49 protein-coding genes and 2 tRNA genes (2 of these 51 only partly in view) are annotated in these 57671 nt (G+C 57.0%); 20 read left to right on the plus strand and 31 right to left on the minus strand.

All coding sequences use genetic code 11. The annotated features are described in order from the left end of the window. Together mef(En2) and INF32_RS07200 are read right to left on the minus strand one after the other, a co-directional pair. On the minus strand, positions 1-1066 hold the 5' portion of the coding sequence (mef(En2), locus tag INF32_RS07195; protein ID WP_005786079.1) for a macrolide efflux MFS transporter Mef(En2). It extends 140 nt beyond the left edge of the window; 1066 of the gene's 1206 nt are visible here — the first part of the coding sequence; its start codon is at positions 1064-1066; the stop codon falls past the left edge of the window. A gap of 326 nt (positions 1067-1392) precedes the next feature. Beyond that, positions 1393-1479 (minus strand) — tRNA-Ser (locus INF32_RS07200). Positions 1480-1759: 280 nt separating this feature from the next. Here INF32_RS07200 and aspT point away from each other — a divergent pair. Then, positions 1760-3463, plus strand: a complete 1704-nt coding sequence (gene aspT / locus INF32_RS07205; protein WP_226387670.1) for an aspartate-alanine antiporter — start codon at positions 1760-1762, stop codon at positions 3461-3463. 64 nt (positions 3464-3527) lie between these two features. Here the strand turns inward: aspT and INF32_RS07210 are convergent, their stop codons facing one another. The 8 genes from INF32_RS07210 to rpe all read right to left on the minus strand — a co-directional run bounded on the left by INF32_RS07210 (position 3528) and on the right by rpe (position 11374). After that, a complete protein-coding gene (locus INF32_RS07210) occupies positions 3528-4196 on the minus strand; it encodes a DUF421 domain-containing protein (RefSeq protein WP_226387671.1) in 669 nt (222 codons plus the stop codon). Positions 4197-4260: 64 nt separating this feature from the next. After that, entirely contained in the window at positions 4261-4968 is a 708-nt protein-coding gene (locus INF32_RS07215) for a M48 family metallopeptidase (protein WP_226387672.1), read from the minus strand. A 31-nt stretch (positions 4969-4999) separates the two neighbouring features. Beyond that, positions 5000-6334 (minus strand): argininosuccinate lyase, encoded by a 1335-nt coding sequence (argH, locus tag INF32_RS07220; RefSeq protein ID WP_226387673.1) that lies wholly within the window; start codon positions 6332-6334, stop codon positions 5000-5002. 24 nt (positions 6335-6358) lie between these two features. Further along, complete coding sequence (locus INF32_RS07225; protein ID WP_226387674.1) at positions 6359-7420, minus strand: M20 family metallo-hydrolase; 1062 nt, start codon at positions 7418-7420, stop codon at positions 6359-6361. Positions 7421-7448: 28 nt separating this feature from the next. Beyond that, a complete protein-coding gene (gene rlmB, locus INF32_RS07230) occupies positions 7449-8183 on the minus strand; it encodes a 23S rRNA (guanosine(2251)-2'-O)-methyltransferase RlmB (RefSeq protein WP_226387675.1) in 735 nt (244 codons plus the stop codon). A 5-nt stretch (positions 8184-8188) separates the two neighbouring features. Beyond that, complete coding sequence (locus INF32_RS07235; protein WP_226387676.1) at positions 8189-8764, minus strand: flavodoxin family protein; 576 nt, start codon at positions 8762-8764, stop codon at positions 8189-8191. 1 nt (position 8765) lies between these two features. After that, positions 8766-10715 carry a ribosomal protection-like ABC-F family protein gene (abc-f, locus tag INF32_RS07240; RefSeq protein WP_226387677.1) on the minus strand — a complete coding sequence of 650 codons (1950 nt, stop codon included), beginning with the start codon at positions 10713-10715 and terminating at the stop codon, positions 8766-8768. A gap of 5 nt (positions 10716-10720) precedes the next feature. After that, a complete protein-coding gene (gene rpe / locus INF32_RS07245) occupies positions 10721-11374 on the minus strand; it encodes a ribulose-phosphate 3-epimerase (protein ID WP_226387678.1) in 654 nt (217 codons plus the stop codon). Positions 11375-11463: 89 nt separating this feature from the next. On the opposite strand from rpe, the gene rmuC reads away from it, so the two are divergent. Further along, positions 11464-12798: a DNA recombination protein RmuC gene (gene rmuC, locus INF32_RS07250; protein WP_226387679.1), complete on the plus strand. Its 1335-nt coding sequence runs from the start codon at positions 11464-11466 to the stop codon at positions 12796-12798. Positions 12799-12935: 137 nt separating this feature from the next. On the opposite strand, the gene cdaA is transcribed toward rmuC, so the two are convergent. The 4 genes from cdaA to dnaK form a co-directional block, all read right to left on the minus strand. Continuing rightward, positions 12936-13709 carry a diadenylate cyclase CdaA gene (cdaA, locus tag INF32_RS07255; protein ID WP_226387680.1) on the minus strand — a complete coding sequence of 258 codons (774 nt, stop codon included), beginning with the start codon at positions 13707-13709 and terminating at the stop codon, positions 12936-12938. Between the two features lie 110 nt (positions 13710-13819). Further along, positions 13820-16846 (minus strand): protein translocase subunit SecDF, encoded by a 3027-nt coding sequence (secDF, locus tag INF32_RS07260; RefSeq protein WP_226387681.1) that lies wholly within the window; start codon positions 16844-16846, stop codon positions 13820-13822. A 226-nt stretch (positions 16847-17072) separates the two neighbouring features. Beyond that, complete coding sequence (locus INF32_RS07265) at positions 17073-18038, minus strand: alpha/beta hydrolase (RefSeq protein ID WP_226387682.1); 966 nt, start codon at positions 18036-18038, stop codon at positions 17073-17075. A 140-nt stretch (positions 18039-18178) separates the two neighbouring features. After that, positions 18179-20101: a molecular chaperone DnaK gene (gene dnaK / locus INF32_RS07270; protein ID WP_226387683.1), complete on the minus strand. Its 1923-nt coding sequence runs from the start codon at positions 20099-20101 to the stop codon at positions 18179-18181. Between the two features lie 361 nt (positions 20102-20462). Between dnaK and INF32_RS07275 the strand changes: the two genes are divergently transcribed. Next, on the plus strand, positions 20463-20711 hold the full coding sequence (locus tag INF32_RS07275) for a DNA-binding protein (RefSeq protein WP_226387684.1): 249 nt from the start codon (positions 20463-20465) through the stop codon (positions 20709-20711). 100 nt (positions 20712-20811) lie between these two features. Here INF32_RS07275 and INF32_RS07280 read toward each other — a convergent pair whose 3' ends face one another. The 3 genes from INF32_RS07280 to INF32_RS07290 all read right to left on the minus strand — a co-directional run bounded on the left by INF32_RS07280 (position 20812) and on the right by INF32_RS07290 (position 23383). Next, positions 20812-21402: a sugar phosphate isomerase/epimerase family protein gene (locus INF32_RS07280; protein ID WP_226387685.1), complete on the minus strand. Its 591-nt coding sequence runs from the start codon at positions 21400-21402 to the stop codon at positions 20812-20814. A 280-nt stretch (positions 21403-21682) separates the two neighbouring features. Further along, on the minus strand, positions 21683-22372 hold the full coding sequence (locus INF32_RS07285; protein WP_226387686.1) for a hypothetical protein: 690 nt from the start codon (positions 22370-22372) through the stop codon (positions 21683-21685). Positions 22373-22405: 33 nt separating this feature from the next. Then, positions 22406-23383 carry a glucosaminidase domain-containing protein gene (locus INF32_RS07290; protein WP_226387687.1) on the minus strand — a complete coding sequence of 326 codons (978 nt, stop codon included), beginning with the start codon at positions 23381-23383 and terminating at the stop codon, positions 22406-22408. Between the two features lie 99 nt (positions 23384-23482). Here INF32_RS07290 and INF32_RS07295 point away from each other — a divergent pair, with 99 nt between their 5' ends. The 5 genes from INF32_RS07295 (at position 23483) to INF32_RS07315 (ending at position 27434) form a co-directional block, all read left to right on the plus strand. Next, positions 23483-24085: a DUF4254 domain-containing protein gene (locus tag INF32_RS07295; protein ID WP_226387688.1), complete on the plus strand. Its 603-nt coding sequence runs from the start codon at positions 23483-23485 to the stop codon at positions 24083-24085. 16 nt (positions 24086-24101) lie between these two features. Further along, positions 24102-25166 carry a glycosyltransferase family 9 protein gene (locus INF32_RS07300; RefSeq protein WP_226387689.1) on the plus strand — a complete coding sequence of 355 codons (1065 nt, stop codon included), beginning with the start codon at positions 24102-24104 and terminating at the stop codon, positions 25164-25166. 118 nt (positions 25167-25284) lie between these two features. Continuing rightward, on the plus strand, positions 25285-25662 hold the full coding sequence (gene gcvH / locus INF32_RS07305; protein ID WP_226387690.1) for a glycine cleavage system protein GcvH: 378 nt from the start codon (positions 25285-25287) through the stop codon (positions 25660-25662). Between the two features lie 34 nt (positions 25663-25696). Beyond that, a complete protein-coding gene (mdh, locus tag INF32_RS07310) occupies positions 25697-26638 on the plus strand; it encodes a malate dehydrogenase (protein ID WP_226387691.1) in 942 nt (313 codons plus the stop codon). A 139-nt stretch (positions 26639-26777) separates the two neighbouring features. Continuing rightward, complete coding sequence (locus INF32_RS07315; RefSeq protein WP_226387692.1) at positions 26778-27434, plus strand: hypothetical protein; 657 nt, start codon at positions 26778-26780, stop codon at positions 27432-27434. 86 nt (positions 27435-27520) lie between these two features. On the opposite strand, the gene INF32_RS07320 is transcribed toward INF32_RS07315, so the two are convergent. Together INF32_RS07320 and cls are read right to left on the minus strand one after the other, a co-directional pair. After that, on the minus strand, positions 27521-28135 hold the full coding sequence (locus INF32_RS07320) for a porin family protein (RefSeq protein WP_226387693.1): 615 nt from the start codon (positions 28133-28135) through the stop codon (positions 27521-27523). A 152-nt stretch (positions 28136-28287) separates the two neighbouring features. Next, complete coding sequence (cls, locus tag INF32_RS07325; RefSeq protein ID WP_226387694.1) at positions 28288-29760, minus strand: cardiolipin synthase; 1473 nt, start codon at positions 29758-29760, stop codon at positions 28288-28290. 192 nt (positions 29761-29952) lie between these two features. Here cls and greA point away from each other — a divergent pair, with 192 nt between their 5' ends. Beyond that, positions 29953-30429, plus strand: coding sequence for a transcription elongation factor GreA (greA, locus tag INF32_RS07330; protein WP_226387695.1), 477 nt, complete (start codon positions 29953-29955; stop codon positions 30427-30429). Positions 30430-30542: 113 nt separating this feature from the next. Here the strand turns inward: greA and INF32_RS07335 are convergent, their stop codons facing one another. Further along, positions 30543-33209, minus strand: coding sequence for an AsmA family protein (locus INF32_RS07335; protein ID WP_226387696.1), 2667 nt, complete (start codon positions 33207-33209; stop codon positions 30543-30545). A 105-nt stretch (positions 33210-33314) separates the two neighbouring features. Beyond that, the gene (locus INF32_RS07340; RefSeq protein ID WP_226387697.1) at positions 33315-33551 is read right to left on the minus strand and encodes a hypothetical protein; all 237 of its coding nucleotides are present in this window, start codon (positions 33549-33551) and stop codon (positions 33315-33317) included. Between INF32_RS07340 and INF32_RS07345 the strand changes: the two genes are divergently transcribed. From INF32_RS07345 to INF32_RS07365, 5 genes are all read left to right on the plus strand, one after another. Then, on the plus strand, positions 33550-33963 hold the full coding sequence (locus INF32_RS07345) for a hypothetical protein (RefSeq protein WP_226387698.1): 414 nt from the start codon (positions 33550-33552) through the stop codon (positions 33961-33963). The genes INF32_RS07340 and INF32_RS07345 overlap by 2 nt on opposite strands. Next, positions 33941-35227, plus strand: a complete 1287-nt coding sequence (locus INF32_RS07350; protein WP_226387699.1) for a DUF3440 domain-containing protein — start codon at positions 33941-33943, stop codon at positions 35225-35227. The genes INF32_RS07345 and INF32_RS07350 overlap by 23 nt, the downstream gene beginning before the upstream one ends. Then, complete coding sequence (locus INF32_RS07355) at positions 35224-35736, plus strand: IbrB-like domain-containing protein (protein WP_226387700.1); 513 nt, start codon at positions 35224-35226, stop codon at positions 35734-35736. Before INF32_RS07350 ends, INF32_RS07355 begins: the two co-directional genes overlap by 4 nt. A 640-nt stretch (positions 35737-36376) precedes the next feature. After that, positions 36377-38263 carry a DUF2752 domain-containing protein gene (locus INF32_RS07360; RefSeq protein ID WP_226387701.1) on the plus strand — a complete coding sequence of 629 codons (1887 nt, stop codon included), beginning with the start codon at positions 36377-36379 and terminating at the stop codon, positions 38261-38263. Between the two features lie 21 nt (positions 38264-38284). Continuing rightward, on the plus strand, positions 38285-39631 hold the full coding sequence (locus INF32_RS07365) for a glycoside hydrolase family 28 protein (protein WP_226387702.1): 1347 nt from the start codon (positions 38285-38287) through the stop codon (positions 39629-39631). Positions 39632-40069: 438 nt separating this feature from the next. On the opposite strand, the gene INF32_RS07370 is transcribed toward INF32_RS07365, so the two are convergent. The 3 genes from INF32_RS07370 to INF32_RS07380 form a co-directional block, all read right to left on the minus strand. Next, positions 40070-41515, minus strand: coding sequence for a Gfo/Idh/MocA family oxidoreductase (locus INF32_RS07370; RefSeq protein WP_226387703.1), 1446 nt, complete (start codon positions 41513-41515; stop codon positions 40070-40072). Between the two features lie 766 nt (positions 41516-42281). Then, entirely contained in the window at positions 42282-42626 is a 345-nt protein-coding gene (locus INF32_RS07375; protein WP_226387704.1) for an Arm DNA-binding domain-containing protein, read from the minus strand. A gap of 102 nt (positions 42627-42728) precedes the next feature. After that, positions 42729-42803: transfer RNA gene (locus tag INF32_RS07380), tRNA-Val, on the minus strand. Positions 42804-43027: 224 nt separating this feature from the next. On the opposite strand from INF32_RS07380, the gene INF32_RS07385 reads away from it, so the two are divergent. Further along, positions 43028-43816: a 4Fe-4S binding protein gene (locus INF32_RS07385; RefSeq protein WP_226387705.1), complete on the plus strand. Its 789-nt coding sequence runs from the start codon at positions 43028-43030 to the stop codon at positions 43814-43816. Positions 43817-43881: 65 nt separating this feature from the next. Here the strand turns inward: INF32_RS07385 and aspS are convergent, their stop codons facing one another. After that, positions 43882-45642: an aspartate--tRNA ligase gene (aspS, locus tag INF32_RS07390; RefSeq protein ID WP_226387706.1), complete on the minus strand. Its 1761-nt coding sequence runs from the start codon at positions 45640-45642 to the stop codon at positions 43882-43884. Positions 45643-45698: 56 nt separating this feature from the next. On the opposite strand from aspS, the gene INF32_RS07395 reads away from it, so the two are divergent. The 4 genes from INF32_RS07395 to INF32_RS07410 all read left to right on the plus strand — a co-directional run bounded on the left by INF32_RS07395 (position 45699) and on the right by INF32_RS07410 (position 50138). Further along, positions 45699-46148, plus strand: a complete 450-nt coding sequence (locus INF32_RS07395; protein ID WP_226387707.1) for a nucleoside deaminase — start codon at positions 45699-45701, stop codon at positions 46146-46148. A 94-nt stretch (positions 46149-46242) separates the two neighbouring features. Then, positions 46243-47223, plus strand: coding sequence for a tetratricopeptide repeat protein (locus tag INF32_RS07400; protein ID WP_226387708.1), 981 nt, complete (start codon positions 46243-46245; stop codon positions 47221-47223). Between the two features lie 129 nt (positions 47224-47352). Then, positions 47353-49212, plus strand: coding sequence for a peptidase U32 family protein (locus INF32_RS07405; RefSeq protein ID WP_226387709.1), 1860 nt, complete (start codon positions 47353-47355; stop codon positions 49210-49212). Between the two features lie 11 nt (positions 49213-49223). After that, complete coding sequence (locus tag INF32_RS07410) at positions 49224-50138, plus strand: class I SAM-dependent methyltransferase (protein ID WP_226387710.1); 915 nt, start codon at positions 49224-49226, stop codon at positions 50136-50138. A gap of 30 nt (positions 50139-50168) precedes the next feature. Here INF32_RS07410 and INF32_RS07415 read toward each other — a convergent pair whose 3' ends face one another. The 3 genes from INF32_RS07415 to INF32_RS07425 are packed head-to-tail and all read right to left on the minus strand — an operon-like array spanning position 50169 to position 51968. Further along, positions 50169-50693 carry a chromate transporter gene (locus tag INF32_RS07415; protein ID WP_226387711.1) on the minus strand — a complete coding sequence of 175 codons (525 nt, stop codon included), beginning with the start codon at positions 50691-50693 and terminating at the stop codon, positions 50169-50171. Then, the gene (locus tag INF32_RS07420) at positions 50690-51259 is read right to left on the minus strand and encodes a chromate transporter (RefSeq protein ID WP_226387712.1); all 570 of its coding nucleotides are present in this window, start codon (positions 51257-51259) and stop codon (positions 50690-50692) included. The genes INF32_RS07415 and INF32_RS07420 overlap by 4 nt, the downstream gene beginning before the upstream one ends. Position 51260: 1 nt before the next feature. Beyond that, entirely contained in the window at positions 51261-51968 is a 708-nt protein-coding gene (locus INF32_RS07425) for a 16S rRNA (uracil(1498)-N(3))-methyltransferase (RefSeq protein WP_226387713.1), read from the minus strand. 55 nt (positions 51969-52023) lie between these two features. Here INF32_RS07425 and INF32_RS07430 point away from each other — a divergent pair, with 55 nt between their 5' ends. Beyond that, positions 52024-54180: a M3 family metallopeptidase gene (locus INF32_RS07430; RefSeq protein ID WP_226387714.1), complete on the plus strand. Its 2157-nt coding sequence runs from the start codon at positions 52024-52026 to the stop codon at positions 54178-54180. 173 nt (positions 54181-54353) lie between these two features. On the opposite strand, the gene INF32_RS07435 is transcribed toward INF32_RS07430, so the two are convergent. The 3 genes in view from INF32_RS07435 to INF32_RS07445 are tightly spaced (at most 54 nt apart) and all read right to left on the minus strand, a layout consistent with a single transcriptional unit that may run on beyond the window. Further along, complete coding sequence (locus tag INF32_RS07435; RefSeq protein WP_226387715.1) at positions 54354-55070, minus strand: SAM-dependent methyltransferase; 717 nt, start codon at positions 55068-55070, stop codon at positions 54354-54356. Positions 55071-55074: 4 nt separating this feature from the next. Continuing rightward, positions 55075-57486, minus strand: coding sequence for a bifunctional UDP-N-acetylmuramoyl-tripeptide:D-alanyl-D-alanine ligase/alanine racemase (locus INF32_RS07440; RefSeq protein ID WP_226387716.1), 2412 nt, complete (start codon positions 57484-57486; stop codon positions 55075-55077). Between the two features lie 54 nt (positions 57487-57540). Continuing rightward, positions 57541-57671 carry the 3' end of an endonuclease MutS2 gene (locus INF32_RS07445; protein ID WP_226387717.1) on the minus strand. It continues 2365 nt past the right edge of the window, so 131 of the gene's 2496 nt are visible here — the last part of the coding sequence; its start codon lies off the right edge, out of view; it ends in the stop codon at positions 57541-57543.

A 57671-nucleotide genomic window follows, 5' to 3' on the forward strand; every position in this document is an offset into this window, starting at 1 on the left:
GCATTGATGGAAAGGTACTCAAACTAAAGATGAGAGAAAAAGTCCGTCCAAGCATGTCCGAAGCCAAGTTCTGCTGAATAATAGCGATGAAAAGCGCATGGTAAATGGAATAGGCTATGCCTCCTGTAAATGTTAGGCAAACAAAACCTATAAATGCGCTTGATGGTAAATAACTGGCGCTAATCAGATACAATCCCAATATCACATAAGCCGTATGCATCACTAATGTTTGCTTGCTTTTCAAAGCCTTACAGGCAAGTACTAAACCGCCCAACAATGCCCCTGAGCCCCAACCCATTTCCACAACTCCCATTTGCAAAATGTTTCCGTTGAAATGCAGAAGCGTCATAAAAGGAAATAACGTAAAAACAGGCATAAGGACAAAAGTCACCAGCGTAAAGCATACGAATAAAGGCAAAATGCCCATTGTACGCCGCAAGGTATGCCAACATTCCGTCAGTTCTTTTTTGAAATCTGGAAGAACTTTCGTTTTTTGAAGAGAAGGAATCTGGACACAAAGTAAGGTCAGACAAGCAGCAACAGCTCCGATCACATCTATGAGCAGAATATACTGTATGGGAAGCCAAACAACGAGGCTTGCCCCTACAACGGGAGCTATCACCTCACTGAAGGATTGAATGGAATGGTACAAACCTGATACCCTGACAAGATGGTGCTTGGGAACCAGTAGAGGGATGCTTGCCTGTAAAGCAGGTGCATGAAACGTACTGCCTATTGAACGACAAGCAGTCAATAGATAAAAAAAAGAAAGGTCTTTATAACCCTTGGTTATCACAATAAAAAGACATAGGGTACAGAACGCGATGAACAAGTCCGAATAAAACATCGTTTTCTTTCGATTCCATCTGTCAACATAGACCCCGGCAAACAAGCCTAATACAAATTGTGGTAAAAATCCAGCTAAAATAGCCAGAGATAAAGCTGTCGGGGATTTAAATTCGTTGCTAATCCAAAAAATAATGGAGAAGCCAACAATCGTACTTGTTAAAATAGATATGAGTTGGCCTATTCCTATCACGGCCAAAGTTGATTTCCAATGATTCATTGTGCTAATATTTCATGCGTTTATAGATAAGTACTTTCGTACATTAAGCAAAACGAAATTCTATCCACACAAAAAACTTGTATTATAATCCACTCCTGACGTTGGAATACAATAACAAATACTTTCAGGACGATGTAAAGTCCTGAAAAATCAAACTGAATGGATAGATAAATATTAGTCTTTTCTCATCGGATTCTTTTAATATCGCTACTCTTTTATTATGTAGTGGTTGTATTATCTTAAATAAAACAAAAACACCGACTTTACATTCTTGGGTGTAAAACTGGGTGTTTGTTTTGCAATCTGCTGATTTTCAGCGTTTGTTGCGGAGAGACAGGGATTCGAACCCTAGGTACAGTTGCCCGTACACCGCATTTCGAGTGCGGCCCGATCGACCACTCCGGCATCTCTCCAGACTTGGAACGGGGGAATATCCCCGATTTTGCGGGTACAAATATAGGGATATATTTCCGAATTTTCCTAATCTGTGCCGAATATTCTTCTCTTTTTTCCTTTTTCGGAGACGGTTTTGCACTCTTTACGTCCGAAACGATAACGGAATCCGTACGAAGTATCCGGCAAAACCGCCCCTCGGCCCTTCCCGGCACGCCGTTTGCCCCGTAAACGTCCGCAGGGTCCGGAACCTTCTTCGCTGCCCGGGCTGAACCAACCGAATCAAAACGCACGCATGATATGTTCACAGGTACCGACATCATCCATTTTCTGCAGGAAAACCCGGCGCTTCCCGTATTTCTGACGGTGGCGATCGGATTCTGGATCGGCAAATTCCGTTACAAAAGCTTTTCGCTCGGCACAGTCACCAGCGTCCTGCTGGTGGGCGTCGTAGTGGGACAGATGAAAATCGACATTCCGGAACCGGCCAAGACCCTCTTTTTCATGCTTTTTCTCTTTGCGGTAGGGTATGCCGTAGGCCCCCAGTTTTTCCGGGGGCTGAAAAAGGACGGACTGCCCCAGGTCGGATTCGCCGTCGTAGTCTGCCTGCTCTGCCTTTTTTCAGTCTGGCTCAGCGCGAAAATCATGGGATATAATGCGGCGCAGGCAGCCGGACTGCTGGCCGGATCGCAGACCATGTCGGCTGCCATCGGGGCAGCGACCGACACGATCGGGGAACTTCAGGGAGGCGACCGCATCGACCTGAGCACCATGCCCGTCTGCTATGCGGTCACTTATATATTCGGCACGGCCGGGTCGGCCTGGATTCTCAGTTCGATCGGTCCGAAACTGCTGGGCGGAGTAGCCAAAGTCAAGGAAGCGGCACGCGAACTCGAGGCCAAGATGGGACAGGACCTGAGTATCACCCCCGGATTCGACCCGGCCGCCCGGGCGGTGGTCTTCCGGGCCTTCAGCGCCGACAATCCGTGGTTCGAAGGAGGGAAAACCGTCAAGGAGTTCGAAACCTACGTGGCTGCACAGGGGAAACGGCTCTTCGTGGAGAGGGTCCGCCAGCGGGGAACGATCCGGGAAGTCTCTCCGCGCCTGAGAATCTATCCGAAAGACGAGATCGTCGTCAGCGGACGCCGCCAGTATGTGATCGAGGAGGAGACCTGGATCGGACATGAAGTCGAAGACGCCGATCTGGTCAACTTCGCCGTGGAAAACCTGCCCGTAGTGGTCAACCGCAAGGGCGCGGCGGGACAGACCGTCCGTTCCGTCCTGGGCAAACGGTACATGCACGGAGTGAGTATCCGCAGCATCCGCCGGGCCGGAGTCAAGATACCCGTATTGGGAGAAAACAAACTGGATACGGGTGACCGGGTGACGCTCGTCGGATTGAAACAGGACGTAGACCGGGCAGCGGAAAATCTCGGATTCGCCGATCCGGTGTCCGAAAAGACAGGCATGACACTGCTCGGGCTGGCCATATTTCTGGGCGGTCTCATATTCGGCTGGCTGCTGGTGACACGTATCGGTTCCGTCCCGCTCAGCCTCACCGTGAGCGGCGGCGTACTGATCGCGGGACTGGTCTGCGGCTGGCTCCGTTCGAAGCGGCCTACGCTGGGCGGCATTCCCGATTCGGCCGTATGGCTGCTCAACAATGCCGGACTGAACGTCTTCATCGCCATCGTAGGTATCAGCACGGGCCCCAGTTTCGTAAAAGGTTTCCAGGAAGTAGGCTGGAGCCTGTTTCTCGTAGGAGCTTTCGCCACTTCGCTGCCCTTGATCGGCGGTATTCTGATCGGACGGTATCTGTTCCGCTTCAATCCGGCCCTCACACTGGGCTGCGTGGCGGGATCGCGGACCACGACGGCCGCATTGGGTGCCGTGGAAGAGACCATCGAAAGCGACGTTCCGGCCATGGGATATACCATCACCTACGCCATCGGCAACACACTGCTGATCATCTGGGGTGTCGTGATCGTCCTGCTGATCGCATAGACGAAGCACCGGACGGAGAAGCCGCGGTCCGGAAACCGCATACACCTCTTCCGAAAAAAGCGGTTCAGTTCGACACGTCCGTCTCTCCGCCGTCGCGCGCCATACCCTCTTTCGGCGCGACGTAAAATCCTTTGCCGGGCGTCCACTCCACACAGAAAAGATCGTCCGGCCCTCCGTATCCCAACTTCTTCAGGCTCTTTTCGAGCCACGCCCGATCCTTCCCTGCGTTTTCGAGCGAACTTTCCAGTACGGACCCGTTGTTGACCAACAGGAAGGATTCCGAAATGTTGTGTTTCACCGACACGGTCAGCTTACCGTTCGTTTCGAAACGGACATCCTCCACATCGAACATCGAAAATATCCCGTTCTCCCGGAGAAGCGTGCGGAACTGCTCCATCTCCAACCCGTTGCGTTTGAACTCCTTCAGGTTCAGCTGTCCGCGCCGGACGATCAGCACGGTGTCTCCCTTGACCAGCCGCCGCCACACCCTGAAACGCAGCAGATAACGGATCAGCATATTGACCACCGTCCAGACGGCGAGAGCGAACACCATGTACCAGACCGACAGGTCGGGATTGTAAACGACTCCGCCCACCAACGCCCCCAACACGAAAGCGTTCACCGAGTCGAGCGGCGTGAGCTGGGCCATCTGCGTCTTGCCGGAGATACGCAGGAAAAAGAGCACGCCCATCATGCCCACGATAATTTTAACGGCAATGCCGAGAACCATCATACGCGATACGGATATATTCCCGTCGCATGTACAGAAAGAATCGTGCCGCAACCGTACACGGGAACTACCAGCGCGTCTGCTGCCGGCGCATCTCCCTGCGCAGTTCGGCATGTCGCCCCCCGGTGAGCCTGTCCAGCAGGGCATGGAAGCGGGGCCCGTGGTTATGATGCACGGTGTGGCAGAGTTCGTGGGTGATGATGTAATCGACCAGGTAGTCCGGAAGCCTCATCAGATGGATACTGAGTGAAAGATCGTTCCGGGAAGAGCAGCTGCCCCATTTGCTGACAGTGTTGCGCACCGACACGCTCCGGTACTTCAAACCGTACCGCTCGGCCAGCTGGCGGGTCCGCTCGGGCAGGATCGCCTTCGCCTCGGCCCGCCACGCCTCCTCGATCCCGGTTCGGACAGCCTTCTGTACCGGGTCGGACTCCCAACGCAGATCGGCCGGATAAGCCACGCACACACGATCGGCCGTCACCCGCACGGTGATCTTCTCCGCCTCTCCCGGAAACAGCGACAATTCGTGCCATCTCGTCCGGAAAGGCATGCCCACGGGATCGGCCGGATACTTTTCGGCCAGCCGCATCCGGGTACGCTCCACCCACTCGGCCCGTTCATCCAGAAAACGAATCGCCTCTGCCAGCGGCACGCTGCAGGGCAGCGACAAACGCACCGCTCCCGGAGGGCGCACGCTGATCGAAATACGCGTGGCCCGCCGTGTCTGCGACACGGTCACTTCTCCGAGCCGGGGATGTGCGATCACCGATTTCATACGAACCGCCGCCGAACCCTTTTCCGATCCACTACTCCCGGGTCAGTTCCCGCTCGGCCTCTTCCACCCGTTCGAACCCGAACTGCCCGAGCAGATTATCCATCAGAGCGGCGATACGGTCGTTGCACAGATTGCCGATACTTCCCTCGTGCGTATGGTGCACCTGTTTCGAGGGCGAGAATTCGCCTTTTTCGATCGAAAGTCCCACCTGGCGGTAAGCCTCCCGGAACGGCACACCGCTCAGAGCCAGATTGTTGACCGTTTCCACACTGAAAAGGTAGTCGTATTTCGGATCGTCCAGAATATGTTCCTTCACGGAAACGTGTTCCAACATGTAGCGGGCCATGTGCAGCATGTCGTGCATCTGGTCGAGCGCAGGGAAGAGCACCTCCTTGAGCAACTGGAGGTCCCGGTTGTACCCCAGCGGCAGATTGGCCGTCAGCAGGGCGATCTGGCCGGGAAGCGACTGGATCAGATTGGCCCGGCCGCGCATGATCTCCCACACGTCGGGATTCTTCTTGTGAGGCATGATGCTCGATCCGGTGGTCAGTTCGGGCGGATAGGAGATGAACCCGAAGTTCTGGTTCAGGAACATCGTGTTGTCCATCGCCAGCCGCCCCAGGGTAGCGGCCACCGAGGAGAGGGCCTGCGCCACGATCCGCTCCGTCTTCCCCCGCCCCATCTGGGCATACACCACATTATAGTCGAGCGAATCGAACCCGAGCAGACGGGTGGTCATCGTCCGGTCGAGGGGAAACGAAGAGCCGTAACCGGCCGCCGAGCCCAGCGGATTGCGGTTGCACACCCTCCATGCCGCCAGCAGCAGCTGCACATCGTCCACCAGGCTCTCGGCATAGGCCCCGAACCAAAGCCCGAACGACGAGGGCATCGCAATCTGAAGATGGGTGTAACCCGGCATCAGCACGTCCTTGTGTTTTTCGGAGAGCCCCTGCAAGGTGTCGAACAGTGCACGGATCTCCCCGGCGAGGGTGATGATCTCCCGCCGCAGGAAGATACGCAGATCGACCAGCACCTGATCGTTACGCGAACGCCCGCTGTGAATCTTCTTTCCGGCCTCGCCCAGGCGCCGGGTCAGCAGAAACTCCACCTGCGAATGTACGTCCTCCACGCCCTCTTCGATCGTAAAGTTCCCGGCCCCGATCTCCCGGTAGATCTCCTTCAGTCCGCGCTGCACGTCCTCCAGTTCCGCGGGCGTAAGCAACCCGATCTTTTCCAGCATGCGGGTATGGGCCAGCGAACCGAGCACGTCGGCACCGGCCAGTTTGATATCCATTTCGCGGTCGAGCCCCACGGTGAAGCGATCCACCTCCGCGCTCGCATCCGTATTCTTCTGCCAAAGTTTCATCTTTCGTTCGGTTTTTCGTTCCGGTTATACTATGCGTTCCAATATTCCGATATAAAGTCCGATCCCCTCCCTGATTTCGGACAGGTGCACATACTCGTCCGCACTGTGCGAACGGGCGCTGTCGCCGACACCCAGCTTCAGGGAAGGTACGTCCAGCAGCGCCTGGTCCGACGTGGTGGGCGAACCGTAAGTGGTCCGTCCGAGCGCCAGTCCGGCCTGCACCACGGGATGCGACGGGTCGATCGACGAGGGCTTGAGCCGAGTGGAACGGGGAATCACGTCGCAGGAGACATGCCTGCGTATCTCGTCGATCACCTCCTCGTTCGTGTAACGGTCGGTCACCCGGATATCCACCGTAAAGCGACATTCGGCAGGCACCACATTGTGCTGCGACCCGGCATTGATAATGGTCACGGTCATCTTCACCGCCCCGAACAGATCGCTCTCCTTCGGAAAACGGAACGTACGGAACCACTCGATGTCCGGCAAAGCGTGGTAAATGGCATTGTCGCCCTCCTCCCGGGCGGCATGTCCCGCCCGGCCGCGGGCCACGCAGTCGATCACCACCAGCCCCCGTTCAGCGATGGCCAGCTGCATCTGCGTCGGTTCGCCCACGATGGCGAAGTCGATCGGCCCCAAATGGGGGATCACCGCCTCCAGACCGTTGCTTCCGCTGTTCTCCTCCTCGGCCGTAATCGCCACGACCAGGTTGTATTTCAAATCCTTCCGGTCATAGAAATGGCGGAATGCAGCCAGCAGGGACACCCCGCTCGCCCCGGCATCGTTGCTGCCCAGTCCGTACAGACGGTCGCCCTCCACCCCGGGGATGAACGGGTCGCGCGTATAGGCGGGATTGGGTTTCACCGTATCATGATGCGAATTGAGCAGAATGGTCGGTTTCGCCGGATCGTACCAGCGGTTACGGGCCCACACGTTATTGTGCAGACGCTCTACGGGAATTCCCCGCGAGGAGAGAAACCCCGCAATCAGTTCGGCCGTTCCGGCCTCCTCGCGGCTGACCGAGGGGATAGCGATCATCCCTTTGAGCAGTTCCACCGCCTCTGTGTACAACATCTCCTGTTCCATATCTCCCGTTTTTGTCGCCGTCTTCCGGCTATTTGTCCTGTATCCGCTGCCGAACCGTCTCGAACAGCATCACCGCGGCGGCGGCAGACACGTTCAGCGATTCGATCGTTCCCGCGACGGGAATGGCCAGCCGCATGTCGCACAATTTGAGCACCTCTTTCGAAATGCCCGTATCTTCGCTGCCCATCACGATCGCCACGGGTCCCGTCAGGTCGGCCCCGAACAGAAGCGTATCGCTCTTTTCGGTGGCGGCCACGATTTTCAATCCCCCGTTTCTGAGCGCCATCAGCGTATTGCGGATACTGCCCACCCGGCACACGGGAATCCGGCTGAGCGCCCCGGCCGAACTTTTCACCGCCTCGGCGTTCACGGGCGCCATATTCTTCACCGGCACCACCAGTGCGTGGGCCCCGGCACACTCGGCACTGCGGGCGATCGCCCCGAAATTGCGTACGTCCGTCACCCCGTCGAAAACCACGACCAGCGGAACCCCGTCTGCCGGAACCGCAGCCAGCACCTCGTTCAGGTCAGCATACTCGACAGCCGCGATACGGGCCACCACTCCCTGGTGATTGCCCCGTGTCAGGCGATTCAGTTTCTCCACGGGCACCTCCTGCATGACGAGGCGCCGGCTTCGGCATATCTCGCGCAACTCTCCGAGCAACTGTCCCTCCGCCCCCTTTCTGAAATAGATCTTCTCGATCGCACGGCCCGCCTCGATCGCTTCGAGTACCGGACGAATGCCGAAAACAATATCTTCCATAGCGATTATTTAATCATGTGTCGTATCGTTCGTTCCGCCCGGAGAGCACAGCGCTCCGGCAGGGAGGAGATCCGTTTCGTCCCTCCGATCTGAAGCGTACGTATCCTGTAACCTGCCGTACCGAGCACTTCTCGTACGGCTCCTACGGCCCCGCGGCTCTGACGCATCAGCCGGTTGAAGGGCCACGGCGTCGTACAGGCGGCCACGATCAACGCCCTCTTTCCCCGTTGACGCCCCTGCGGAATACCCCGGGAGCTTTCGCCCATGAAGACCGGCACCGTACGGTCGAACAGGAGTTTGAGCTGGCCGCTCATGTTGCCCCAATAAGTAGGGGTACCGACCACCAGCAGATCGGCTTCCGCAATCTTTTCGGCTGCTTCGTGGGCATCGTCACGGCTCAGGCGGCACACGCCGTCCGTCCGGCAGGCCATGCAACCCGTACAGGGTCGGAACTTCAGGTCGCAGACATTCAGTTTCTCTCCCGTACACCCTTTCTTCCCGGCCGCCTCCAGCACCCGTTCCAGTATCGTATCGACCACACCGCCCCGCCGGGGCGAGCCGTTCAGCACCAATATTTTCATCTCAGACCTGTTCCGTCAGCAAATCGAGTTCGTAATTGAGTTTCTCCCAATCGTGCATCCGTGCGGCCAGAGTCTGTTTCAGACCGTTGTAGGTTTCGAACACGGAAGGATCACCGAGGTCGATGCCGTTGGCGGCCGGATCGGCCATCCTGCGGTCCCATTCTGCGATCTCCGCCTCCAGTTCCGAAATGCGGGCCTCCACCCGGTCGATTTCGTTCTTCGTCTTGCGCACGGCCCGTTCGGCCTCCTTCCTTTGCTGATAATCCTGTTTGCTCTGGACCTTTTTCCGGGGCACCTCGGCCGGAGCCTCCGCCTTTTTGATCTCCACGTCGCGGAGCGACTCCAGTTTGCGCTTCTCCAGAAAATAGTAGATTCCGCCCAGATACTCCTTCACGGCGCCGTCGCGGAATTCGTAGACCTTGTTCACCAGCCCGTCGAGAAATTCACGGTCGTGGGAGACCACGATCACCGTGCCGTCGTATTTCATCAGCGCATTCTTCAGAATATCCTTCGAACGCATGTCCATGTGGTTGGTCGGCTCGTCGAGGATCAGCAGGTTATAGGGTTCCAGCATGAGCCGCGCCATGGCCAGCCGCGAACGCTCGCCGCCGGAGAGCACCTTCACCTTCTTGTCGATCTCCTCGCCCCGGAAAAGGAAAGCGCCCAGAATATCGCGCAGACGGGTCCGGATATCGCCGACGGCCACCCGATCGAGCGTGTCGAACACCGTGAATTCGCCCTCCATCAGATCGTCCTGATTCTGGGCAAAATAGCCTATATTGACATTGTAACCTACACGGACCATACCCTCGGTGGGTTCCAGCTCCCCGGTCAGCATCCGCACGAACGTGGTCTTTCCTTCGCCGTTACGGCCTACCAGCGCCACCTTCTCTCCGCGCTCGATATGGAAATTGGCTCCGCTGAAGACCCGTTTCGGGCCGAAACTCTTGCCCGCATCCTTCACCTCGGCCACCACCTGTCCCGAACGGGGAGCGGGCGGGAACTTGATGTTGAGCGTCGCCACATCCTCCTCGTCGATCTCGATCCGCTCGATCTTTTCCAACTGCTTGATACGCGACTGCACCTGGTTCGACTTGGTCGGCTTGTAGCGGAAACGTTCGATGAAGTTCTCCGTGTCCTCGATCATCTTCTGCTGGTTGTTGTAGGCAGCGATCTGCTGCTCGCGCCGTTCGCGCCTCAACTCCACGAATTTGCTGTACGGCACCTTATAGTCGTACACCTTGCCCAGCGAAAGTTCGATCGTGCGGGTGGTCACATTGTCGAGAAAGGCCCGGTCGTGCGAAATGAGCAGGACGGCACCGTTGTACTCCTTCAGGTAACTCTCCAGCCACTGGATACTTTCGATGTCGAGGTGGTTGGTCGGCTCGTCGAGCAGGAAGACCGAAGGTCTCCGCAACAGGAGTTTCGCCAGCTCGATCCGCATCCGCCAGCCGCCGCTGAACTCCCGCGTGGGACGACCGAAATCCTCCCGCCGGAAACCGAGCCCCAGCAGCGTCTTTTCGATCTCAGCCTCGCGGTTGTCGCCCCCGAGAATGTGGTAACGGTCGGTCGCATCGTTGAGACGGTGCAACAGGCGGGCATACTCCTCGCTCTCGTAATCGGTACGTACCGTGATCTCCTCCGTGATACGGGCGATCTCGGCTTCCAGGTCGTTTACCTCCCGGAAAGCGGAAGCGGTCTCCTCCGCCAGTGTCGTGGTGTCGAACACCTTCATCTGCTGGGGCAGATAGCCCAGCGTGCAGTCCCCGTTCCGGGTGACCGCTCCCGACGTGGCCGGCTGCTCGCCGATGAGCACCTTGAGCAGGGTGGATTTCCCCGCCCCGTTCTTTCCCACCAGACCGATCCGGTCCTTGGGGTTTATCAGAAAGGATATGTCGTTGAATAGGTTCTGACCGCCGAAACTCACGGTCAGGTTTTCCACTGAAATCATACGTTTTACTTCGCTTCCAACATGTTTACGATCGTCGCCTCCGGATCGGGCGAACGGAAAATGGCGCTTCCGGCCACCAGTACGTCGCATCCCGCAGCAAAGAGCATCCCGGCATTGTCGGGTCCCACCCCTCCGTCGATCTCGATCAGGGTGGAAAATCCGCCCCCGTCGATCATGCTTCTCAGCCTCTTCACCTTCTCCACGCTGCCCCCGATGAAACTCTGGCCGCCGAACCCCGGCTCCACGCTCATCACCAGCACCAGGTCGAGCATCGGCAGCCACTGTTCGACCGTCTCCACCGGCGTGGCGGGTTTGATCGAAATACCGGCCTTGACCCCGGCCTGCCGGATCATCTCGATACACGCCTGCGGATCGGAGGTCGCCTCCGCATGGAAGGTGATCAGATCGGCCCCGGCTTCCGCGAACCGTTTCACGTAACGTTCCGGCTCGACGATCATCAGATGCACGTCCATGAACTTGTCGGAGGCGGCGTCGATCGCCTTGAGGACCGGGAAACCGAACGAGATGTTGGGCACGAAGACGCCGTCCATCACGTCGATGTGAATCCATTCGGCCCGGCTGCGGTCGATCATCCGCGTATCGCGGTCCAGATGGCCGAAATCGGCGGAGAGCATCGAGGGGGATATGATTCTGTTCATAAAAATCCGGTTTAGACAGATTACAGACAAAGGTACGCGATTTTTCTCGAAATTTATGCCTAATTTTGTTCGGATAACCTATTTTAACCATGACCATCGCACTCACCGTGTTCTGCACGGCATTTTTCATCGCCTGCATCGCCCTGTCGGCCGCTCTCGTCTCCCTTCGCAGGAAGAACGCGGGCCTCGCCGTCTCCCGCGACGAAGCATCCGCCCGGGCCCTTTCGCTCGAAAGCCAGCTGAACGAAACCCGCAGCAGGGCCGAATCGCTCGCCGCATCGGAGACCCGGTTGCAGGAACAGGTCCGGACGCTGATCGCCCGCCACACCGAGGCTCAGGTGCGGCTGGACACCCTACGGGCCAAAGCCGAAAGCGACCGGGAGGAGCTGGAAAAATTGCAGGCCTCGTTCCGGGCGGAATTCCGTAACCTGGCCAACGACATTCTGGAGGAGAAGAGCAGACAGTTCAAACAGACGAGCCGCGAGTCGATGGAGGCCCTGCTCAAGCCGTTCGGCGATTCGATCACCGAGTTCAAGAGCCGGGTGGAAGCCATCTACTCCGACGAGAACCAACAGCGGGGCGCCCTCAAAAACGAAATCCGCAACCTGCTCGACCTCAACCGCCGCATTACCGAAGAGACGACCAACCTGACCAACGCCCTGAAAGGAAACAGCAAAGTGCAGGGAGACTGGGGTGAGATGATTCTCGAAACCATTCTGGAGAGTTCGAACCTCGTGAACGGCATCCACTACACCACCCAGCAGAACTTCAAGGACGAAGAGGGAAACAATCTGCGCCCGGACGTCGTGCTGAATCTGCCCGACAGCAAGCAAATCGTGATCGACTCGAAAGTTTCACTCACGGCCTTCGTGAATTACGTCCATGCGGACGATGCCTCCGAACGGGACAAGGCGATGAAGGAGCACCTGCGTTCGGTGCGCGCCCACGTGGACGAGTTGGGATGCAAAAGCTACCAGTCGCTGGTCAATTCGCCCGATTTCGTCATCATGTTCATCCCCAACGAACCGGCCTTTCTGGCCGCTCTCCAAGGCGACCCGTCAATCTGGGGCGACGCCTATCGCCGGAAGGTCATCATCAGCAGCCCGACCAATCTGTTCGCCCTGCTCAAAATTGTGGACGACCTCTGGAAACGCGACAACCAGAGCAAAAACGCACTGGCCATCGCCCGCGAGGGAGCCAATCTGTACGACAAATTCGTAGGCTTCGCAGAGACCCTGCTCGACATCGGAAAGAACCTCGACACCGCTTCCCGCAACTACGAGAAGGCGATGGGGCAACTCAAAACCGGCAAGGGCAATCTGATCGCCCGCAGCGAAAAACTGCGGGAAATGGGGGTAAAAGCAACGAAAAGCCTCCCCTCCGCACTGAACGATTACGAAGAGGACTCGCTGAAGATAGAGTGACCGACTTTCCCTGAACGCACCGGTCGCAACGATTCCATTTCCGGAGCAGCGTCGTTTTCAACCATACCGATTGATACAATCTCTCACTCCCCACAGGAAAAAGAAGCGGTGTCCCAACCGGCCAAGTCCTCCGGAAACTATGCGGCGCTTTTCAGCAACTCCGCCTGCAACTGGGCCGTGGAGAGGTTCGAATGCATTTCGCCGTTCCGGGCGACCGAGATATGCCCCGTCTCTTCGGAGACCACCACCACCAGTGCATCGCACACTTCGCTCACACCCAGCGCAGCCCGATGGCGCATCCCGTAAGAGACGGGAACCTCCTGTTGGGTGGAGGGAAGAACACACTTGGCCGCGACGATCCGGCCGTCGTTGATGATGACGGCCCCGTCATGGAGCGGCGAATTTTTGAAGAAGATGTTTTTCAGCAGGGACGAGGAGATTCTCGCGTCGATGGAGATACCCGTCTCCGCAATGACCGACAGGTCGCTCTTCTGCTGGATAACGATCAGGGCCCCGGTTTTCGTATCTGACATGTCGCCACACGCCTTAACGATGGGGCTCACGTATTCCAGATGGTCGTTGTGATACTCGTGCATGTCGAACAGCCGTCCCAGAAACGAATCCCTGTGCTGGTTGCTGCGCGTACCGATCAGGTGGAGGAACCGCCGTATCTCGGGCTGGAACACCACGATCAGGGCGATGACGCCCACCCCGATGATATGCCCCAGAATAGCGGATAACAGCTCCATATTGAGCGCCTTGACCACCACCCAAAGCAGGTAGATCAACAGGATTCCCGTAAGAATACTCGGCGTGTGCGTGCCTTTGGTTACCTTGTAAAGGTAATACATGATCGTCGCCACCACCACGATGTCGATGACGTCGATCACTGTTATCTGGATAAAGTCCATATGAATTTCGGTAAGCGTTGGGCAAATATACGAATTAATCTCGATAACCGGGCAAAAAAACGGGGACACTCCTCTTATGGAATGTCCCCGTATTCGGCATTCGGAAAGACTTACGCCTTGACGGCTTTCGCCTCTTTGCGGCGGATCATATCGTAGGCTATCGGCGTTGCGATGAAGACCGAGGAATAAGTACCCACGATCACACCGAACATCAGCGCGAAGACGAACCCGCGGATCACCTCACCTCCGAAGAGGAAGATGGCCAGCAACACGACGATGGTCGTACCCGACGTATTCATCGTACGGGCCAGCGTGGTGTTGATCGCCGCGTTGATATTGTTCTTTATATTCATTTTCGGATAGAGCGTCTGGTACTCGCGGATACGGTCGAAGATCACCACCTTGTCGTTGATCGAATAACCGATGATGGTCAAGATCGCGGCAATGAACGACTGGTCCACCTCCAGGTTGAACGGCATGAATCCATGCAGCAGAGAGAAGATACCGATCGTCAGGAATGCATCGTGCCCCAGCGAGATCACGCTACCCATACCCCACTGCCAGCGCTTGAAACGGAACACGATATAGAGCCCGATGGCCAGCAGAGAGAAAATCACGGCGATGATGGCGTTGACCTTGATGTCGTGCGCAACGCTCGGTCCCACCTTGTCGGCCGAGATGATACCGTAAGGATTGGTGGCCGTGGTGGCGAACTCCTCGAACGTAACGGGCGTAACGAACAGGGAACCCAGCGACTTGTAGAGCAGACCCTCTACCTTGGCGGTAGCGTCCTGGCTCTGATCGTCGAACATGTACTGCGTCACGATACGCATCTGGTTCTCGGGACCGAACTGTTTCACCTCGAAACTCTTGGTCGCATCGTCGCCCTCTTCCTGTGCGAAGCCTTCCTCCAGAGCCGAACGCACCTGATTGGCCGTCACGTTCTGGTCGAAACGCACGACGAAAGCACGGCCTCCGGAGAAGTCCACGCCGTAATTCAGTCCGCGCGTAAAGAGCGATACCAGCGAAACCAGCACCAGCGCACCCGAAATGATGTAGGAGAACTTTCGCTTGTCGATGAAGTTGATATGCGTATTGGCGAGGAAATTCACCGTCAGTTTGTTCGAGAAACGGATGTTCACACCCTTTTCCAGCATGGCCACGAAGATCAGACGGGTGATGAAGATCGCCGTAAAGAGCGAGGTGATGATACCGATGATCAGCGTCGTGGCGAAGCCCTGTACGGGACCCGTTCCGAAGATGAAGAGCACGATACCCGTCAGCAGCGTAGTGACGTTACCGTCGATAATGGCCGAATAGGCGTTCTTGAATCCGTCGGCGATCGAAAGGCTCAGCCCCTTGCCGGCCTTGATCTCCTCCTTGACGCGTTCGTAGATAATCACGTTCGCATCCACGGCCATACCCATGGTCAGCACGATACCGGCCAGACCGGGCAGGGTCAGCACGGCCCCGAACGAGGTGAGCACGCCGAACAGGAAGAAGAGGTTGGTCACCAGTGCGATATTGGCCACCAGACCCGCCGTGTTATAGAAGAAGAGCATGTAGAGCAACACCAGAACGAAAGCGATCACGAAGGACATCATACCCGCATTGATCGACTCCCGACCCAGCGAAGGACCTACCACCGTATCCTGGATGATACGTGCGGGAGCAGGCAGTTTGCCCGACCGCAGCACATTGGCGAGGTCCTTCGCCTCCTGGATGGTGAAATTGCCCGTGATCGACGAACGACCGCCGGCGATGGCTCCGTTCACACGCGGAGCGGAATAGACATAACCGTCCAGCACGATGGCGATGCAACTTCCCACGTTATCGGCGGTCAGACGCTCCCAGATACGGGCTCCGGTACCGTTCATCACCATCGACACCTCGGCCGTGGCAGCCTGCTGCTGATAGTCCTCCTTAGCCTCGACGACGACGCCACCGTCCAGCGGAGCCTTTCCGTCGCGCGTGTTAGCCTTGATCGCATAGAGTTCGAAAATATTGCCGGCGGCATCCACCGGTTTCACGCCCCACAGCAACTTGATGTCGCGCGGAAGGATGGCTCGCACGGCCGGCAGGCCCAGATATGCGTTCACGGCAGCCGTATCCGCAGCCAGCGCATGGCCGATCACCGGACCCTGTCCGATCTGTCCGCTCTGCGGATCGGCGATCGGGCTCATCTTGGCATACAGGGGATACATCGCGGCGATATCCTCCTGCCCTTTCAGCGAATCGGATGCGCCCTGGTCCATCTGGGCCAGCAGCTCCACACTCTCGGTGGTGTCGCCGGACTGCACCGTCTCGGTCTCCTCCACCGTCACCTCTTCCGCCCGGGCGGGGGCCACAGCCTTCTGGGCCTCCCGGTATTCACGGATGATCTGGTTGGCCTGATTCAGCAGGGGATAGATCTCCGTATTGTCGTACGTGGCCCAGAACTCCAGCGAGGCGGTTCCCTGCAACAGTTTGCGCACGCGCTCGGGCTCCTTGATACCGGGAAGCTCGACCAGAATACGGCCCGAATTCTCCAGACGCTGGATATTGGGCTGCGTCACACCGAAACGGTCGATACGGTTGCGCAGCACATTGAACGAGTTCTCGATGGCACCCTCGGTCTGTTCGCGGAGTACCCTCACCACTTCGGCATTGGTGCTGTTGGCCGTGATCACCTCCCGCAACTCGGGCGTATTGAAGATATACGCCAGACGGCCGCCGCCGGAAAGCTGCTCGTAGGCACGGGCGAAAAGGGTGATATAATCGTCGGTACTGTTCTTCTGATCCTCGCGGGCCTGGGCGAGCGCCTGGTTGAAGATCGGGTCCTTGCTGTCGTTGGACAGGGCACGGACCACATCTTCCACGGCGATCTCCAGCATGACGTTCATACCGCCCCGAAGGTCGAGTCCCAGGTTAATCTCCTTCTCCTTACACTCCTTGTAGTTGAATTTGATAAAACCCAGATTGTAAACCGTCTGCGACTTCACGGAGTCCAGATAGGCCTGTTCCCTGGCCGCATCGCCTCCGGCGTAGGCAGCCGCTTTACGTTCGACCCGCTGGGTCACGAACGTGAAGGAGAGCTGGTAAGCGCAGGCGATGGCCAGTACGATTGCCAACAGTTTAAGTGCACCTTTGTTCTGCATGTCGAAATGTTTATTTTGAAATTATTTAAGTTTAGCAGTCCGTTAGAGCGCAAAAGTATATATTTTTTTGCGAAATACAATATAAATGCGACAGAAATAAGAGCGGCCCCAGCATAAATTCAACGGCACGGAAACGCACCGGGAGCCCCCGTACGCCCGGCTTCCGTACGGCGTACGGCAAAGAAAAGCCGGCCCCGAAAGGGCCGGCAGGAAACCCGTCCTTCCGTCAGGGCATATACCGGTTCACGAAATCCCCGACCCGCCGCCCGTACTCTGCCGGATCGTTCCAATAGGCCCGGGCATGGACCACTCCGGGCACGATCCACAACTCCTTGTCTCCGGGTTTGGCGTCGTAAAGCGGATAGACCATGCGGGTGGGAACGAACGTATCGCGGTCGCCGTGGATGAACAGCATGGGGCGTTCGCACCGGGCCACCTGCCGCAGGGTGGAGGCCTCACGGAACCCCCACCCCTCCCGCAGCCGGCAGTACAGATCGGCCGTATAGAGCAGGGGAAAGGCGGGCAGATGAAAACGACCTTTCAGTTCGCTCCCGAATTCGTCCCACACGGAGGTATAGCCGCAGTCTTCCACGAAACAGCGGACATTCCCGGGCAGTTCCTCCCCCGAGGTCATCATCGTCGTGGCGGCCCCCATAGAAATGCCGTGCATCACAATCCGGCTGTCGCGGCCGAAACGGGAGAGGATCACCCCGATCCAACGCTTCATGTCCTCCCGGTCTTTCCAGCCCATGCAGACATACTTTCCCTCACTCGTCCCGTGGGCCCGCAAATCCGGAAGCAGAACGTTGCATCCCAGTCCCTTGTTGTACATATACCCGAGCATCAGCATGCTCATGGCATTGTCCTGATAGCCGTGCACGAGCAGGGCCGCGCGGTCGGTCGGCCGGGGTGCGGCGATGTAGAAGGCATGCAGCCGGAGCCCGTCGGCCGACGTGATAAAGGTATCCCGCAGACCGTCGCAACGATTCAGACTGTCGGCCCAGACCCGAATATCCGCATGGCGCATCATCCGGTCGTAAACCCGCCGGTGATCGCGGGCCTCGGGCTGGCTCAATAAAGCGTAATTGAACAGATAGACGCTACCGCTCACGACAGCCAGCACCACTACGGCTCCCGCTACGGCAAGCACCGTCCGCCACACTTTTTTTCTCTGGTTCCGTGCTCGTTTCATGTTTCCGGATTTCGGGGCACCGTCCACAGGCGCCGCCGGATTCGATCCTGCAAAATAAATACAAAAATCGGGACGGACAAGAAAAAAAGGAGACGGTTCTGGGAAACCGTCTCCTTTTTCGCGTCAATCAATTCCGCCAATTATTTGACTTCCTCAAACTCCACGTCGGTCACGTTGTCGCTGTCGGTCTTGCCGGCATTGCCGGAAGCCCCCTGAGTGCCCGCACCGGCCTGCGCACCGGCCTCCTGTGCGCCGGGCTGAGCCTGCTGTGCGGAGTAAATATCCTGCGACGCAGCCTGCCATGCGTTGTTGAGCTCGGTCGTGGCGCTGTCGATTTCACCGACATTGCCGGACTTGTGCGCATCCTTCAGCTTGGCCAGAGCGCCTTCGATCGCGGATTTCTTGTCAGCGGGAATCTTGTCACCGTACTCCTTGAACTGCTTCTCGGTGGAGAAGATCATACTGTCGGCGGCATTGATCTTGTCGATCCGCTCGCGCTCCTCCTTATCCTTGGCCTCGTTGGCCTTGGCCTCGTCGCGCATCCGCTGAATCTCCTGTTCGGTCAAACCCGAAGAAGCCTCGATCCGGATTTTCTGCTCCTTGCCCGTTCCCTTATCCTTGGCCGAAACATTCAGGATACCGTTGGCGTCGATATCGAACGTCACCTCGATCTGCGGCACACCCCGCGGTGCGGCCGGAATTCCGTCGAGGTGGAACCGTCCGATGGTCTTGTTGTCGCGGGCCATGGGACGCTCGCCCTGGAGCACATGGATCTCCACCGAAGGCTGGTTGTCGGCGGCCGTTGAGAAAGTTTCGCTCTTGCGGGTCGGGATGGTCGTATTGGCGTCGATCAGCCGCGTGAACACACCGCCCAGCGTCTCGATACCCAGCGACAGGGGGGTAACATCCAGCAGCAGCACGTCCTTCACCTCGCCGGTCAGCACACCGCCCTGAATGGCTGCGCCGATAGCGACCACCTCGTCGGGATTGACACCCTTGGAAGGCGTGCGGCCGAAGAACTCCTCGACCACCTTCTGAATGGCCGGGATACGGGTCGAACCGCCCACGAGAATCACCTCTCCGATCTGGTCCTTCGTATATCCGGCATCTTTCAGAGCCTGCTCGCAGGGTTTGATCGTGGCACGGATCAGATGGTCAGCCAACTGCTCGAACTTGGCCCGGGTCAGCGTCATCACCAGATGTTGCGGAATACCGTCCACCGGCATGATATAAGGCAGGTTGATCTCCGTAGAGGTCGAACTCGACAACTCAATCTTGGCTTTCTCGGCAGCCTCCTTCAGACGCTGCATGGCCATCGGGTCCTTACGCAGATCGACGTTATGCTTGCTTTTGAACTCCTCGGCCATCCAGTCGATAATCACATGGTCGAAGTCGTCGCCGCCCAGATGGGTGTCGCCGTTGGTCGACTTCACCTCGAACACGCCGTCGCCCAACTCCAGAATGGAGATATCGAACGTACCGCCGCCGAGGTCGTACACGGCGATCTTCATATCCTGGCTTTTCTTGTCCAGACCGTAAGCGAGCGCTGCGGCCGTAGGCTCGTTGATGATCCGGCGTACGTTCAGGCCCGCGATCTGACCGGCCTCCTTGGTAGCCTGGCGCTGCGAATCGGAGAAGTAGGCGGGCACCGTGATGACGGCTTCCGAAACTTCCTGTCCCAGATAGTCCTCGGCCGTCTTTTTCATCTTCTGGAGAATGATGGCCGAAATCTCCTGAGGCGTGTACTGACGTCCGTCCACGTCCACCTTCGGCATGCCGCTCACGCAGTCCACCTTATAAGGTACGCGGTCGATATCCTTTTTCACCTGTTCGCAGGTCTCTCCCATGAACCGCTTGATCGAAAAGATCGTGTTCTTGGGGTTGGTGATAGCCTGCCGTTTGGCGGGATCGCCCACCTTCCGCTCGCCGCCGTCGGTGAACGCCACGATCGAAGGAGTCGTCCGGTGTCCCTCGCTGTTGGGAATCACCACGGGCTCGTTGCCCTCCATCACTGCCACGCAGGAGTTGGTCGTTCCTAAGTCAATTCCGATAATCTTTGCCATAATGTCGTACTATTATTAATTGTTATTTTCAATTTCAAAAACTACCCGAAAATCATCAATCTTTATGCCAAGGGCCATTTGCACAATTTTTGCAGCCCGAAACTGACAAAGCCGCTGTTTTTGGCAGACGGCATGACACGATCCCTGTCATTTCGACCGGAATGGTCCGACCCCGGGAAAAATCGTCGGTCCGGCAGCAGACTGCGGAGAGAAAAGGCAAATACCCGATTTTCGGCGAAAGTGTCCCGAATTGTTTTGATGTTAAGTTTTTTTTATTTAATTTTAAAAGCGGAATAAGGTCCGGAACGGACAGAGGGACCGGACACGACAGAAAACGGAACATCACTAAAACCTAACAGATATGGTCATCACATTCAATGAATTGCGTCGTATCAAAGACAAGTTGCCCAGCGGCAGCTCGAAACGCATTGCAGACGAACTGAACATCGATGTCGACACGGTACGCAACTATTTCGGAGGCAGCCATTTCGAAGCGGGAGCCCCGGCAGGCGTACACTACGAAAAAGGCCCGGACGGCGGCGTGGTCACGCTGGACGACACCACGATTCTGGACGCTGCGATGCGGATACTGAACGAAGTCAGAGCCTGAATCCGATTGAAAAGTAAAAAGTAAAGGGTAAAAAAGAAAAAAGGCGCTCGGTCCCGAGCGCCTTTTCCATTGCATCTCTGCGGATAAAACCCGAAAGATGTTATTTGGTTCCGTCGCAGATACCACGGAAATAACCGATCGACTCCAATACGCCCGGCTGGGGATTTTCGGGATTTTTCTCGAATTCGAGACAAACCTTGCCTTTATAACCGGTCTCCCGCAGTACTTTCAAAATCGGACGGTAGTCGATCACACCGCGGCCCATCTCCCACGTCTTGCCCTCTTTGGTGGGAGCGGACTCATCCTTGAAATGGATGTCGTAAATCCACTCCTTGTATTTCTTCAGTATCTCGGCATTATCCTCTCCGTAACGCACCGAGTGGCCCAGATCGAGGCAGATACCGATCCCCTTGTTCGGGTCTTTCACCCGGTCGACCACCTCCTGGGCGTTGGGGAAAGCCTTGCTATCGGGACCGTGCGTATGGATGGCCACCTTGATGCCGGTCTCTTTCACCTTCTTTTCCACATAGGGCAGAAATTCGTAATCGGGTACGCCGATGAACATGTCGATTCCGTAACGTTTCACGTAATCGAACGCCTTGTCGACCTGCTCCTTGCTTTTCATATAAATCGGGCCGAGAATATATCCCTCGATCCCGTAACCGGCCAGTTTCTGCTTGAAGGCGGCCATCTCCTCCGCCGTACTCGTGAGGGGGTAGATGGAAATCCTTGATAGACATATACTTCACACCGGCCTGCTGTGCCATTTTCAATGCTTGGTCGATGTCGAATTTACGGTAGGTGTAACCGGCGATTCCGATATTGAAGTCGTCGGAACCCCGTTTTCCCTGCACCAGTTGAGCTCCGGCGGGCAGGGAGACCGTCAGAGCCAGCACGGCGATGGCCGCACGCATCCAATTTGTCTTTTTCATTTTCAGTCAGTTTATTTATGGTAAACAATAAAAAAATCGTCAAATATCGTCCGAATTGAACTTGTATCCCATTCGTTTGCCGGTCTGCATCTTCGAATTTTCGATCTTGGTATTGAGCTGGTCGACCGTAACGACCTTCACCGTATCGTATGGAGGCACCAGCAGATCGAAGTCGAGCACGTAGTCGATAGCCGCCTCCACGATGTCCATGATCGCCTCCCTGTCGATCCGGCGCGTTCCGAAACTGTTGTGGCGCAGGCTCACCTGCCGTTTTCCCTCCACGAAATACTGGTTCTCGTGATTGATGAAGATACGCCCCACCAGATACCCCTCGTCCCCGTTGCGGTTGTATTTGAAGGAGTCGGCCAGGAAGTTGTAGATATTGATGATGCCGCAATACGAGTTCTCCTTGTGGTCCCGCACGTAGGAGTTCTGCCAGATGATGTGCTCGCGGTTGAATTCGAACACATTGGTGTGCATGCTGAAAATCAGGATGTCGCCTGCCACCTGTATCTGGGCTTCGAACTTGCCCCGGTCGCGGTATTCGATCCGCACCCGCTTGTCCAACTGTTCGTCCAGCGTTTCGTTCATTTCGGAGGCCATCTCGTGAAGGGTCTCCTTCAGTTCGTTGAACACGGCGAACGTATTGTCGTAGATTCTCTGCTGAAGATTCGATTTTCTGATTAAATTCTCTGCAATTTTGGCCTTGAGGCCAGGGTCACCGTCCATATATTATTTAAGTAAGTTAATATTCCGTATCCATTACATCAGCCGGATCTGCTGCCCCACTTCCAGCCGGGCATCCACGTCCCGATGGTTCATGTTCGCCAAATTCTTCAGCCGGATTCCGTACTGTTGCGAGATCGAATGCATCGTATCTCCCTCGCGCACGATGTGGATCAGTTTGCCGTTGCCGGAACGCTTCGCCTTGCTCCGCACGTACACCATCTCTCCTCCGGACAGCTGCGCATTGGCGGGCAGATCATTCAACTTGCGCAGGCGCTTGGCAGAAATGCCGATCTTACGACCCAGCGATTCGAACGTATCTCCGTTATCTGCAACGATAAACTGGCTGCCGTTATTGTGATAGAGGGCATATCCCCTGAGCTTCTGGACCGAAACGATATAATTGTCCACGTCGATCTTCTCCGCAGCGGAAACCACAGGCTCGGGAAGCTGCTCTCCGACCGGTTCGTGACGCCGCGGCAACTCTTCGGGCAGCTCTTTGTGCTGGTCCAGCAGATAGAGCCGGTTCTCTTCGATGATCTTGATCAGCCGCTGCGGATAATTGGGATCGGTGGCGTATCCGGCCGCCTTAAGCCCGTAGGCCCAGCCTTTATAATCCAGCGGATCGAGCTTGAACAACTCCTGATAACGGGGTGAATTGTCGAGAAATTCGGAATGGTCACGGAACGACTCCTCAGCCGAAGCGTATTTGCGGAAACATTCGCCTTTGGCATCGTCATCGTGCGAGATGGTCATCCCCGTCCAGTCCCGCTTGCATTTGATTCCGAAATGGTTATTGGCCTCGCGGGCCAGCCGGCTGTTGCCGCTGTCCGACTCGAGCAGGGCCTGCGCCATCTTGACGCTGGCAGGAATGCCATATACCTCCTGACTCTCGAGCACCAACTCCTTGTACCGCCGGATATACTCCTCGCGCGACATCCTGGGCTGGGCAGCCAGCACCCCGCCCACCACGAACAGGCCGCACACGGCGACCGTTATTTTTCCGAAATTCATATCCAGTTTCCTTCAGTGCGTTGCTGACAAAGATAAATATTTTATTGTAAATCGAGCAAAAAATTATAGTTTTGCAATAAACTAAACACACCGATCAACATGTTCACGGAACAAGCCAACAGAATTTTCAGCCAGGTCATCGACGACTACCATCGTTGGGACGACGTGGATCATCCGGCCGCCAATCCCTATCCTGCGGGCAGCATCGAGCACTTGCTTTATATCAAAAACTGGATCGACACCGTGCAGTGGCATCTGGAGGACATCATCCGCGACCCGCAGATCGACCCCGCAGAAGCCCTGAAGATCAAACGGAGAATCGATGCGTCCAACCAGGAACGGACCGATATGGTGGAATATATCGACAGCTACCTGCTCGACAAATACAGGGAAGTCGCCCCCCTGTCCGACGCCCGCATCAACACGGAGACGCCCGCCTGGGCGATCGACCGCCTCTCGATCCTGGCGCTGAAAATCTACCACATGAGGCAGGAGACCCTCCGCCGGGACGTGGACGAGACACACAGGACCGCCTGCAGGAAAAAACTCGACGTATTGCTGACCCAGCAACGCGACCTGTCGACTGCCATTGAGGAACTGCTGGAAGACATCGCCGCCGGCCGCAAGTACATGAAAACCTACAAACAGATGAAGATGTACAACGACCCGGCTCTGAACCCGGTACTGTACGCCTCCAAATAGGGTCCGTCCCGGATATATGGAAAACGAAATTCCGAAACATCTGCTCGTCATCCGGCTTTCGGCCATGGGTGACGTGGCGATTTGCGTTCCCGTTATCGCCACCCTGAAGCGGGACAACCCGACACTGAAAATCACGGTGCTCACACGGGACTTTTTCCGGCCTTTTTTCCGGGAGATCGAAGGCATCGAATTCGTCTCGCCCGATCTGAAAGGCCGCCACCGGGGGCTCTCGGGCATGTTCAGGCTCTGGAAAGAGCTGAGGAAAAAGGAATTCACCCACGTAGCCGACCTGCACGACGTCCTGCGCACCAAATTCCTGCGCCGCCTGCTGAGCCTGAGCGGCTGCCGGGTGGAAGTGATCGACAAAGGGCGGTCGGAAAAACGGATGCTGACCCGGAAATTCCGAAAAATCATGGAGCAGCTGCCCACGTCGATGCAACGGTACGGCGAAACGATCGCCAGGCTCGGCTTCTCTTTTTCGGAACCGGTACCCGCCGTCCGCAAACCGCTTCCCGTCCCTTCCTCTATCGGCCGGCGTTCCGGCACCAAACAGGGAAAATGGATCGGCGTGGCCCCGTTCGCCCAGCACAAAGGGAAGATCTACCCCACCCTCCTGACAGACGAACTGATCGGTCTGCTGGTGTCCCGTTTCGAGCGGGTATTCCTCTTCGGAGGAGGGCCCTACGAACGGGATTTCGCCGAATGTATGGAGGTACGGCACGGAGAGCGGGTCATCTCGGTGATCGGGCGGGTCAGCCTGTCGGAAGAGATGGACATCATGTCGAACCTCGATGCGATCGTGACGATGGATTCCGCTTCGATGCATATCGCTTCGCTCATGGGTGTCCCCGTCGTTTCGGTCTGGGGTGCCACCCATCCGTACGCCGGATTCTACGGGTTCGGACAGGACCCCCGGAACGCCGTACAGCTTGATCTTCCCTGCCGCCCCTGCTCGGTGTACGGCAACAGACGCTGCCTTTTCAAGGACTACCGTTGTCTGCAGGGCATCGCCCCTCAAACGATTTTCGACCGCGTATGTTCCGTAACCGATACGCCGACCCCCTCCGACCGGAATTCCTGAAATCCATTGGACAGACTTTTTTCTTTTACTGTGAAAATATTCACAACAAACGTTTGCTGGTATTAAAATAAAGAGTACCTTTGAACGTCGAACCGCATATTTTAAAAAAATTACAAAAATGAACATTCCCTCCAACCTGAAGTATTCCAAGGATCACGAGTGGATCCGTCCCGAAGGCGAAATCGCCTATGTGGGTATCACCGATTTCGCACAGAGCCAGTTGGGCGACATCGTATTCGTAGACGTTCCCACCGTGGGAGAGACCCTTTCGGCCGGTGACGTGTTCGGTACGATTGAGGCCGTAAAAACCGTTTCGGACGCCTTCATCCCCGTAGGCGGCGAGGTGCTCGAATTCAACGAGGCGCTCAACGACGACCCGGCGAGCGTAAACAAAGACCCCTACGGTGCAGGTTGGATGATCAAGATCCGCATGGAGAATCCGGCCGAACTCGACGCGCTCATGGAAAGTGCAGATTACGGGAAAATCATCGGCTAACGACTCAAACACTATAATTTACACAGAGAAAACTATGGCAAAAGTAACTGTTGTAGGTGCAGGCAACGTGGGCGCTACCTGCGCCAATGTGCTGGCGACCCGCGAGATCACGAGCGAACTGGTTCTGATCGACATCAAGGAAGGTTTCGCTGAAGGAAAGATTCTGGACATGTTCCAGACCGCCACGCTGCTCGACTTCGATACGAATATGGTCGGCGTCACGGGCGACTACTCCAAGACGGCCGGTTCGGACGTGGTAGTCATCACGTCGGGCATGCCCCGCAAGCCGGGCATGACGCGCGAAGAACTGATCGGCGTGAATGCGGGTATCGTAAAGAGCGTGGTGGAGAGCGTACTGAAATACTCGCCCGACGCCATCATCCTGATTGTCAGCAACCCGATGGACACGATGACCTACCTGGCCTCCAAAATCAGCGGCCTGCCCAAAAACCGCATCTTCGGCATGGGCGGAGCCCTGGACAGCTCGCGTTTCAAATGTTACCTGAGCAAGGCTCTCGGCGTAAACACAAACGAAGTGGAAGGCATGGTGATCGGCGGCCACGGCGACACGACCATGATACCGCTGGTAAGCAAGGCCACCTACAAAGGGATTCCCGTGAGTGAGTTCGCCGATGCCGAAACGCTGAAAAAAGTTGCGGCAGACACGATGGTGGGCGGAGCTACGCTGACCGGACTGCTGGGCACTTCGGCATGGTACGCTCCGGGAGCAGCGGCAGCCTACGTAGTAGAGTCGATCCTGCGCGACCAGAAAAAAGTGATTCCCTCGTGCGTAACGCTGGAGGGCGAATACGGACAGAACGATATCTGCATCGGGGTTCCTGCCGTGATCGGCAAAAACGGCGTGGAGAAGGTGATCGAGCTCAAACTCACGGACGAAGAGAAGGAACTGTTCGAAAAGAGCGCCGCAGCCGTCCGGAAAACCAATTCCGTACTGAAAGAGATCAAGGCCCTGTAAATAAGACCATTGCAGAAAATCCTCCGAAAGCGGCCGAAACGGTCGCTTTCGTTTTATCATCTATAAATATTTTCTTGCATGGTTCTTGTAATATAGCGATTTAAATGATACATTTGTATCATAGATGATACGTATGATTATGAAAAAGATTACAGGAATTTGCTTCGGGATACTGCTGTCGGCGATGGCGGTTTCCTCACAGGCCTACGGACAGATGAGCTCTACCGCAGGAACTTACAAACATGCCAACTGGTTCATGACTGTCGGCGGAGGTGCCCAGGTCTATTGGGCGGAGAACTACTCGACGGGGAACTTCGGCAACCGGATCACCCCGGATATCGAAGTGGCGGTCGGAAAATGGTTCACGCATGTCTGGGGTGCCCGTATTCAGTATGACGGATACAAAATGAAGGGATTCACTTCGCTCGACAATCCGTATGCCACCGGAGGAAGAACCCCCAAAGGCGGATACCAGCAGCAATTCAGTTACTTGAATCTCCACTTCGACATCCTGTTCAATCTGAATTCGGCCATCTGCCCCTACTCGAGAAGGGTGTACGAGCTGATCCCTTATCTGGGTGCCGGTTATGCCAGGGCCTACAAGAAGGACGAACCCTCGTTCAACAGCTATTCCTTCAACGGAGGTCTTATCAACCGGTTCCGCGTATCGCGTGCCATTGACCTGAACCTCACGCTCAAGGCCATGATCGTCAACCAGGGATTCGACCAGCAGAAAGGCGGCATCAGCCTGGAAGGAAGCACGGGTATTACGGCAGGATTCACCGTCAAGTTTTAAGCGAATACGACACATCTATTATAATACGGAAGGGCGGCTCGACAACACGAACCGCCCTTGTCGTATCTCCGGACGCGAAAGGATTCTCAGAAAAAGAATCCGGCGCTGACATACCACTGATCGTCCGTCGTAATTTTCACCCGCTTCGAAACACCCTGTCCCGTGAACTGATTGTAACGATTACCCGTAAAGGTCGTATAGCGGGCGTCGATAAAAAATTTGCGGATGTCCACTCCCACGCCCGCCTGAATCGCAATGTCCGAATTATGGTAATCGACCTCCAATCCCTGTGCATTGCTCTCCCTGACCGATGCGGTCAGCTGGAATACGGGACCCGCATAGAGCCGGAAAGCCCGGATATTGAAGCCGACCATCACCGGCAATTCAAGCCGCTTGGCGGAAAAACGGGCCCGGCTCAGAGTTCCGGGTGAATCGATCGCATAGCGGTAATCCCGCGTAGAGTAGAGCAATTCGGGCTGAATCTGCAGGAATTTCGGAATCGAAAGCCGTACGGCCAGCCCTAAATGGTACCCCACCCCGGAAGAGGAGCCGGGACTGACGCGCATATCGCCCAACGTAACAGATTTGAAACTGTAAGAGGTGGTGTTCACACCGCCTTTAATACCCACTTTGAGCACTTGTGCGGAAACCGTTCCGGCACCGAGTGCCAGGCCCAATAAAACAGCGAATAATTTTTTCATAACCAATCAATATATTAAATAAGTAATTCCATAATCTCCTCCTCTACACGGAACACGGGACAGACGCCCCCTACGCCGGAGAATCGGTCGTCCGGGCAGACGGGTGGATAACGGGGTATGGGTCGGTAATCGGGAAGCCTCTCCGACGAAGATCAGAGCAGCGGGCTGAGCAACCGGGAGAAAGACTCGTACATACTGTGGAGATTCGACCGTGCATTCCACATCTCGCGCGTGACTTTCGTACAATGTTTCAGATCGGCCAGATAGTAGCTTTCGAGTTCCTGCGCGATCTTGCGGTCGTAAAGGATAGCCGACACCTCGAAATTATCCTCGAAACTCCGGATATCCATGTTGGCCGATCCCACCGAACTGAACTGGCCGTCGATGACGATCACTTTCGAATGGTTGAATCCCTTGTTGTAGAGATAAACGCCGATGCCGGCGTCGATCAGTTCGGAAATGTAAGAACGCGTAGCCCAGTAGACGATTTTACTGTCCGACCGGCTGGGAATCATGATTTTCACGTCGATGCCGCTCAGGGCAGCCACTTTCAGGGCTGTCAGAACGGCCTGGTTGGGCAGGAAGTAGGGCGAAGAGATGTAGATATACTTCTGGGCCCGGGTTATGGCTGCGAAGAAGGCCTGCATGATGGACGCCCAGTCGGAGTCGGGACCCGACGAGGCGATCTGGAGCGGGCACTCCTCCTTGACGCGGGATTTGGGAAAGTACTTGTCATGGTTAAGCCGCTGACGCTTCGAGACGAAATACCAGTCGGTAAAAAAAACCACCTGGAGCATCGCCACGGCCTCTCCTTCGATCTTCAGATGGGTATCCCGCCACAGGCCGAGCTTACCGCCGCGAAGCAAATATCTTTCCGCAATATTTATGCCACCGGTAAAGGCCACGCATCCGTCCACGACAATTATTTTCCGGTGGTTACGGTAATTCACCTTGCTGGTCAGCCAGGGAAACGCCACCGGCATGAAACACCCCACCTCCACCCCGGCCTTTTTCATGGCGTAGATGAATTTCGGACTCAACCCCCAGCTGCCTACGTCGTCGTAGATCAGCCGCACGGCAACCCCCGCACGCGCCTTTTCCATCAGGATGCGGGCCACCTTTTTACCGATACGGTCGTTCTCGAATATATAATATTCCAGATGGATCGAACTGGTCGCTCCCCGCAGGGCCTCCAGGATGGCCGCGAAGGTGGCTTTCCCGTTGTTGAGCACCTTCACCCGGTTGTGGACCGTCAACAGCGACTTGTTGTTGTTGAGCAGCAGCGTGATGATGTCCCGGTTGTCGGCAATGCTCCGGCGCAGCATCAGATCCGGATCAGCGATATCCTTCAGCTGCTGGGCGCAGAGCTTTTCGATCTGCTCCAGGTCCCGGATCTCCTTGCGGTTGAAAATCTTCTCCTTGCGGTGGTTGCGGCCGAACACGACATAGAGTACCATGCCGGCCACAGGTATCAGGGCGATCACCGTGATCCAGGCCAACGCCTTGACCGGTTCCCGCTTATCGTGAATGATGACCCCGATGGTGACCAGCACCAGAACCGCATAGACGACTTTCAGCAACAGGCCCAGGTCAGCCAGTATGAGAATGGGTAGAGTCAATTGCATACGAATCCCTCCTGATACCGCAAATATATAATTTTTAGCGGATTCTTTCATCACATTACATGCCAAAAGAAATTCGGCACAAGAGTTGGAAAATCGGAAAAGGTTTCCTACCTTTGTTTGCAGAAGAGGAGTTCTGGCTTTGAGAAAAGCCGGGATTCTTTCTTTTTTGTTCTATCAAAACTTAATTTTATTATGGCATCGAACACGATTTATTTAACCGAAAGTGGTTATCAGAAACTGAAGGAGGAACTCGACCACATGCGTTCCGTAGAGCGGCCGGCCATCTCCGCGATGATCGCCGAGGCGCGGGATAAAGGGGACCTGTCGGAGAACGCCGAATACGATGCGGCCCGTGAGGCCCAGGGGATGCTGGAAATGCGTATCGCCAAGCTGGAAGACACCATAGCCAATGCTCGGATCATCGACGAATCGAAGATCGACACGAGCAAGGTACAGATCCTCAACAAAGTCACCCTGAAAAACCATAACACGGGCAAGACCGTGGAGTACACGCTCGTATCCGAAAAGGAAGCCAATCTCAAGGAGGGCAAACTCGCCATCTCGACGCCGATCGCCAAGGCCCTGCTGGGTAAAAAGAAGGGTGAGCGGGTGGATGTGACGGTCCCCGCAGGAGTGATCCATTTCGAAATCCTCGACATCTCGATCTGATTCGGAATAATCGGTATTGCAGCACCGCTATTCCGGAGCTGCAAAACAAAAGGCTGCTTTCAATGAAAGCAGCCTTTTGTTTTCATTCCGTCCCCGGAAGCATCGTCCCCGGATCACTCGGCGGCACCCGTTCCCGCGATCCTGGCCTCCGCCTCCTCGCTGAGTTTCCGAGCCTGTTGCTCGGCAGCTTTTACCAAAGCCTCGGCACTCTTTTTGGCCGCAATCTTGGCCAGCGGATTCTTCGCCTGTTCGACCAGCTTGTCGCCCTGCTGTTTCGCCGCTTCGATCAGTTCGTCGCCGGCCGCCTTCGCGTCGGCCCTCAACTTTTCGGCCTGGTCGGCCGCACCTTCCGTCGAAACGGCGCTCTTTCCGCCGGTCAGCTTGCCGAGTGCACCTCCGAGCGCCTGCTTCACGGCGTCCTGCGCCATCTCCTTCACTCCGAGGGAGATTTCGGGCGACGAGAAGGTGCCTCCGATATTCACATTCACCTTATTGAGATACCCTCCGGCCGTACCCGAGGGAAGAGCCACGGAAGCGACATAGTCGATCGTCTGATCGAGCCCCGTGGAACCGGAAAGGTTCAACCCGACATTTCCCAGTTTCAGATCGAACGGCGAGGTTTCGATACGTCCGTCCGCAATCGTAAAGGAGATTTTCACGTCTTTCGCCTCGATTTTTTTCAGCCGGTCGTCCTTCAGCACGGCAGCCAGCCGATCGAACGCCTTTATGTTCTGCACATGAATATCCGACGATTCCAACACACCCCGGGCCGCCACGGAGTTCAGGACGGGTTCCATATGCTCGTCCATACGGGCCGTCATGTCGAGGGTCATCGAATAGTTGCCGCCCGTCTTCTCGAAAACCGGCACGAACTTCTTCACCATGTCCAGCTCTTCGAAGGTGCGGGAGAACGAAGCCTTGTCGACATTTACGTCGAGGGTCAGTTCCGGACTCTTCGGATTCTGTGCCGTGGAATAGGAACCGGACGTACGGATCGAACCGCCCAGCGCATTCATATTCAGCCGCCCGAGTTTCGCCGTTCCGTCCTTCACCGTGACATCGCCCGTCAGATCGGTAATCGTCATCTTCTGGAACAGAATCTTTTTGAATGAAGTGTTCAGCGCCAGATCGAGGTTCTTCGGCACTTCGAATGCACTCAGCGCGGCCGTATCGGCCGGCACGGCCCCTTCCTCCGGGGTTTCAGACGCAGAGTTCCCGAGCAGCTGGTTCAGGTCGAGCAGATCCGAAGAGACCGAAAGCCGGCCGGCCAGCATCTCTCCCCGCAGGACATAAGGCAGGTAGTTGGAGAGTTCCCCCTGCGCCACCAGATCGCTCCGTCCGACCGTTACGTCGAGCCGGGCCAGCTTCATGGCCGCCGGCGTTACGGAGGCCACCGCCTCGGCGACCTTCACCTCGGGCAGCTCCGGAGTGCGGAACACCATATTCTGCAGAGCGACGTTCCCTTCGCCCCTCAGCTTTTCATATCGTTTTTTCTCCACGTCGGACATCCGTCCGGCCATTTCGATACCGGCCGTGATACGTCCCCCGAGCGAAACCGAATCGCCCAACGGATAGACATCCTTAACCACGCCCAGATCGAACGCCCCCGTCACCTTTCCGTCGAACGCCGGATCGCTCACGGGAGTGGTCACGGACAACGACAGCAGCAGGTTGTTCGTCTGCCCTACCCGGGCCGAAAAGTCGGATATCCTCAGCTCCGTCCGATCGGCACTGCCTCCCGGGTTGAACACCGATGCATTCAGCCGGATATCGTCCACGCCCAGCGGCAGCGAAGCGTATTTGAAGGCACCTTTTTCCACAGCCAGCACGGCGTCGATCTTGGGCAGGCAGTCCCCTTCGTAACGTCCCGCGGCCGAGGCGGCGAACGTCAGATCGCCCGAAGCGGTAAGATCCTCGAAATCCTTCATGTAGAATGCCGGGATCAACGAGAGAATATCCTTGAACCGGACTTCCGACGTATTCAGTTTCAGGTCCATATCGACGGCATCCCCGTCGAGGGCCACCCAGCCGTCCAGCCCCAGTTCGATCGCATTGAGGCGGACACGGTTTTTCTGCAGGGTGTATTTGCCGTTTTCGAAATCGGCGTCGAGATTGATCTCCGTCTCCACCTCCGCATCACGCACCCACGCGGTGTTTCCTGTCATGAAACGCAGGTTCCGGGTCACCATCGTCAGATTCAGTCCGCTCCGGTCGGCCGCCATGTTCCCGCTCAGGCGCAGGTCGAGACGGTCGGTCGAAAAAGCCGTTTTCGAAGAGTCGTCCACGAAAACGATCTTTCCCCCGTCGATCCGTACATCCTTCATCGACAGCTTGAACGACGAAGGCTCCGACACGGCCGTATCGGCCGGCGTCTCCCCGCCGCTCTCCTTTACGATATTCCAGTTCACCCGGCCGTCCGCCAGCTTGAGGGCCGTCACCGAAGGTCGGGAGAGCACCAGGCGGGTCACCTCGAAGCCCGAATCCCCGAACAGGGACATCAGGTTCACCACCACCGAAATCCGGCCGGCGCTCACCAGCGTGTCTTCCGCGAAAGGTTCCGTCCCCACCAGCGTCAGCCCCTTCAGATCGAGCGAGGCATGCGGAAAATGGCGGATCAGACTGATCCCCAACCGATCGAAATCAAGCCGGGCATCGAGCATGGAAGCCGCCTCCTTCTTGACGATCTGGTCGATCTTCCCGCGCAGGGCGATCGGCACCACGATCAGGATCAGCAACAGAACGCCTATCACGATCCCCGTTATTTTCAAAGCCTTTTTCATAACACTAAGTTTTTCCTGTACCTACAAAGATAGAGGCATCCGGCCAGATTATCAACATTTTTTCGGCCAATTTTCCGGTTTCGGCGATCCGTTGCGGATTCCTGATTAATTTGTTATTTTTGTTTTACCTAATTCCTTATCTTCATACCATGCGATTTCTGAAACTCGTTTCGCTCCTGTTCCTGCTGCCGTTTTCACCAGCCCGAAACCGCACGGTAAAACCGCAAAAGCACGGTCTGATTTTGCTATTTTTACGACCAAACAAAATATTTTTCCCTCGAAGGTATTGGAACGAACCATTTTTTCAATATCTTTGCATAACCCCTTAACCGCACCCAACATGATAGACGTTAAACAGATAGAAGGAACCGATCCCAAGTTGTACGAACTGGTCTGCCGCCTGGTGATGGACCCGGAGGTGCTCCGTCAGAACAACAACTATCCGTTCAAAACCACACTCCATTTCGTCTGGTTCGTAGCCCTCGACAAGGGGGAGGTAGCCGGATTCCTGCCCGTGGAGCGGCGCGACGGAGGAAAAGCCGTCATCAACAACTATTACATCCGGGACGAATCGGCTGCCGTGCTCGAAGCCATGATCGTCAAGGCACAGGAGGCGCTGGGAGGGCAGTACACGCTCGAAGCCGTCGCACAGACCCGCGACGGGGACGTCTTCGCCCGCAACGGCTTCTGCGCCACGAAGGTCTGGAAGAATTACATCAAGATGACGGACGATGCAGATACAAAACGTATATGAACGTGCGCAGGTCCGCCTGAAACGTATTTTTTCGAGTTTCGACAATATCTATATCTCCTTTTCGGGAGGGAAGGACAGCGGCGTGGTACTGAACCTCTGCATCGAATACATCCGTCGGCACAAACTGCCGGTGCGCTTGGGAGTATTCCACATGGATTACGAGGCCCAGTACCGGATGACCACGGAATACGTGGACCGGGTATTCGCCGAAAACCGGGACATCCTGGACATTTACCGCATCTGCGTCCCGTTCAAAGTGGCGACCTGCGCCTCCATGCACCAGAGGTACTGGCGTCCATGGGAGGAGAGCAAACGGGACATCTGGGTACGGGACATGCCCGAAGGAGCCTACACCCGGAAGGATTTCCCCTTTTTTGCCGACGACATGTGGGACTACGAGTTCCAGATGGATTTCGCCCGGTGGCTCCACGAAAGGAAAAACGCCAAACGCACCTGCTGCCTGGTTGGCATCCGCACGCAGGAGAGCCTCAACCGCTGGCGCACCATATACAGCGCGAAATTCGCCAACCACTATTACGGGTTGAAATGGACCAAGAAGCTGTTCGACAACGTCTATAACGTCTATCCCATCTACGACTGGAAAACCTCCGACATCTGGACGGCCAACGGCAAATTCCGCTGGGATTACAACCAGCTCTACGACCTCTATTACCAGGCCGGGGTGAGTATCGAGAAACAGCGCGTGGCCAGCCCCTTCATCTCCGCCGCACAGGAGCATCTGAAACTGTTCCGCGTGATCGACCCCGACACGTGGGGACGCATGGTGGGGCGGGTCAACGGGGCCAACTTCAGCAGTCTGTACGGGGGCACGTCGGCCGTCGGGTGGCACTCCATCAAACTGCCGCCCAACCACACGTGGGAGAGCTACATGCACTTCCTGCTCTCCACGCTTCCGGCCCATGCCCGCCAGAACTACCTGAACAAACTGGCCGTCAGCATCCGGTTCTGGAAAGAGAAGGGGGGCTGCCTGGCCGACGAGACGATCGAAAAACTGCGCAAAGCGGGAGTGAAAGTGGAGGTGGGCGATTCGACCAACTATCACACCAGTAAAAAGCCGGTGCGCATGGACTACCTGGACGACATCGACCTTCCGGAGTTCCGGGAACTTCCCACGTTCAAGCGCATCTGCATCTGCATCCTGAAAAACGACCACTCCTGCAAATACATGGGTTTCACACCCCCGAAAAAAGAGCTGGAAGCGAAACAGAAAATACTCGCCAAGTACAAAAGCATCATGCAATGAAAACTCAGACCAGTCCCGTATATCACGTAAAAGCCGTGCCCGTGGAGAAAGTGAGGGCCAACGACTACAACCCCAACTCCGTAGCTCCGCCCGAGATGAAACTGCTGGAACTCTCCATCTGGGAGGACGGGTTCACGATGCCCTGCGTCTGCTACTACAACGACAAGGACGACATGTACGAACTGGTGGACGGCTTCCACCGCTACAAGGTGATGAAAACGTCGGAACGGATCTTCAAACGGGAACAGGGGCTGCTGCCGGTCGTTGTAATCGAAAAAGACCTCTCGAACCGTATGGCTTCGACCATCCGACACAACCGGGCCCGTGGCTCGCACAACATCCGGCTGATGACAGAGATCATCGCCGACCTGACCAAAGCGGGCATGTCCGACCGGTGGATCATGAAAAATATCGGCATGGACCGCGACGAACTGCTCCGGCTCAAGCAGATCACGGGTCTGGCCGAACTCTTTGCCGACAAGGATTTCAGCATTCCCGAGGACCGGTAGAACCACCTCCCATCCGCTGAACACCGTTTCAGGTGGTAGTGCCGCAGAGCGCAAATATCTGCGTTCCACCGTAAAAGGAACCGTATCCCGCAGGCCGCTCCCTCCTTCCTGCCACTTACCGTCTCATTGACCCGGCCGGGCGATTGCCGATCGCCGGCAGACCGCCTGCATGTACATCCCTTCTATCCGCCCCAAAAACGGCAATGCCGGATCAATACTCCGCTCAGATCGAACGGTTACCCGCAAAGACGCCGGCGGAGACCGGTAACCGGCCGATATGCCGCTCCTCTTACAGCGGCATTCCGACCGGACTTTCCGTACCGGAAACGAGAAATTCCCAAACCGCTTTTCTTGTTCTTTTCCACCCATCGGAAACGAGCGAAAGATGTTCACGCACCCCATCCGACCGGCCGGTCGGATCGCTCCCGAAACGGAAAAATTTGCAAATTATCTGCACAATCCGTATATTGTGTTCGAACACGGATACCTCACACCACACATAAACAACTACAAACAAACATATTACAATAAAAAAACGCTTGAAATTCCACTCCAAAACATATCCAACCGCCATCCCGGACGTGTAAGCCGAACAAAATCACACGGAATTACACGGCCTTCTAAAACCTCTATACCGAACATGAAACGACACTTCGCACGATACGCCAGCGCATGGGTGTTCATCCTCGTCTCGATTCTGACAGCGACACCCCTTTTCGCCCGACAGGCCCTGAAAGAGTATGCGAAACCCTTGATGATGCGCCTCAACGAGCAGATAGTCCTCCGGCAGAACGACGACACCCGAAGCCCCGATTACGGAGGCATCTGGTGTCCGGGGTGCGGCCTCTACCACACGCGCGCCGCCGAAGCGCTCTTCCCGCTGGCTTACGAATACGAACTCACCGGCAACAGGGAACGCCTGCGGCAGGCCATCCGGCTCGGGAACTGGCTGGTCGCCCGGCAGCAGCCGGACGGAGCATGGCCCGAAACGCCCGAGACCTGGACCGGCACTTCCACCGACCAACTGCTCATGATGCTTCTGGCATGGCCCATCGTCTCCCCCCATCTGTCCCCCGACGAACGGGCCCGGTGGAGTTCGTCCATGGAACAGGCAGGGGATTACCTGGCCCGGGTAATGGACAACGCATTCGCCAGCATCAACTATTGCGCGACCACCGCAGCCACCCTCGCCCACATGAACGCCTTCCTTCCGAAACCTTCCTATGCGGCCAAGGCCCGGGAACTGGCCCGGATGATCGTCGCCAAGATGAACCCCGAATACTTCATCGAAGGGGAAGGGTCCCGGGAAGGAAAATACAAATACGGGGTAGACCTGGGTTACAACATGGAGATGTCGCTCTGGGGCCTGGCCGAATATGCCCGCGTGACGGGCGACGGTCCGGCAGCAGACGCCGTGGCCCTTTCGTTGAAGAACCACCTCTGGTTCATCTATCCCAACGGCATGCTCGACGCTTCGTGGGCCATCCGCTCCAACAAATGGACTACCTTTGGCAGCGGCACCTCGGACGGCTGCCACCCGCTGCTGGCCCTGATGAGCGACCGCGACGAAGCCTATATCACCGCCGCCGTACGCAACATGCGGCAACTGGAACACTCCTTCACCCGTGAGGGCCTGCTGGGATTCGGCCCCCACTACGATCGGGTACGGAACGCTCCGCCCTGCATCTACCCCACCTTCACCAAAGCCAAAAGCCTGGCCATGGCCCAGAGTTGGGTGACCCGGGACGGTCCCGGAGACGCGCCGCTGCCCACCGACACGGAAGGCTGGCGCTATTTTCCCACGATGAACGTAGCCGTAGTGCGCAGCGGAGACTTCTGCGGAACGGTCACCGCCTACAACTACAAGGCGAAAGAGGGCCCCCGGAGCAAATACATGCACCGGCCGGCAGGAGGTTCGCTCAGTATCCTGTGGGTGGATGGGTTCGACCTGCTGCAAGCCTCATCCCAGACGGAATACCACCGCTGGGAACCGATGAGCTTCCCCGAAATTCCGGCAACCACACCCCTCACCCCGCGCATCGAAGTGAGCGCAAACAACGGCTATTACACCAACCTCTACGAATACGACGCCGCCTTCACCGTCGGCGAACGGGACGGAGCGGTCGAATGTACGGCTTACGGACAGTTGAAAAACCGCGACCAGCGGCCTTGCGGCGTCGGCTACACGCTGACGCACCGCTTCGGAGGTGATCGTCTGACCAAAAGTTTCATGATCGCCCATCAGACCCTCACGGACACGGTGCGGATCGTGGAACCCATCGTACTCAACGAGGGCACGGAAATCACCCGGCAGGACAGCCGTACGATCCGCATCGGGTCGAGGTCCCGCACCATCCTACTCACGCTCGACAGTCCGGAGGCGACCCTTCGCATCGACAAAAAGGGCGCCGAAACCTGCTGGAGCATCTATCCGGCCCTCAAAGCGTTGCCGATCGTGGTAGACGTACCCTGCGACGAAACCACCCGCCGGACACCCGTCACCCTGACCTATCGCATCGAATCGTAAAAACCATAAAAACCATACGACATGAAATCATTCCGCCTGTTACTCCTGTCTCTCCCGCTGGCCCTCGCAGGGCCCGGTCATGCAGCCAACCCCTGGAACATGGTGAAGCAGATCGAAAAGCAGATCTCCGCCCCCGTCTTTCCCGACCGGGACTATCCGGTCACCCGCTACGGTGCGACGGACGACGCCTCTGCCGACTCCCGGCCGGCCATTCTCCAGGCCATCGACCGGTGTTCCTCCGACGGCGGGGGCCGCGTGGTCATCCCCCGCGGACGTTTCTTCTGCAAAGGCCCCGTCGTACTGAAAAGCAATGTCAACCTGCATCTGGAAGAGGGTGCCGAACTGATCTTCAGTGCCGACGAGAAAGATTACCTGCCCGCCGTCCCCACGCGCTGGGAAGGCACGGAGGTCTTCAACTACTCCCCGCTGGTCTATGCCTACAATGTGAAAAATATCGCCATTACCGGCAAAGGAACCCTCAACGGACAAGGCTCCAAAAACATCGCCACCTGGAAACCGCGTCAGAAACCCGACCAGAAAAAACTCCGCAAAATGGGCACCGAACTCGTCCCCCTTTATGAAAGGGTATTCGGGGAAGGCCATCTGTTGCGGCCCGCTTTCGTCGAACCGGTTTCGTGCACCAACGTCCTCATCGAGGGCATTACGCTGATCGACTCCCCGTTCTGGGTGATCCATCCCCTGTTTTGCGAAAACGTCACGGTCAGAGGCGTACGGGTCGATACGACGAACGACAACAACGACGGGTGCGACCCCGAATCGTGCCTCAACGTGCTGATCGAAGACTGCTATTTCCACACGGGCGACGACGGAATCGCCATCAAATCCGGCCGGGACAACGATGCCTGGCGTATCGGGCAGCCCACCCAGAATGTCATCATCCGCAACTGCACTTTCAATTCGAAAATCAACGGGCTGTGCATCGGCAGCGAAATCTCGGGCGGCGTGCGCAACGTATTCGCCGAAAACCTCTACATCCCCAGCGCCACCGACGCCATCTACTTCAAGTCGAATCTCGACCGCGGCGGCTATATCGAAAACATCCACATCCGCAACGTGCGGGCGGATTCGGTACGGTCGACCCTGGTAAAATTCGAACCGGACTACAAATCGGAAAGCCGCAACAACTATCCCACCCGGTTCCGGGGATTCGTCATCGAGAACGTGAAAGGCGGTGTCGCGGAGATCAGCGGAATCGACATCTCGGGCTTCGCCCGGATGCCCGTGGAAGACGTGACCATCCGCAATCTGACCCTCGACCGGACACCCATCCCCCTGATCGTCAAGAACGCCGAAAACATCACACTGAAAAAGGTAATGATCAACGGCATGCTCCAAACCCTGCCCTAAACGATATATTCATTAACGAACGGGCCGGTTTTAAGAGCCGGCCCGTTCGTTAATGATTCAAAATTAACCGATCCATAATGGATTTATCCACCCCGGCATCTGCCTGCAGAAGGATATATGATGCTCCGTACCGAATATTCTGACCGGAATGAGCGGAAGCCCCATACTTTTCAGCGAGAAAAGTATGGGAATCGCATAATTTGTTAATATCATTCGTCAATTTCGATAATTGGTCCCGAATTGCCTCCAACCTGAAGCATCTTCATACACGTCAACACATCCTTCTGCATTATAAAACATACTCCCTCAGACACAAGACAATCATCAAACAGTACAATAATAAAAGATTGTAGGGGGCGTTTCATAATTCAGAAGCAGAAATACTACATCCATTAGAAGTTTTGACCGCATAATGCAGTATCACAAATCAACACTAAACTATATCTGGAAAAACTCTTTCCATTCATCTCTTGGAGGATAGCCCTGCAAAAGGAAATTCGCCATTTCATTGTTTACGAAACGCTTCGTCTGACGGTCGAATTTCAGATGGGAATTAAGTCTTTGAGCGATCACACCCAAGCAAAGCACCTGACTCAACGGACCTGAAATTTCGAACGGAGAACGAGCTTTCTCCTTACCCATCACGGCCAACAGGAAGTTTGCATAGTGATTGGACGGACTTTCGGGAACCTCCGGCAATCGGGATGCAATCTCTTTTGCCTTGTCTTTGGGAATGATCGACAACGTACTACCGTGCGACCCACCTTGGAAAATAAGATCTTTTCCATAGATGATTTTTCCCGGATTGAGTTTCGAAGGTTGAATAGCACCTTGAGACGTGGGCGGAATATTAGGATCGAGTTTCCCGGCAACGTACCCGTCAGGCAACGGAGGAAGATTTTTCCGGCCGTCATACCAAGTAATCTCTACCGGAGGCATATCGCCTCGGGCGGGGAACTTGAATTCGATCGTCGAAGCCAACGGGAAAAAGAATGGATTCCATCCATCGGCATACAACATATTGATCTCTTCCGGCAGTCCCAAATCAAGAAATTCATGGGCAGTATCAATAATGTGTGCACCCCAGTCCCCAAGAGCACCAAGCCCTAAATCATACCAGCAACGCCATTGCCCGTTAATATAATCGTGATTATAATCGCGCATCGGCTCCACACCGATCCATGTATCCCAATCAAGCGTGTCCGGAATGGGTTCGGCTGCAGGAAAACTCTTCATGTTCGTATCCCATTGGTGCCAACGACGCTTGTTGTTCATATGGGCCGTGATCCGGGTCACATCCTTAATAATACCCGCTTCGGTCCATGCCTTGAATTGAAAATAGTTGGCCTCCGAATGCCCTTGATTTCCCATTTGAGTTACGACCTTGTATTTTCGGGCCGCGGCCATCAATAACTCCACTTCCAGAAACGTTCGGGCCAACGGTTTCTCCACATACACATGGATACCCTCCGACATGGCACGCATCGCAATCGGGAAATGGGAGTGATCCGGAGTTCCGATCGACACCGCATCGATCGAATCTTTCATTCTGTCAAACATCTGACGGAAATCGCGGAACCGAGGCACATTAGGAAACATCTTGAGTATCTCTAGGGTATGGGCAGCCTCCATGTCCGTATCACACAAAGCCACGATATTGCACAACCCGGTAGAATAGAGTTGTTTAATAATGTCTTTTCCCCGGTTTCCGATACCGCAACAAGCCAGATTCACTTTGTCACCCGATACGAATTTCGGATTTTTCACCTCTCTTTTCGAAGAAGGATTTATGGCATTCAATATGCCAGGAAATGCTGCCGTTGCAGCCAATACTGCCGATTTTTTTAAAAAATTCCGGCGAGAAATGTGTGTTTTGTATTCCATAAAGAAATAATTTAAAACCCGTTAACGGAGTTGAAATTTTAAAATATTCACGATTAACAAAATACGCATAACATATTGGGGTGCTATCACATGATAACGATAGGCAGTTGTAAAGGAGAATGTTAGAGAGGGGACAAAAAAGTGTTTGTCAAATGCTTACAATAGAACTAAATCCTTTTAAGGTTCTCAAGTCAGGGTGCAATGCATCGTTCAAAAAGCGTAAGGAACCGTAATTTATGCGAAATATTTTGCCCCAATTTTCACCTACTAACACGTCTCAACCGTAATTTCGCACCCTTTTCTGCGCGATTTTCTTATTTTTATAGAGTGAACTTACACCTCCATATCCTTGAGAGGGACAAAGTCGACTTGAGGACAGGGATTTATGAGAACATCGTGATGGAGGTTCATTCTGCCATCTTACTCTAGATGCTTCTTCCTTAACATATTCAAATATCTTTTTTTGAATAGTGGGGCTATGCATGATTTTCATGGGACTGTCCAGAATTTTGTGTAAACGGAAACAAGGATCAGATGTAAGCATTTCTTATATCTGGATTCTGTTTCCAAATATAAGCATAAATTGGTTCATAATCAAGCCCCAGTTTGAGACAGGCACTGTCCATTTCTTTTCAATTTCCACAAAAAAAGGGAGGGGGGGGAGGAGATACACAGTCCCTTTCCGGCATTATCGAAAGGGAACGCAAGCTTTGATTTCGTGTACTTTCTGATTTTCCATTGATATATTAAGTTGGATAAAAACATATCACGACTGAATTGGGGATAGAAACTTTCCCCGAATAAATCCAAATCCATAATCAATATTTTCAACCAGACTTTGAGGTGTATAATCTTTATGAAAAGCTGTCGGTTCAATGATTTTATCCTGATACTGCCCTTTCTTTGCAAGGACAAGTTTCTCTATATATTCCCTGTTTGGACAAGATGGCTTAGGCTGTTGTTTGGAGAAATCCCAGTGTTTCTGGTTTAATGAAACGCCCAAAGACACATACTTGATTTTTCTGTCTTTAGTTATCCTCTGCAGTAAAGGATTCAACCTATCTTTCAGATTATTAGACTCATAATAGACCATTCCAACTGTAGCGTTCATGGTGATTCCGGTTTAAACGCTGGTTTAAACACCCCCTGAAATCACCGAAAAATACAGGCATAAAAAAACCACCTACATCGCTGTAAGTGGTTGATTTCTAAGTGGGAGCTGAGGGATTCGAACCCCCGACCCTCTGCTTGTAAGGCAGACGCTCTGAACCAGCTGAGCTAAGCTCCCGAAATTTTCAGAACCTGCATCCGTTGCGGCTGACCGTCTTATTTCCGGATTGCGAGTGCAAAGATAGCTCTAATTTTTATAACTCCAAATTTTTCGGACTTCTTTTTCCATTTTTTTACATTTTTTTCAAATCCGTCCCGAAAAGCTATTGTAAAAGACCTTACGACCCTTTTCGCCCGCCCCTTGCCCGATGCAAAAACGGATTATTTTCCTACCTTTGTTTCATGAAATACACGACAACCCATACCATCTGCTACTCGCCGACCCGCACTTCGGCCGAAGTAGCCGCACACGTCGCCCGGGGAACCGCCCCGGAACGGATCGTCGAAACCGACCTGACCTGCGACCGGGATACACGGCCGATCCGGATCGGGAATGAACTCGCAGTCATCGCCGCCCCGGTCTATGCGGGCCGCATCGCCCCCGTGGCACGCGAACGGTTCTCCCGGTTGCAGGGCGAAGGGACCCCGGCGATCCTGCTGGCGGTCTACGGCAACCGCGATTACGAAGATGCCCTGATCGAACTGCGCGACCTGGCCGTATCGAGGGGATTCGTCCCGCTGGCTGCTGGTGCGTTCATCGGCGAACACAGTTACAGCCGCCCCGGGATGCCCGTCGCGGAAGGCAGGCCCGACCGGTCCGATCTCGCCGCTGCCGAATCGTTCGGCAGGCAGGCCGCAGAAAAACTTGCATCGGTCTCCTCCCCGGCCGATCTCCCGGCCGTCACCGTCCCGGGCAATATTCCCTATAAAGAGGTCAAACCGTCCACCCCGGCCGCTCCGGTCACGCTGAAAGAGAACTGCACGGCCTGCGGCCTCTGTATCGAACTGTGCCCCACCGCCGCCATCCGTTTCGACGACGAGGGCGAAATCGCAACCGATCCGCTTCTCTGCACCAAATGCTGCGCCTGCGTCAAGGAGTGTCCCAACCAGGCCCGCATTTTCGACACCCCCTATACGGCCATGCTCCATACCAATTTTTCGGCACGCCGCGAACCCGAAACTTTTTTATAAAACCGGCAAAAAGGCACGCGGCCCGGAAAACCTTCGGACCGCGTGCCTTTTCATTGTCCCCGGATCTACTCCTTTTCCGGCAACTCCACCCTCAGCGCCAACTCTTCCAGCTGGGCGTCGGAGATGGATGCCGGAGCGTCGATCATCACGTCGCGGCCCGAATTGTTTTTCGGAAAGGCAATGTAATCGCGGATCGAATCGCTGCCGCCGAACAGCGAACACCAGCGGTCGAACCCGAAAGCGATGCCTCCGTGGGGAGGTGCTCCGAACCGGAAGGCATTGGTCAGGAAACCGAACTGCTTCTCCGCCTCCTCCGGCGTAAAGCCCAGCACCTCGAACATCTTCTGCTGCAATTTCGAATCGTGAATCCGGATCGAGCCGCCGCCGACCTCGACCCCGTTCACCACAAAATCGTACGCTTCGGCCCGCACCCGGCCCGGATCGGTGTCGAACAGCGCCACGTCCTCCAGTTTGGGTGAAGTGAACGGATGGTGCATGGCGAAGAAGCGTCCCGCCTCCTCGTCCCATTCCAACAATGGAAAATCCACGACCCACAGCGGCGCGAACTTCGTCTTGTCACGCAGCCCCAACTGCCCGGCCACCTCCAGACGCAACTCGCTCAGCGCCGTGAGCGTATGCTTCTTTTCTCCCGAGAGAATCAGAATCAGGTCGCCCGGCTTCGCTCCGCAGGCCGCCGCCAACGCACGCAGGTCGTCCTGTCCGTAAAACTTGTCCACACTCGACTTCACGTTCCCGTCAGCCTCCACCCGGGCGTACACCATGCCTTTGGCCCCCACCTGCGGGCGCTTCACGAAATCGGTCAGTGCATCGAGCTGCTTGCGGGTGTACACGGCACACCCTTCGGCACAGATCGCCCCGATGTATTCGGCCGAATCGAACACGCCGAATCCCCGGCCCTGCATCAGTCCGGTCACATCGTTGAACGTCATGCCGAACCGGATGTCGGGCTTGTCCGAACCATATTTCTCCATCGCCTCGTGCCACGACATACGAGGGAAAGCACCCTCGAACTCCACTCCGACCGTATTCCTAAACATGTGTTTGGCCAGCCGTTCGAAAACGTCCAGCACATCGTCCCGCTCCACGAACGACATCTCGCAGTCCACCTGCGTGAACTCCGGCTGCCGGTCGGCCCGCAGGTCCTCGTCCCGGAAACAGCGCACGATCTGGAAATAACGGTCGTACCCGGCCACCATCAGCAACTGCTTGAACGTCTGCGGCGACTGCGGCAGGGCATAGAACTCTCCCGGATTCATCCGCGAAGGGACCACGAAGTCGCGTGCACCCTCCGGCGTGGATTTTATCATATAGGGCGTTTCGATCTCCAGGAACCCCTCTCCGTCCAGAAAACTCCGGATGCTCTGGGCCATCCGGTGACGCAGGGCCATCGCCCGCTGCAACGGAGGGCGGCGCAGGTCGAGATACCGGTAACGCATCCGAAGGTCGTCCCCTCCGTCGCTCTGCTCCTCGATGGTGAAAGGCGGCGTCTGCGCGGCATTCAGCACGGTGAGCTTCTCCACGGCCACCTCGATATCGCCCGTAGGCATCTTCGGGTTCTTGGAGGCCCGCTCGATCACCCGCCCCGTCGCCTGCACGACGAATTCACGGCCCAGGTGGGCGGCCGCCTCCCGGATCTCCGCCGGCGAATGTTCCTCCACGGCCAACTGCGTGATACCGTAGCGGTCCCTCAGATCTATAAAGGTCATGGCGCCCAGATTGCGCACTTTCTGCACCCAGCCCGCCAGCGTAACCGTCTGATTCAGGTTGTCCATGCGGAGCTCCCCGCAGGTATGTGTCCTGTACATATTATTTTTTATTAGTTTTGCTCTTCATAAAAGAGACTTCAAAGGTAGGAATTTTCATGGAGACGGAACAGAAAACCGACGAAATTTTTATGCGTCAGGCACTCGCAGAGGCGGAAAAGGCCCTTTCGAAGGAGGAAGTGCCCATCGGCGCGGTTGTTGTCAGCGGAGGGATGGTGATCGGACGCGGCCATAACCTGGTCGAGTCGCTGGGCGACGCCACGGCCCATGCCGAAATGCAGGCTCTCACCGCCGCCTCCGCCGCACTGGGCGGCAAGTACCTCGGCGACTGCACGCTTTACGTCACCGTGGAACCCTGCGTCATGTGTGCCGGAGCGTGTGCCTGGAGCCAGGTCGGGCGCATCGTGTGGGGCGCCGACGATCCCAAGCGGGGCTTCATGCGGCTGGGCCGCGAAGTATTACACCCTCGCACAGAGATCGTTACCGGAGTATTGCAGCGGGAGTGCAGCGAACTGGTCGCCCGCTTCTTCAAAAAACTTAGGGACTGACTTTGGAATTTCAGGATAAATCATTTAATTTTGTGTGAAAGCCTTAACAGGGGATAAAAATCGAATAATAATCATTAATAGTAAAAACCGAACGATGAAGCGAGTAAAAATGATGCTGGCGGTTTGTGCCGCCTTGTTTACAATCGGAAGCCTGAGCGCACAGACGGCGACCGACGTGGGTAAGAAATTCAATGCCGCTGCCGAACTGATCAACGGAAAGAAATTTGCCGAAGCGATTCCCGTCCTGCAGGAGACCATCGACATGGGGGTCAAGGTGGGTCCGGACGCTCTGGCCACGGTACAGAACGCCCAGAAACTGCTTCCGAAATGTTATTTTTACAAAGCGATGGCCGCAGCCAAAGGCAGCCAGTTCGAGGCTGCCGTGGCCGATCTGACGAAGGCCTCGGAAATGGGCGAACTGTACGGCGACCTCTCCACGGCCAACAACGCGAAACGGATGATTTCGCAGGTCTATACGGCGATGGGCGCCAGCGCATTCAACGCCAAAGACTATGCGAAAGCCGCCGAAATCTTCGCCAAAGGCTACGCGGCCAACCCCAACGACACGAAACTGGGGCTGAACCTGGCCATGAGCTACTGCGAACTGGGGCTGAACGACACGACCTACATGAACAAGGGGCTGGATGTCTACAAGAACATCATCGCACTGGAGAGCAAACACAGCAAATACAAAGCGGATGCCGCCACGGCCAAGGAGAAGGTGGTTTACTACCTGATGCTCAACGTTCCCAAGCTGGCCGAAGAGAAGAAATACGACGAGATCATGAAACTGGCCGACCATATCGTCGCCATCGACTCGACCAATGCCCAGGGCAATCTGCTGCGCCTGCAGACCGCCACCAACATGAAGGACTGGGACAAGGTGATCGCCTTGGGCGATGCCGCCGCCGAACTGCAGCCCACTCCCGAACTGAAGTCGGACGCCTACTTCCTGCTGGGTGCCGCCTACCAGAACAAGGAGAACAAGGCCAAAGCGATCGAAACCTACAAGAAGGTGACGGCCGGAGGCAACGTCGAGACGGCCAAAGCACAGATCACGCTGCTGAGCAAATAGCACGACGAACGACTCGATAAAAACTGCGGCTTCTTTCAGCCGCAGTTTTTTTATGCCCGGAGGCGGTTCCTTTCTCCGTCCGGACAAGGTCTTCCGTCATTTTAACATTCCTTTTACTATCTTTGCCCCGTGAACGAACCGTTACGGGAAATAGAACTGCTGGCTCCGGCACGCGACTACGCCTCCGGACAGGCCGCCGTGGATTTCGGCGCCGACGCCCTCTACATAGGCGGAGCGCGTTTCGGGGCCCGCCGCGCCGCCGCCAACTCCACGGAGGAGGTGGCCCGGCTGGTGGAGTATGCCCACGCCTACGGAGTGAGGGTACATGCCACGCTCAACACCCTCGTCTATGCCGACGAACTGGACGAGGCGGCCCGCACGGCCCGGGAGCTGTGCGGAGCCGGCGTCGATGCCCTGATCGTCCAGGACATGGCTTTCCGCCGCATGGACCTTCCGGTAGAACTCCACGCCTCCACGCAGACCTGCAACACCACTCCCGAAGGCGTCCGTTTCCTGGAGGCCTGCGGCTTTTCGCGCGTCATCCTCGAACGGGGCCTCTCGCTGGACGAAATCCGGGCGATCCGCTCCGCCACCCGCGTTCCGCTGGAATGCTTCGTCCACGGCGCCATCTGCGTGGGATACAGTGGCCGGTGTTACCTGAGCCGCAGCCAGTCTCCCCGCAGCGGCAACCGGGGCGAATGCACGCAGGCCTGCCGCCTGCCCTACGACCTGACAGACGCCTCGGGCCGCGTCCTCATCCCGGGCAAACACCTGCTTTCGGTCGGCGATCTGAACCTCTCCGACCGTCTCGAAGCGCTGATCGACGCGGGTGTCGACTCCTTCAAGATCGAAGGACGCCTCAAGGACACCGTCTATGTGAAAAACACGGTCGCCCACTACCGCCGCCGTCTCGACCGGATCATCGCCGACCGGCCCGGTCTCGTCCGCGCCTCGGCAGGGAACAGCATACCCGATTTCGAACCCGATCCCGCACGCAGTTTCACGCGGGGATTCACCCGTTACTACTTCGACGCACGGAAACCTTCGCAGGAAGGGAAACTCTACCGGGTAGCCTCGTTCGACACGCCCAAAGCCACAGGCGCCCCGCTGGGACGGGTGGCGAAAACGGGCAGGGATTTCTTCACGCTCGAGAACAGGGCCGAAACCCTTCCCGGCGACGGCATCTGCTTTCTCTACCGGGGCGAACTCTCCGGCACGAACGTCAACCGCACGGACGGGGAAAGAATCTACCCGAACCGCATGGAGGGCATCCTGCCCGGCGTCATGCTCTACCGCAACTACGACCGCCGTTTCTCATCGGCCGTGGAACGAAGCAGGGTGCGACGCACGATCGACGCATACGCCCGGTTCGAATGGAACGGCCGTACGCTCACCCTGCACCTGCGCGACGAAACGGGCGCCGAAGCCGAAGCGACGCTTCCCGGCCCCTTCGACCCGGCACAAAACCCGGAAAAGATGCGGTCGCTCCTGCGAAGCCAAACCGCCAAAAGCGGCGACACGGTCTTCGCCGTACGGAATGTCGAACTGCCAGACGACATCCCGCCGTTCCTCCCCTCTTCCGCCGTGAACGAACTGCGGCGGACGGCCCTCGACCTTCTACTCCGGTCCCGGCTCGACCGGCTTTCCCGCAAGAAACCGAAAAAGGAGGACACTTCGTTCCCCTGCCCCGACACCCGGCTGGGCCCCGAGTACAACGTCACGAACCCGCTGGCCGAACGGTTCTACCGCGACCACGGCGCGACACGGATCGAGCCGGGCCTCGACCTGGAGGCCACCACCTCCGGCAGCCGGGTGATGACCAGCAGCTATTGCATCCGGCGCGAAACGGGGCAGTGCCTGCGCGGAAAAACCGAATGGAAAGAGCCGCTCTACCTGCTACGCGGCACCAGACGCTACCGTCTCGAATTCGACTGCGCCCGGTGCCTCATGCATCTCTACGACGAATCTCCCGGCGACAAACGCCCGTAAACCCCGTTTTCATGAAAGCACCCGACCTGCTCACCCCCACCCTTTGGAAAGACTACGAACTGATCGACAGCGGCCGTTTCGAGAAACTGGAGCGCTTCGGTTCCCGCACGCTCCGCCGTCCCGAACCCCAGGCCATCTGGGAGAAATCGCTCCCGGAGGAGGAGTGGCGGCGGCTGGCCGACTGCACGTTCCGCCGCGAAGGACGCAGCGAGGATCGGGGCGAATGGATCTGTCCGCCGCGCATGTCCGACCGCTGGTCCGTGGAATACCGCTACCGGGAAATGTCGCTGCGCATGCGGCTGGGCCTCACCTCCTTCAAACACGTGGGCCTCTTTCCGGAGCAAGCCGAAAACTGGAACTTCATCTACGACAGTGTACGGAGAATCGCCGCGGGAACCTCCCGGAGCGAAACTCCCGGCCGTCCCCGCGTTCTCAACCTTTTCGCCTACACGGGAGGCGCCTCGCTGGCCGCCTGTGCCGCGGGGGCGGAGGTCACCCATGTCGATTCAGTGAAACAGGTGGTCAGCTGGTCGCGGGAGAACATGGAGGCCAGCGGGCTCGACGGCATTCGCTGGATCGTGGACGACGCGCTGAAATTCGTGCGCCGCGAAGTGAAACGGGGCCGCATCTACGAAGGACTGATCCTCGATCCCCCGGCCTACGGACGGGGACCGGAAGGCGAACGGTGGATTCTGGAGGAGCAGATCACCGAACTGCTCGGCCTGTGCAGCCGCCTGCTCGCCCCGGGGCCTTCATTCCTCGTACTGAATCTCTATTCGATGGGGCTCTCGGCCCTGCTGGCCAAAAGCGCCGTCAACCAACTGTTCGGCCCCGCGGCCGACGAACAGTTCGGCGAACTCTACTTCACCGACCGGGCCGGGAAAGCCCTTCCGCTGGGTGTCTACTACCGTTTTTTCAGGAACTGACGGACCGGGGAGGGAATTTTCCTCCGGCCGTCAGTAATACAGCACGACTCCCGCCACACCCGAAGCGACGATCAGCAGGATCGGATTGACTTTCCGCACCGACAGCACGAAACAGAGCCCGAAAATCACCCAGCTTTTCCAGTCGATGAACGTATCGGGCGTCAGCAGGATCAGGGCCGCCGCGACGATCATCCCGATCACCATGGGCTGCATGCCAGCCATGGCACCCGTCACGTAACGGTTGTTCCGCAACTTGAGATAGAACCGCGTGACGGCCAGCATGATGGTCAGCGACGGCAGGCAGACGGCGACCGTGGCCAGCATCGAGCCCCAGATATTCCCGGTCACGGTGTAGCCGATGTAGGTGGCACTGTTGATGGCGATCGGCCCGGGCGTCATCTGCGAAATGGCGATGATGTCGGCCAGCTCGGCATTGGTGAGCCATCCGTTCCGCACCACGATCTCGTTCTGGATCAGCGACAGCATGGCATACCCGCCTCCGAAGCCGAAGAACCCGATCTTCAGATAGACATAGAACAATTGCAGGTAGATCATCGCTTTTCCCGTTTACAGTGATAAAAGGTCCATAGTATGCCTCCCGCGGCCCCCAGCACGATACACCAGATCGGCGACATGCCCAACCTCCACACCACGGCGGCGGCAACCAGCGCCAGCAGGATGCGCCTGAACCCCATTCCCCGGGTCAGTCCCAGGATCGGAGCCACGATCAGCGCCACCACCGCCGGCCGCATCCCCTTGAAGGCGGCCTCCACCACGCGGTTGTGCCGTATCTCGGTGAAGAACAAGGCGATCAGCAGAATGATGACGAACGAAGGGATCACCACCCCCAGGATCGAAGCCACCGCCCCGCGGCAACCGTCCAGCCGGTAACCCACGAAAACCGACGTATTCAGCGAAATAGGTCCCGGAGCCGACTGTGCCAGCGTGAGCAGCTCCAGAAACTGCTGCCGCTCCACCCATCCCCGGCGGTCGATGATCTCCCGCTCGATGAGCGGAATCATCGCGTAACCTCCCCCGAAGGTGAACACCCCGATCTTGAAAAACGAGGTGAAGAGCCTCCACCACATCGCACCCCCGTCCTGCATCTTCGTCCGTTCCATCCTATTGGTTGATAAAGGCCACGGAGACGACCGCCGCCACGGCCGCCGTCTCCGTACGCAGACGGCTCTGCCCGAGCGACAGCTCCCGGAACCCGTTCTCCCGGGCAAACGCCACCTCCTCCGGAGAAAAATCCCCTTCCGGTCCGATCAGAATCAGCACATTGTCGCCCGGACGGACATATTCGCCCAATAATTTGCGCTCCGGTCCGTTCTTATCGCAGTGGGCGATCAGTTTCACCCCGTCGAACGGCCGGGCGACCAGCTTCCGGAACGGGGTCATCCCCTCCAACACGGGATGATAGGCCTTGAGCGACTGTTTCACGGCACTCGTGATCACCTTCTCCTCCCGCTCGTGCTTGACGACCTTGCGTTCCGAACGGGCGCAGAGCAGGGGCACGATCCGGTCCACTCCGATCTCAGTGGCCTTCTCCAGGAACCACTCGAACCGCTCGACGTTCTTGGTCGGAGCCACGGCCATCGTAAGGCCCCAGCCCCGCTTCTCGAACTCGGGAAAGGTTTCGACCACCTCCACCGTGCAGCGCCGCGGATCGGCATCGACCACCCGGGCCCGGTAGAGGTTGCCCCGGCCGTCGGTCAGGTGCAGCGGATCGCCCGCCCCCAGACGGAGCACCCGCACGCAATGGCGGCTCTCCTCCTCCCCCAGCACGTAGCGGGGCAGGGTCATGTCGGGCGCATAAAACAGTTGCATTTTATTTCGAATTAATTTTATCTTTGCAAAGAAACAAAAAATTGTCCAATTAAGTATGAAAATGACGATGCCGCGTCTCATCGCGCTCTTTCTGATTCTCCCTATGACGACCACGCTTATTTCCTGCAGGAACCACACCCCCGACGGGCCCAACCCCCTGCTTTCCGAATGGGAAACCCCCTTCGGCGTTCCGCCTTTCGACCGGATCGAGACCCGCCACTACCTGCCGGCTTTCGAAGAGGCCATCGCCCGGCACACCGCGGAGATCGACTCGATCGCCTCGAACCCCGAGGCTCCCTCGTTCGAAAACACGATCCTGGCCTACGACCGCAGCGGCAGACAGCTCGCCCGCATCGCAAACGTCTTTTTCATGGTGGCGGCCGCGGACAACAATCCCGAAATGCAGGCCGTACAGGAGAAGGTATCCCCGATGCTTTCCGCCCACTCGGACGGAATCATGCACGACGAAGCCCTCTTCTCCCGCGTAAAGGCGGTGTACGACGCAGTCTCCTCCGAGCCCGACCCGCTCCGCAAACGGTTGACCGAAAAGACCTACAAGGAGTTCGTCCGTTCCGGCGCCCTGCTCACCCCCGACAAGAAACAACGTCTCCAGCAGATCAACGGAGAACTATCCCTGTTGCAGGTAAAATTCGGCAACAACCTGCTGTCGGAGAACAAGGCATTCACCCTTGCGGTGGACTCGTCGGGCATCGCGGGCCTTCCGACCGACGTAGTGACGGCGGCCGCAGCGGCGGCGGAAAAGAGCGGGAAACCGGGACAGTGGGTATTCACCCTCGGCAAGCCGAGCCTGATCCCCTTCCTCACCCACGCCGAACGCCGCGACCTGCGCGAAAAACTCTACAAGGGCTACCTCGACCGCTGCAACTACGGCAACGAAACGGACAACAAACAGGTGGTGAACGACATGGTCCGGCTACGTACCGAACGGGCCCGTCTGCTGGGCTATTCCTCCCACGCAGCATTCGTGCTCGACGACGAGATGGCCCAGACACCCGAAAACGTCTATTCCCTGCTCGACGACCTCTGGAAACCGGCCCTGCGCCGCGCGATGGACGAGTTGGCCGACATGAAAAAAATCCGCAAGCAGGAGACCGGCAGCGACGATTTCGCCTCGTGGGACTGGTGGTATTACGCTGAAAAGGTACGCAAGGCCGAGTACGACCTCGACGAGGAGGCGCTACGCCCCTATTTTTCACTGGAAAACGTGCGCAACGGCATCTTCATGCTGAGCAACCGTCTCTACGGCCTCACGTTCCGCCCCGTGACGGCTCCCGTGTACAACAGCGAATGTCACGTCTACGAAGTGCTCGACATGGACAACTCCCACCTGGGGGTCCTCTACCTCGACTTCTTCCCCCGCGACGGCAAATCGGTCGGAGCCTGGTGCGGCACGTTCCGCGACCAGTCGTACGACGCCGAAGGCAAACGCATCTCGCCCGTGGTGAGCATCGTCTGCAACTTCACGCGCCCCACTTCAGCCAACCGGCCGGACCTGCTCAACCTGGACGAAACGGCAACGTTCTTCCATGAATTCGGCCACGCCCTGCACAACTTCTTCCTCGACGTGAAATACGACGGACTGGCCTCGGTGGAACACGATTTCGTGGAACTCCCTTCCCAGATCATGGAGAACTGGGCCTTCGAACCGGAACTGCTCCGCCGGTACGCCCTGCACCACCAGACGGGCAACCCCATCCCCGACCGTCTGATCGAAAAAATCCAGAACAGCAAGCTGTTCAACCAGGGATTCGCCACGGTCGAATACCTGGCCGCCTCCTACACCGACATGGACATCCACAACCTCTCCGAATACGCTCCGCTCGACGTGAACGCCTTCGAGAAAAAGTCCCTGTCCGAAAAACGGGGCCTGATTCCCGAAATCGAACCGCGCTACCGCTATCCCTATTTCAGCCACATCTTCGACGGAGGATACTCGGCCGGATATTACGGCTACATCTGGTCCGAGGTGCTCGACAAGGATGCCTACCGGGCTTTCGCCGAGACGGGCGACATCTTCAACCGCGACGTGGCGCTCCGATTCCGCCGCGAGGTACTTTCGAAAGGCGGTACGGCCGACGGCATGACCCTGTACCGGAATTTCCGGGGGCAGGAACCCTCCCGCGAACCCCTGCTCCGGGCACGGGGACTGATCGGGGAGAGCAGCGAAACCTCCCGTCCCGCCGGAGCATAACGGCTTACGACATTCCAAAGCGGGGCAGTCTTCCTTGTCGGAAGACTGCCCCGCTTCTCATATCGGAAAATCCCGACGATCACCCTACTCTCCCCCGACAGACGACGCCGGCGGTTTCAGACATTCCGGACCAAAACCCGGTCTTTCTCCGGGAATCGGTCTCCGCCGTCCCGTCACTTTCCCAAAATGAAAATCGCCGGACGCTTATTGATCTGCGGACGGGGAGCGGCCTTCCACTCCCTCACGGTCGCCGTACGGACATATTCGCCGGGCTCCAGCAGATCGGCGGCCACCGTCAGGCGGGTCTCCGGCTGGCAGACGGCGAACAATTCGTCCAGCAGCTTCGCATTCCGGTACGGGGCTTCGATAAAGATCTGCGACTGTCCCTCGGCAAGTGCCCTCCGTTCGTAATGACGGATCGCCCGCGCCCGTTCGGGCGGTTTGACGGGCAGGTACCCGTTGAAGGCGAACGACTGCCCGTTCAGCCCCGAAGCCATGAGTGCCAGCAGGATCGACGAAGGACCCACCAGCGGCACCACACGGATACCGTGCCGGTGACACAAAGCCGCCAGATCGGCTCCAGGATCGGCTACGCCCGGCACACCTGCTTCGGAAATCATTCCCCCGTCGCGCCCCTCCAACAAGGGTTCCAGCAATCCTTCCACCTCCTGCGGAGGCGTATGTTCGTTCAGTTCGGCCATCTCCAGCTCCGCGATCGGCTTTCCGATCCCGGCCCGGCTCAGAAACCGCCGCGCCGTCCGCGCGTTCTCCACCACGAAATAATCCAGCGAGCGGATCACCTCGCGGTTATGCAGCGGCAGCACGTCGTACGGATCGCCGCCCTCCCCGATCGGACAGGGAATCATATAGAGGGTTCCTTTCCCGTCCATCGCACTACTCCTTCAGATAGACCCGCTTCACCCGGGTCGAAACGGAGGTCATAATCTCATAGGGAATCGTATCCAGCACCCGGGCCATGTCTTCGACCCCGTTTCCCGGCCCCCCGCCGTAAACGACCGCTTCGTCTCCTTCCCGACATTCGATGTCCGTCACATCCACCATGCAGGTGTCCATGCAAACGCGCCCCACGATCGGGGCCGGCTTCCCGTTCACCCGGAAGGCCCAGCGGCCGCATCCCAGGTGACGGTCGAGCCCGTCGGCATAACCGATCGGCACGGTCGCCGTCCGCGTCGGGCGTGCGAGCCGTCCGGCCCGTCCGTACCCCACGGTCTGCGATGGATCGAGCTCCTTGATCTGCACGATACGGCTCTTGAGCACGGCCACGCGGCACAGTTCGGACTGTCCCTGCTGTGTGGCAGCCACGCCGTACAGCCCGATTCCCAGCCGGCACATATCGTACTGGGCCTCAGGAAAACGTTCGATCGCCGCGCTGTTGGCGATATGCCGCAACACCTTGTAGGGAAGCGCCTCCACGATCCGTCCGCTCATCTCCTCGAAACGGGCGAGCTGTTCCCGGGTGAACGCATCTTCCGACACCTCGTCCGAAACGGCGAAGTGCGAAAACACGCTCTGCACCTTGACCAAGCGGCCATACCCGGCGATCTCCTCCAGCAGCCGGACGATCTCCCCCTCGACGAAACCGAGCCGGTGCATTCCCGTGTCGAGCTTCACATGGATCGGATAGTCCCGCTCTCCGTGCCGTTTCAACTCATCGGCAAAGGCATGCAACGAAGAAAAACTGTATATCTCGGGCTCGAGTCCGTGGGCGATCATCAGTTCGAAGCTGTCCGCATCGGCATTCAGCACCACGACCGGCATCGAAATGCCCCGCTCCCTCAGGGCCACTCCCTCGTCCGCGAAAGCCACTGCCAGATAATGCACCCCCTGGTGCTGGAGCATGTTGGCGACCTCATACCCCCCGTGTCCGTACCCCGAAGCCTTTACCATCGCCATCAGACGCGTATGGGGCTTCAACTTGGCCCGACACACGTTCAGGTTGTGGATCATGGCGTCCAGATCAACCTCGAGCTTCGTCGTGTGGCTCTTGAGCTGGAGGGCATGACTGACACGCTCGAACTGCGAGGAACGGTTGCCCTTGATAAGAATGGCCCGGCCCGCCACGCTCTCCCGCGTCACGGCACCCAGGAAAGCATCCGTCGTCGGGTAGAACTCCGACCCGCGGGGAAAAAGCGGGGCATACTCCCGGATACGGGTACCTATCCCGATCAGATGGTCCACACCCGTGGCCTCCATCATGTGGGCCACCTTCGAATAGAGCTCCTCCTCCGTGTAGCCGCTCTGGAGAATGTCCGAAAGGATCAGCGTCTGCGGCCGTTCGCCCGCCACACTGCGCAAGTAGTCAAGCGCAATGGAGAGCGAATTGACATCCGAATTGTAGGAATCGTTCACGATCAGCGATCCGTTCAGCCCGTCCTTCAGTTCCAGCCGCATGGCCACGGGCTGCAGGCCGCCCAGACGCGAACGGACCTCGTCCCGGTCGTATCCCAGCACATCGTACAGGGCCACGGCCAGCGCAGCGTCCTCCTGCGAAGCCCGGTCCGGGAACCCGCTGCCGACATCCGTCTTCGCGGCATCGAACAGCCGGGGGACGATTTCCCCGTCCGGATGCCGGCGGGCTTCGGCAACCTGATAGAGAAGCTGCTCCTCGACCTGGGGATAATGGCTGCTGTAAAGGATCGTCCGCGCCGCACGGAACAGGTGCAGCTTCTCCTCCAGCTTATGCTGCAAATTCCGGAAATGCTCCTGATGGGCATCCCCGAGCGTAGTGATGACACCGACATCGGGCCGGACGATCCGCTCCAGCCGAGCCATTTCGCCCGGCTGCGAAATACCCGCCTCGATCAGCGCGATCTGTTCGTCCCCCTCGATCATCAGCACCGAAAGGGGGACGCCGATCTGCGAATTGTAGCTTTTGGGGCTGCGGAACAGTTTCACCCCCGGCGGACAAAGCTGGGCGATCCACTCCTTGACCACCGTCTTGCCGTTACTCCCCGTAATCCCCACCACGATACCGCGGAAACGGCTCCGGTAGTCGGCCGCCAGCGACTGAAGGGCCGCCACCGAACTCTCCACACGGACGAACCCCGCTTCCGGATAGCTGTCCATCCGCACGTCGCGCTCCACCATAAAGGCTCTCACGCCCCGGTAGTAAAGCTCCGCGATATAGGCGTGCCCGTCATGGTTCACCCCCGCGATCGCCACGAACAGAGGCCGGTCGCCGAGCGTGAAACTGCGGCTGTCGGTCGCCGCCGAGCAGACCGTCAGATCCGCTCCCGTCAATTTTCCTCCGCAAATGCGGGCGATTTCACTGAGTGCATATTTCATATCGGTATTCCTTTAAACCTTTCCGAACCGTCATCCCGCCGCGAAGCGCTGCCGTCAGAGATCGAGCCTTACGACCGTGATGCCGGCGCCGCCCAACTCCACATGCTCGTCCTCGGCGCTGGCGACCAGCGGCACAGTACGCAGATAACGGCGTATCTCCTCTTTCAGCGCCCCCGTTCCCTTGC

The organism is Gallalistipes aquisgranensis (assembly GCF_014982715.1).
In the GTDB taxonomy this organism is placed as follows: domain Bacteria; phylum Bacteroidota; class Bacteroidia; order Bacteroidales; family Rikenellaceae; genus Gallalistipes; species Gallalistipes aquisgranensis.

Excerpts from the sequence above, each read along its gene's own strand:
- aspT (WP_226387670.1), top strand. The coding sequence starts at position 1,760 with ATGTTCACAGGTACCGACATCATCCATTTTCTGCAGGAAAACCCGGCG.
- INF32_RS07210 (WP_226387671.1), bottom strand. The coding sequence starts at position 4,196 with ATGATGGTTCTCGGCATTGCCGTTAAAATTATCGTGGGCATGATGGGC.
- INF32_RS07215 (WP_226387672.1), bottom strand. The coding sequence starts at position 4,968 with ATGAAATCGGTGATCGCACATCCCCGGCTCGGAGAAGTGACCGTGTCG.
- argH (WP_226387673.1), bottom strand. The coding sequence starts at position 6,334 with ATGAAACTTTGGCAGAAGAATACGGATGCGAGCGCGGAGGTGGATCGC.
- INF32_RS07225 (WP_226387674.1), bottom strand. The coding sequence starts at position 7,420 with ATGGAACAGGAGATGTTGTACACAGAGGCGGTGGAACTGCTCAAAGGG.
- rlmB (WP_226387675.1), bottom strand. The coding sequence starts at position 8,183 with ATGGAAGATATTGTTTTCGGCATTCGTCCGGTACTCGAAGCGATCGAG.
- INF32_RS07235 (WP_226387676.1), bottom strand. The coding sequence starts at position 8,764 with ATGAAAATATTGGTGCTGAACGGCTCGCCCCGGCGGGGCGGTGTGGTC.
- abc-f (WP_226387677.1), bottom strand. The coding sequence starts at position 10,715 with ATGATTTCAGTGGAAAACCTGACCGTGAGTTTCGGCGGTCAGAACCTA.
- rpe (WP_226387678.1), bottom strand. The coding sequence starts at position 11,374 with ATGAACAGAATCATATCCCCCTCGATGCTCTCCGCCGATTTCGGCCAT.
- rmuC (WP_226387679.1), top strand. The coding sequence starts at position 11,464 with ATGACCATCGCACTCACCGTGTTCTGCACGGCATTTTTCATCGCCTGC.
- cdaA (WP_226387680.1), bottom strand. The coding sequence starts at position 13,709 with ATGGACTTTATCCAGATAACAGTGATCGACGTCATCGACATCGTGGTG.
- secDF (WP_226387681.1), bottom strand. The coding sequence starts at position 16,846 with ATGCAGAACAAAGGTGCACTTAAACTGTTGGCAATCGTACTGGCCATC.
- INF32_RS07265 (WP_226387682.1), bottom strand. The coding sequence starts at position 18,038 with ATGAAACGAGCACGGAACCAGAGAAAAAAAGTGTGGCGGACGGTGCTT.
- dnaK (WP_226387683.1), bottom strand. The coding sequence starts at position 20,101 with ATGGCAAAGATTATCGGAATTGACTTAGGAACGACCAACTCCTGCGTG.
- INF32_RS07275 (WP_226387684.1), top strand. The coding sequence starts at position 20,463 with ATGGTCATCACATTCAATGAATTGCGTCGTATCAAAGACAAGTTGCCC.
- INF32_RS07280 (WP_226387685.1), bottom strand. The coding sequence starts at position 21,402 with ATGGCCGCCTTCAAGCAGAAACTGGCCGGTTACGGGATCGAGGGATAT.
- INF32_RS07285 (WP_226387686.1), bottom strand. The coding sequence starts at position 22,372 with ATGGACGGTGACCCTGGCCTCAAGGCCAAAATTGCAGAGAATTTAATC.
- INF32_RS07290 (WP_226387687.1), bottom strand. The coding sequence starts at position 23,383 with ATGAATTTCGGAAAAATAACGGTCGCCGTGTGCGGCCTGTTCGTGGTG.
- INF32_RS07295 (WP_226387688.1), top strand. The coding sequence starts at position 23,483 with ATGTTCACGGAACAAGCCAACAGAATTTTCAGCCAGGTCATCGACGAC.
- INF32_RS07300 (WP_226387689.1), top strand. The coding sequence starts at position 24,102 with ATGGAAAACGAAATTCCGAAACATCTGCTCGTCATCCGGCTTTCGGCC.
- gcvH (WP_226387690.1), top strand. The coding sequence starts at position 25,285 with ATGAACATTCCCTCCAACCTGAAGTATTCCAAGGATCACGAGTGGATC.
- mdh (WP_226387691.1), top strand. The coding sequence starts at position 25,697 with ATGGCAAAAGTAACTGTTGTAGGTGCAGGCAACGTGGGCGCTACCTGC.
- INF32_RS07315 (WP_226387692.1), top strand. The coding sequence starts at position 26,778 with ATGAAAAAGATTACAGGAATTTGCTTCGGGATACTGCTGTCGGCGATG.
- INF32_RS07320 (WP_226387693.1), bottom strand. The coding sequence starts at position 28,135 with ATGAAAAAATTATTCGCTGTTTTATTGGGCCTGGCACTCGGTGCCGGA.
- cls (WP_226387694.1), bottom strand. The coding sequence starts at position 29,760 with ATGCAATTGACTCTACCCATTCTCATACTGGCTGACCTGGGCCTGTTG.
- greA (WP_226387695.1), top strand. The coding sequence starts at position 29,953 with ATGGCATCGAACACGATTTATTTAACCGAAAGTGGTTATCAGAAACTG.
- INF32_RS07335 (WP_226387696.1), bottom strand. The coding sequence starts at position 33,209 with ATGAAAAAGGCTTTGAAAATAACGGGGATCGTGATAGGCGTTCTGTTG.
- INF32_RS07345 (WP_226387698.1), top strand. The coding sequence starts at position 33,550 with ATGATAGACGTTAAACAGATAGAAGGAACCGATCCCAAGTTGTACGAA.
- INF32_RS07340 (WP_226387697.1), bottom strand. The coding sequence starts at position 33,551 with ATGTTGGGTGCGGTTAAGGGGTTATGCAAAGATATTGAAAAAATGGTT.
- INF32_RS07350 (WP_226387699.1), top strand. The coding sequence starts at position 33,941 with ATGCAGATACAAAACGTATATGAACGTGCGCAGGTCCGCCTGAAACGT.
- INF32_RS07355 (WP_226387700.1), top strand. The coding sequence starts at position 35,224 with ATGAAAACTCAGACCAGTCCCGTATATCACGTAAAAGCCGTGCCCGTG.
- INF32_RS07360 (WP_226387701.1), top strand. The coding sequence starts at position 36,377 with ATGAAACGACACTTCGCACGATACGCCAGCGCATGGGTGTTCATCCTC.
- INF32_RS07365 (WP_226387702.1), top strand. The coding sequence starts at position 38,285 with ATGAAATCATTCCGCCTGTTACTCCTGTCTCTCCCGCTGGCCCTCGCA.
- INF32_RS07370 (WP_226387703.1), bottom strand. The coding sequence starts at position 41,515 with ATGGAATACAAAACACACATTTCTCGCCGGAATTTTTTAAAAAAATCG.
- INF32_RS07375 (WP_226387704.1), bottom strand. The coding sequence starts at position 42,626 with ATGAACGCTACAGTTGGAATGGTCTATTATGAGTCTAATAATCTGAAA.
- INF32_RS07385 (WP_226387705.1), top strand. The coding sequence starts at position 43,028 with ATGAAATACACGACAACCCATACCATCTGCTACTCGCCGACCCGCACT.
- aspS (WP_226387706.1), bottom strand. The coding sequence starts at position 45,642 with ATGTACAGGACACATACCTGCGGGGAGCTCCGCATGGACAACCTGAAT.
- INF32_RS07395 (WP_226387707.1), top strand. The coding sequence starts at position 45,699 with ATGGAGACGGAACAGAAAACCGACGAAATTTTTATGCGTCAGGCACTC.
- INF32_RS07400 (WP_226387708.1), top strand. The coding sequence starts at position 46,243 with ATGAAGCGAGTAAAAATGATGCTGGCGGTTTGTGCCGCCTTGTTTACA.
- INF32_RS07410 (WP_226387710.1), top strand. The coding sequence starts at position 49,224 with ATGAAAGCACCCGACCTGCTCACCCCCACCCTTTGGAAAGACTACGAA.
- INF32_RS07415 (WP_226387711.1), bottom strand. The coding sequence starts at position 50,693 with ATGATCTACCTGCAATTGTTCTATGTCTATCTGAAGATCGGGTTCTTC.
- INF32_RS07420 (WP_226387712.1), bottom strand. The coding sequence starts at position 51,259 with ATGGAACGGACGAAGATGCAGGACGGGGGTGCGATGTGGTGGAGGCTC.
- INF32_RS07425 (WP_226387713.1), bottom strand. The coding sequence starts at position 51,968 with ATGCAACTGTTTTATGCGCCCGACATGACCCTGCCCCGCTACGTGCTG.
- INF32_RS07430 (WP_226387714.1), top strand. The coding sequence starts at position 52,024 with ATGAAAATGACGATGCCGCGTCTCATCGCGCTCTTTCTGATTCTCCCT.
- INF32_RS07435 (WP_226387715.1), bottom strand. The coding sequence starts at position 55,070 with ATGGACGGGAAAGGAACCCTCTATATGATTCCCTGTCCGATCGGGGAG.
- INF32_RS07440 (WP_226387716.1), bottom strand. The coding sequence starts at position 57,486 with ATGAAATATGCACTCAGTGAAATCGCCCGCATTTGCGGAGGAAAATTG.